Source organism: Streptomyces sp. SAS_270, assembly GCF_052543295.1.
On sequence record NZ_JBMNDS010000083.1, the window covers coordinates 1 to 45,502 of the forward strand.

The 45,502-nt window shown below is 73.1% G+C and carries 22 protein-coding genes and 4 pseudogenes; 12 read left to right on the forward strand and 14 right to left on the reverse strand.

Annotation, left to right across the window (positions count from 1 at the left end; translation table 11 throughout):
* The 5 genes and pseudogenes from ACN6LB_RS37360 to ACN6LB_RS37380 all read right to left on the reverse strand — a co-directional run.
* A partial coding sequence (locus tag ACN6LB_RS37360) for a flavin reductase family protein (protein ID WP_445029749.1) occupies positions 1-461 on the reverse strand: 461 nt, incomplete at its 3' end.
* A 50-nt stretch (positions 462-511) separates the two neighbouring features.
* Positions 512-1,864: pseudogene (locus tag ACN6LB_RS37365) on the reverse strand (type I polyketide synthase); the annotation flags it as partial.
* Between the two features lie 27 nt (positions 1,865-1,891).
* Positions 1,892-18,316 (reverse strand): SDR family NAD(P)-dependent oxidoreductase, encoded by a 16,425-nt coding sequence (locus tag ACN6LB_RS37370; protein WP_445029750.1) that lies wholly within the window; start codon positions 18,314-18,316, stop codon positions 1,892-1,894.
* 458 nt (positions 18,317-18,774) lie between these two features.
* Positions 18,775-20,010 carry an FAD-dependent monooxygenase gene (locus ACN6LB_RS37375; RefSeq protein WP_445029751.1) on the reverse strand — a complete coding sequence of 412 codons (1,236 nt, stop codon included), beginning with the start codon at positions 20,008-20,010 and terminating at the stop codon, positions 18,775-18,777.
* A gap of 340 nt (positions 20,011-20,350) precedes the next feature.
* Positions 20,351-23,425 carry a BTAD domain-containing putative transcriptional regulator gene (locus tag ACN6LB_RS37380; protein WP_445029752.1) on the reverse strand — a complete coding sequence of 1,025 codons (3,075 nt, stop codon included), beginning with the start codon at positions 23,423-23,425 and terminating at the stop codon, positions 20,351-20,353.
* Positions 23,426-23,664: 239 nt separating this feature from the next.
* On the opposite strand from ACN6LB_RS37380, the gene ACN6LB_RS37385 reads away from it, so the two are divergent.
* Positions 23,665-24,516, forward strand: coding sequence for a mycofactocin-coupled SDR family oxidoreductase (locus ACN6LB_RS37385; protein ID WP_445029753.1), 852 nt, complete (start codon positions 23,665-23,667; stop codon positions 24,514-24,516).
* 65 nt (positions 24,517-24,581) lie between these two features.
* Here the strand turns inward: ACN6LB_RS37385 and ACN6LB_RS37390 are convergent, their stop codons facing one another.
* Both ACN6LB_RS37390 and ACN6LB_RS37395 read right to left on the reverse strand, forming a co-directional pair.
* Positions 24,582-25,631 (reverse strand): fatty acid desaturase family protein, encoded by a 1,050-nt coding sequence (locus ACN6LB_RS37390; RefSeq protein ID WP_356146950.1) that lies wholly within the window; start codon positions 25,629-25,631, stop codon positions 24,582-24,584.
* Between the two features lie 159 nt (positions 25,632-25,790).
* Entirely contained in the window at positions 25,791-26,558 is a 768-nt protein-coding gene (locus ACN6LB_RS37395; protein WP_445029754.1) for an NPP1 family protein, read from the reverse strand.
* Positions 26,559-27,056: 498 nt separating this feature from the next.
* On the opposite strand from ACN6LB_RS37395, the gene ACN6LB_RS37400 reads away from it, so the two are divergent.
* On the forward strand, positions 27,057-27,737 hold the full coding sequence (locus ACN6LB_RS37400) for a BlaI/MecI/CopY family transcriptional regulator (RefSeq protein ID WP_445029755.1): 681 nt from the start codon (positions 27,057-27,059) through the stop codon (positions 27,735-27,737).
* Positions 27,738-27,939: 202 nt separating this feature from the next.
* Here ACN6LB_RS37400 and ACN6LB_RS37405 read toward each other — a convergent pair whose 3' ends face one another.
* Both ACN6LB_RS37405 and ACN6LB_RS37410 read right to left on the reverse strand, forming a co-directional pair.
* A complete protein-coding gene (locus tag ACN6LB_RS37405; RefSeq protein ID WP_445029756.1) occupies positions 27,940-28,392 on the reverse strand; it encodes a phospholipase in 453 nt (150 codons plus the stop codon).
* Between the two features lie 316 nt (positions 28,393-28,708).
* Entirely contained in the window at positions 28,709-28,978 is a 270-nt protein-coding gene (locus ACN6LB_RS37410; protein ID WP_356146958.1) for a PqqD family protein, read from the reverse strand.
* 902 nt (positions 28,979-29,880) lie between these two features.
* Here ACN6LB_RS37410 and ACN6LB_RS37415 point away from each other — a divergent pair.
* Positions 29,881-31,539, forward strand: a complete 1,659-nt coding sequence (locus ACN6LB_RS37415) for an MFS transporter (RefSeq protein ID WP_445029757.1) — start codon at positions 29,881-29,883, stop codon at positions 31,537-31,539.
* Positions 31,540-31,657: 118 nt separating this feature from the next.
* Here the strand turns inward: ACN6LB_RS37415 and ACN6LB_RS37420 are convergent, their stop codons facing one another.
* The gene (locus ACN6LB_RS37420; RefSeq protein ID WP_445029758.1) at positions 31,658-32,401 is read right to left on the reverse strand and encodes a TetR/AcrR family transcriptional regulator; all 744 of its coding nucleotides are present in this window, start codon (positions 32,399-32,401) and stop codon (positions 31,658-31,660) included.
* Positions 32,402-33,128: 727 nt separating this feature from the next.
* On the opposite strand from ACN6LB_RS37420, the gene ACN6LB_RS37425 reads away from it, so the two are divergent.
* From ACN6LB_RS37425 to ACN6LB_RS37450, 6 genes and pseudogenes are all read left to right on the forward strand, one after another.
* Positions 33,129-34,613, forward strand: a complete 1,485-nt coding sequence (locus ACN6LB_RS37425; protein ID WP_445029759.1) for an AMP-binding protein — start codon at positions 33,129-33,131, stop codon at positions 34,611-34,613.
* Positions 34,610-35,971 carry a type III PLP-dependent enzyme gene (locus ACN6LB_RS37430; RefSeq protein ID WP_445029760.1) on the forward strand — a complete coding sequence of 454 codons (1,362 nt, stop codon included), beginning with the start codon at positions 34,610-34,612 and terminating at the stop codon, positions 35,969-35,971. The genes ACN6LB_RS37425 and ACN6LB_RS37430 overlap by 4 nt, the downstream gene beginning before the upstream one ends.
* A complete protein-coding gene (locus ACN6LB_RS37435; RefSeq protein WP_445029761.1) occupies positions 35,968-36,471 on the forward strand; it encodes a cobalamin B12-binding domain-containing protein in 504 nt (167 codons plus the stop codon). Before ACN6LB_RS37430 ends, ACN6LB_RS37435 begins: the two co-directional genes overlap by 4 nt.
* A 14-nt stretch (positions 36,472-36,485) precedes the next feature.
* Complete coding sequence (locus ACN6LB_RS37440) at positions 36,486-37,826, forward strand: methylaspartate mutase (RefSeq protein WP_445029766.1); 1,341 nt, start codon at positions 36,486-36,488, stop codon at positions 37,824-37,826.
* A gap of 242 nt (positions 37,827-38,068) precedes the next feature.
* The gene (locus ACN6LB_RS37445) at positions 38,069-38,818 is read left to right on the forward strand and encodes a thioesterase II family protein (protein ID WP_356146982.1); all 750 of its coding nucleotides are present in this window, start codon (positions 38,069-38,071) and stop codon (positions 38,816-38,818) included.
* 101 nt (positions 38,819-38,919) lie between these two features.
* Positions 38,920-39,177, forward strand: a pseudogene (locus ACN6LB_RS37450) (glycoside hydrolase family 15 protein); the annotation flags it as partial.
* Positions 39,178-39,222: 45 nt separating this feature from the next.
* Here ACN6LB_RS37450 and ACN6LB_RS37455 read toward each other — a convergent pair.
* The 3 genes and pseudogenes from ACN6LB_RS37455 to ACN6LB_RS37465 form a co-directional block, all read right to left on the reverse strand.
* The gene (locus ACN6LB_RS37455; RefSeq protein WP_445029762.1) at positions 39,223-40,659 is read right to left on the reverse strand and encodes an MFS transporter; all 1,437 of its coding nucleotides are present in this window, start codon (positions 40,657-40,659) and stop codon (positions 39,223-39,225) included.
* A 521-nt stretch (positions 40,660-41,180) separates the two neighbouring features.
* Positions 41,181-41,516: pseudogene (locus tag ACN6LB_RS37460) on the reverse strand (SDR family NAD(P)-dependent oxidoreductase); the annotation flags it as partial.
* 17 nt (positions 41,517-41,533) lie between these two features.
* Positions 41,534-42,841, reverse strand: a complete 1,308-nt coding sequence (locus ACN6LB_RS37465) for an RNA-guided endonuclease InsQ/TnpB family protein (RefSeq protein WP_445029763.1) — start codon at positions 42,839-42,841, stop codon at positions 41,534-41,536.
* A gap of 28 nt (positions 42,842-42,869) precedes the next feature.
* Here ACN6LB_RS37465 and ACN6LB_RS37470 point away from each other — a divergent pair, with 28 nt between their 5' ends.
* Positions 42,870-43,073, forward strand: a complete 204-nt coding sequence (locus tag ACN6LB_RS37470) for a toxin-antitoxin system HicB family antitoxin (RefSeq protein ID WP_445029764.1) — start codon at positions 42,870-42,872, stop codon at positions 43,071-43,073.
* Here the strand turns inward: ACN6LB_RS37470 and ACN6LB_RS37475 are convergent.
* Positions 43,072-43,545: pseudogene (locus ACN6LB_RS37475) on the reverse strand (SDR family NAD(P)-dependent oxidoreductase); the annotation flags it as partial. The gene ACN6LB_RS37470 and the pseudogene ACN6LB_RS37475 sit on opposite strands and share 2 nt — an antisense overlap.
* 472 nt (positions 43,546-44,017) lie before the next feature.
* Between ACN6LB_RS37475 and ACN6LB_RS37480 the strand changes: the two are divergent.
* A complete protein-coding gene (locus tag ACN6LB_RS37480) occupies positions 44,018-44,446 on the forward strand; it encodes a hypothetical protein (protein WP_445029765.1) in 429 nt (142 codons plus the stop codon).
* A gap of 107 nt (positions 44,447-44,553) precedes the next feature.
* The gene (locus ACN6LB_RS37485) at positions 44,554-44,877 is read left to right on the forward strand and encodes an acyl carrier protein (protein ID WP_356143695.1); all 324 of its coding nucleotides are present in this window, start codon (positions 44,554-44,556) and stop codon (positions 44,875-44,877) included.
* Positions 44,878-45,502 lie beyond the last annotated feature (625 nt).

Here is a 45,502-nt window from a genome sequence, read left to right on the forward strand (position 1 = left end):
CGATCTTGCAGGACCCGGCCGACCACGAGCCAGTGGTCGCCTCCGGGGTGCACCGTGTCGACGGCGCAGTCGATCCAGGCCAAAGAGCCGGGCAGGGCGGGCGATCCGGTGGCCGGCGCAGGGAGCCAGTCCTGTCCGGCGAACTTGTCGGACCCGCTCACGGCGAACGACCGGCACAGCATCTGCTGTGCCGAGCTGAGCACGTTGACGCAGAACGCGCCGGACGGCGCGATCTTCGGCCAGGTGCTGGAGGTCCTGGCGACCGAGAAGGCCACCAGGGCCGGGTCGAGGGAGAGGGAGAAGAAGGACTGGCAGGTCAGGCCGGCCGGCACGGTGCGCCCGCCGTCCTCGCTCAGGCCGGTGATGATGGTGACGCCGCTGCAGAAGCGGGAGAGCACCTGCCGGAACGCGTCGGTGTCGACGCGGTGTTCGAGGGTGGGGGTGCTGGTTTGGGTGGCCATCTGGCCCACGTCCTTCCTGAGGGTCCGCGTCGTACGGGTCAGGCCGCAGCGGCGGGCGGTGCGGGCTCGGCGCCCGCCGGGGGCGGCGCCTGTTCGAGGATCACGTGTGCGTTGGTGCCGCTGATGCCGAAGGAGGACACCCCGGCCCGGCGCGGGCGGCCGGTGGACGGCCAGGGCTGCTGCGCCGTCAGCAGCCGCACCTGCCCGGCACTCCAGTCGACGTGCGGGGTCGGCTCGTCGACGTGCAGGGTGCGCGGCAGCACACCCTCGCGCAGGGCGAGGATCATCTTGATCAGTGAGGCGGCGCCGGCGGCGCCCTGGGTGTGCCCCAGGTTGGACTTGACCGAGCCCAGCCACAGCGGCCGGTCCTCGGGGCGGTCCTTGCCGTAGGTGGCCAGCAGCGCCTGCGCCTCGATCGGATCGCCCAGCCGGGTGGCGGTGCCGTGCGCGTCCACCGCGTCCACGTCCTGGTAGCCCAGCCCGGCCTGGGCGAGCGCCTGCTTGATCACCCGCTGCTGGGCGGGCCCGTTGGGGGCGGTGATGCCGCTGGAGGCGCCGTCCTGGTTGAGGGCGGTGGAGCGGATGACGGCGTGGATGCGGCGCCCGTTGCGGCGGGCGTCCGAGAGCCGTTCCAAAAGCAGCATCGCGCTGCCCTCGCCCCAGCCGGTGCCGTCGGCCGCCGCCGCGAACGACCGGCACCGGCCGTCCTTGGACAGGCCCTTTTGCTTGGTGAAGTACTGGAACGTCTCGGGCGCGACCATCACGGTGACGCCGCCCGCCAAAGCCAGCGAGCACTCGCCCTGCCGCAGCGAGCGCGCCGCCAGGTGGACGGCGACCAGCGAGGAGGAGCAGGCGGTGTCGACGGTGACGGCTGGCCCCTCCAGGCCGAGGGTGAACGCGATCCGGCCGCTGACCAGACTGCCGCCGGTGCTGGCGCCCTCGTACTCGTGGTACATGAGCCCGGCGAACACGCCGGTGTTGCTGCCGTGCACGGACAGCGGGTCGATGCGGGCGTTCTCCAGCGTCTCCCACGCGCTCTCCAGCAGCAGCCGCTGCTGGGGGTCCATCTCCTCCGCCTCGCGCGGTGAGATGCCGAAGAGGTCGGCGTCGAACTCGGCCGCGTCGTGCAGGAAGGCACCCCGGCGGGTGATGGTCCGCCCCGGGCCGCCGTCGGGGTCGTAGAGCGCCTCCACGTCCCAGCCGCGGTCGGTGGGGAACTCGCTGACGCCGTCGCGGCCCTCCAGGAGCATCTGCCACAGGTCGTCGGGGGTGTCGACGCCGCCGGCGAACCGGCAGGCCATGCCGATGACCGCGAGGGGTTCGGCGGCGGCCCGCTCCAGCTCCTCGTTCTGGCGGCGCAGCCGCTCATTGTCGATCATGGAGGCGCGCAGCGCCTCGACTATCTGGTCGACTTCCATCGTTGTCCGCCCTCAGCCTTCGTTTCCAGGGGACGTGACGGCTCCCAGAGCCGCCCGCACCAGGTCTTCCACCGCCATGCCCTTGAGGTCGCCGACGCCCGGCCGATCGCCGCCCGCGCCGCTGACGCCCACCGGCACCGGCGGGGCGACCTGCTCGGCGGTCGGCGGCGCCAGCTCCTCCAGCAGGAAGCGGGCCAGCGCCTCGGAGTTGGGGTAGTCGAACATCAGCGTGGCCGGCAGCCGGATCCCGCAGGCCTGCGCCAGGGCGTTGCGCAGCTCGATCGCCGCCAGCGAGTCCAGCCCCAGCTCGGTGAAGCCGCGCCGCACGTCGATCGACGCGGGTTCGGCGTGGCGCACCACCGCGACGTGGAAGCGGACGAGGTCCAGGACGGCCCGCAGCTGCTCCGTCTCCTCCAGGCCGGTCAGTTCCTGCGTCAGGGATTTCGGCCCTTCCTCCACGTCCGCCGCCGGCGCCACGGCCGGCACATCGATTTCCTCCAGCAGGAAGCGGGCCAGCGCCTCGGCGTTGGGGTAGTCGAACATCAGCGTGGCCGGCAGCCGGATCCCGGAGGTCTCCGCGAGGGCGTTGCGCAGCTCGATCGCCGCCAGCGAGTCCAGCCCCAGCTCGGTGAAGCCGCGCCGCACATCGATCGAGGCGGGTTCGGCGTGGCACACCACCGCGACGTGGCTGCGCACCAGATCCAGGACGGTGCGCAGCTGCTCCGTCTCCTCCAGGCCGGCCAGCTGCTCGGCCAGCGACTGCGGTGGCCGGGCGGCGGACGGCAAGACGGTGCGGGCGGCGGCGCGGGCCGGGCTGCGCGGTGCCGCCGCGGGAGGACTGCTCAGGTGGGCCAGCAGGGCCGGCGGCTGGGCCAGCACCCGCAGTGCGTCACGGTCCAGCCGCAGCGGCGCGAGCAGTGCCTCGCCGGCGGTGAGCGCCTCGTCCAGGAGGGCGAGTCCGTCGTGCGGGTCCATCGCCGGGATGCCCAGGCGGCGCTGGCGTTCGACGACGGCGTCGCTGAGCGCGGCGGCCATTCCGTCGCCGGCCCACAGGTGCCACACCAGCGCGGTGGCCGCCAGGCCCTGGGCGCGGCGGTGCTGGGCGAGCGCGGTCAAAAAGACGTTGCCGGCCGCGTAGGGGGCCTGGCCGCCGTTGTCGAAGAAGCCGGTGGTGGAGGAGAACAGCACGAACGCCTTCAGACCGAGGTCGCGGGTCAGGTCGTGCAGGTGCCAGGCCGCGTCGGTCTTGGGCCGCAGTACGGCATCCACCCGGTCGGCGGCCAGCGAGGTGAGCAGTCCGTCGTCGACGACGCCCGCGGCGTGCACCACACCGGTCAGCGGGTGCCGGTCCGGCACGGCGGCGATCAGTGCGGCCAGCGCCTGACGGTCGGCCACATCGCAGGCGGCCAAAGTGACTTCGGCCCCGAGTGCGGTCAGCTCCTCGCGCAGCTGCCCGGCGCCGGGCGCGTCCGCTCCCCGCCTGCTGGTCAGGATCAGGTGGCGTACGCCGTGTTCGGTCACCAGGTGGCGGGCCACCAGGGCGCCCAGGCCGCCGGTGGCGCCGGTGACCAGCACCGAACCCATGCTGTCCCAGGGCAGTTCGGCGAGGCCCTTCGCGGCCGCGGGGGCCAGCCGCAGCACATGGGTGCGGCCCTCGCGCAGCGCCAGCTCGCTCTCGCCGCAGGCGGCCGCCGCGGCGACGGCCTGCGCCGAGGCGTCGCTGCCGTCGGTGTCCAGCAGCACGAAGCGGCCCGGGTTCTCCGTCTGCGCGGCCCTGATCAGGCCCCACACCGGGGCCTGCGTGACGTCGGGGTCCTCGCCGTCGGCGACCGCCACCGCGCCCCGGGTGCACACCACCAGCGTGGACGCAGTGAACCGCGGGTCGGTGAGCCAGCTCTGCGCGGCGGCCAGCACCTGAAGGGTGCGCGTGCGGGCCACTGCGCCCAGGTCGCCGGTGTCCTCGCCGGTGTGGGAGGGCACCGCAAGCAGGACGTGGGGCGGGACGCTCTGCCCGGCGGCGGCTTCGCGCACCGTCTCCAGCAGCGGCAGGGTGGCGCCGTCGGGGGTCAGGGCCGGGCCCTGCGGCCAGGTGAAGCGGAACACCGCCTCGCTTGCGGCCGCCGCCGGATCGGCGGTCAGCTGCCGGGCCGCGGCGGGACGGGCGATGAGCTTGTCGACGGATGCCACCGGCTGCCCGGTGGCATCGGCCAGCTGCAGCCGGGTGACGTCGTCGCCGATCCGCCGCAGGTGGACGCGCAGTTCGGTGGCGCCGGCCGCGTGCAGGGTGATCCCGCTCCAGACGAACGGCAACACCGTGCTGTCGGCGTCGTCCAGCAGATCCACATGGCTGGCCGCGTCGAACAGGGCGGGGTGCAGACCGAAGCGGGCCGCCTCCGCGTGCGCCTGGGCGGGCAGCGCCACCTCGGCGAACACATCCTCGCCCCGCCGCCAGGCCGCCTTCAGCCCCTGGAACGCCGGACCGTAGCCATACCCGCGGCCCGCCAGCGCCTCATACGCGCCCTCCACCACCAGCGGCTGAGCACCGGCCGGCGGCCACTGCACCAGATCGAAACCGGCCGCGCCCTCCCCCGGCGCCACCGAACCCGACGCATGGCGCACCCAGGCGTCAGCCGAGCCCTCCGGCCGCGAGTGCACACTCACGCCGCGCACCCCGGAGGCATCCGGGCCGCCGACGACGACCTGCAGGGCGACCGCGCCGCCCTGCGCCACCACCAGCGGTGCCTCCATGGTCAGTTCCTCCAGCCGGCCGCAGCCGACCTCGTCACCGGCCCGCACCGCCAGCTCCACGAACGCCGTGCCCGGCAGCAGCACACTGCCCAGCACCACGTGATCCGCCACCCACGAACCGGCCGCCACCAACCGGCCGGTCAGCACCGCCCCGCCATCAGGCAGCGACAGGACCGCACCGAGCAGGGGGTGTCCGGCGTCGACGAGTCCGAGCCCGGCGGCGTCGGTGGCGCCCACGGCCTCGGGCTGCTCCTGCGGGGTGAGCCAGAAGTGCCGCTTCTCGAAGGCGTAGGGCGGCAGTTCCACCCGCCGGGCTCCCGGGTACACGGCGGCCCAGTCCGGGCGGGCACCCAGCGCGTGCAGGTGCGCCAGCGCGGCGGCCGCTTCCCGCGTCTCGGGCCGTCCGCGGCGCAGGGTGGCCACGAAGGCCGCGTCCTCGGCGGACTGCCGGCCCATCGCCGTGAGCACCGCATCCGGCCCCAGCTCGACGAACGTACCGACACCCGCAGCTTCCAACGTCCCGATCGCGTCGGCGAAACGGACCGCCTCAAGGACGTGGCGGACCCAGTACTCAGGATCCCCCAGCTCCTCACCGACGAGGGCGCCGGTGAGGGTGGACACGATCGGGATGGAAGGCTCGTTGTACGTCAATTCCTGTGCGACGGCGCGGAAGTCGGCGAGCATCGGCTCCATCAGCGGGGAGTGGAAGGCGTGGGAGACCTTCAGACGGGTGGTCTTACGGCCCTCCGCCTCGAAGTGCGCCTTGATCCGCAAAGCTTCCGCCTCGACCCCGGAGACGACCACCGCGGTGGGCCCGTTGACGGCGGCGATGCCCACGCCGTCGGCCAGCAGCGGGCGTACCTCGTCCTCGGTGGCCTGCAGGGCGACCATCGCGCCGCCCTCCGGCAGCGCCTGCATCAACCGGCCCCGCGCCACGACAAGTTTCGCCGCATCCGCCAGGGACAGCACCCCGGACACATGCGCGGCAGCGAACTCACCGATCGAGTGCCCGGCCAGATAGTCCGGCCTGATCCCCCACGACTCGAGGAGCCGGTACAGCGCCACCTCCAGCGCAAACAACGCCGGCTGGGTGAACTCCGTACGGCTCAACCGTTCGGCGTCCTCACCCCAGATCACCTCGCGCAGCGGCGCATCGATCTCAGCCAGTACCGCATCGAAGGCGTCGGCGAACACCGGGTGGGCGGCGTGCAGTTCACGTCCCATCCCGATGCGCTGCGCCCCCTGCCCGGTGAACAGGAAGGCGGTCAGGCCGTCGGAGCGGTCGCGGGCGGTGACCGCGCCGGGGACGGGGCGGCTCTCGGCCAGGGCGGCCAGCGCGGCCAGGGCCTCGTCGCGGTCGGCGGCGGTGAAGGCGACGCGGTGGTCCAGGGCCGCGCGGGAGGTCGCCAGGGAGGCGGCCACGTCGAGCAGGCTCAGCTCCGCATTCGCCGTCAGGTGGGCGTGGAGGTGGTCGGCCTGGGCGGGCAGGCTCTTGGCGTTCTTGGCGCAGAGCACGAGCGGCAGGACGGCCGGGGCCGGCGCGTCGGGGGCGGGCTTGGGGGCGTCGGGGACCGGGGCAGGGTTGGGGGCCTGTTCGAGGATGACGTGGGCGTTGGTGCCGCTCAGGCCGAAGGAGGAGACGGCGGCCCGGCGCGGGCCGGTGGACTTCGGCCATGGCATGGCCTCGGTCAGCAGCCGTATCGAGCCGGCCGTCCAGTCCACGTTCGGCGACGGCGCGTCGACGTGCAGGGTCTTGGGCAGGTAGGCGTGGCGCAGGGCCATGACCGCCTTGATGACGCCGCTGACGCCGGCGGCGGCCTGGGCGTGTCCGATGTTGGACTTGATGGAGCCGAGGTAGACCGGCCGGTCCTCGGGGCGGTCTTGGCCGTAGGTGGCGAGCAGGGCCTGCGCCTCGATGGGGTCGCCGAGCCGGGTGCCGGTGCCGTGGCCCTCGATCAGGTCGACGTCGCCGGTGCCTAGCCCGGCCGCCTTCAGGGCCTGGTCGATGACCCGCTCCTGGGAGGGGCCGTTGGGGGCGGTCAGGCCGTTGCTGGCGCCGTCCTGGTTGATCGCCGAGCCGCGGATCACCGCGAGGACGGGGTGGCCGTGGGCGCGGGCGTCGGACAGCCGCTCCACGGCGAGCAGGCCGATGCCCTCGGACCAGCCGGTGCCGTCGGCGGCGGCGGCGAAGGACTTGCAGCGGGCGTCGGGGGCGAGCCCGCGCTGCTGGCTGAAGTCGACGAAGATGTCCGGTGTCGGCATCACGGTGACACCGCCGGCCAGCGCCAGATCGACCTCGCCCTGCCGCAGTGCCTGGCAGGCCATGTGCAGGGCGACCAGCGAGGAGGAGCAGGCGGTGTCGACGGTGACGGCCGGCCCTTCCAGGCCCAGGGTGTAGGAGATGCGGCCCGAGGCGATGCTGCCGGCGCTGCCGTTGCCGAGGTAGGCGGCGAGGTCGTCGGTGACCTGCCCGGCCTGGGTGGCGTACTCGTGGTACATGGAGCCGACGTACACGCCGGTGCGGGTGCCGCGCAGCGTGGTGGGGTCGGTGCCGGTGCGCTCCAGGGCCTCCCAGGCGGCCTCCAGCAGCAGCCGCTGCTGGGGGTCCATCGCCAGCGCCTCGCGGGGCATGATGTCGAAGAACTCGGGGTCGAACTCCCCCGCGTCGTGCAGGAATCCGCCCTCGATGGTGTAGGTGCGGCCGGGGGTGCCCGGCTCGGGGTCGAAGATGGCCTGCGCATCCCAGCCGCGGTCGGTGGGGAAGGGGGTGGTGGCGGTGCGCTCGTCGAGCAGCAGCTGCCACAGGTCGTCGGCGGAGCGCACCCCGCCGGGGAAGCGGCAGCTGATGGCGACGATCGCGACCGGGTCGTTGGTGCCGGTCGCGGTGGTGCGTGTGGGGCGGGCGGCGGGGCGGGTGGAGGATACGCCGGCGCCGGTCTTTTCCTTGATCAGGGTGGCGACGGCGCGGCAGTTGGGGTGGTCGAAGACCAGGGTGGCGGGCAGTTTCAGGCCGGTGGCCGCGTTCAGGGCGTTGCGCAGTTCGACGGCGGCGAGGGAGTCGAAGCCCAGCTCGCGGAAGGCCTTCTCCGGGCTGACCGACTCCCCGCTGCGGTGGCCGAGGACGGCGGCGACCTGGGCGCGGACCAGTTCGAGGACGGTGCGGTCGCGTTCGGTGTCGCCGAGTGCGGCCAGCCGCTGGGCGAAGCCGTCCGCGCCGCCGTCCTGGGCGGTGCGGGCGGTACGGCGGCCGGTGCCGCGGACCAGGCCGCGCAGCAGCGCGGGCGGTTGTTCGCTGCGGGCGCCCAGCGCTGCGCCGTCGACCCGTAGCGGGATGATGTGGTGGGCGCCGGTGGCCAGGGCCGCGTCGAACAGGGCCAGGGCGTCGGCCGCGTCCAGGGCGGGCAGGCCCAGGCGGCGCATCCGGTCCAGGTCGGCGTCGGTGACCGTGCCCATGCCGGTGTCCACGTTCCACATGCCGAAGGCGAGGGCGGTGGCCGCGAGGCCCTGGCTGCGGCGCTGGTGGGCGAGGGCGTCGAGGAAGACGTTGGCGGCGGCGTAGTTGGCCTGTCCGGCGGCCAGGACGAGGCCGCCCGCCGAGGAGAACAGCACGAAGGCTTTCAGGTCCAGGTCGGCGGTGAGTTCGTGCAGGTGCCAGGCCGCGTCGGCCTTGGGGGCCATCACGGTGTCGAACCGCTCGGGGGTGAGCTCGCCGACCAGGGCGCTGTCGGTGACGCCGGCGGTGTGGATGACGCCGGTCAGCGGGTGCCGGTCCGGGACGGCGGCGATCAGTGCGGCCAGCGCCTGACGGTCGGCCACATCACAGGCGGCCAGGGTGACTTCGGCGCCGAGTGCGGTCAGCTCCTCGCGCAGCTGCCCGGCGCCGGGCGCGTCCGCTCCCCGCCGGCTTGTCAGGATCAGGTGGCGTACGCCGTGCTCGGTCACCAGGTGGCGGGCCAGCAGGGCGCCCAGGCCGCCGGTGCCGCCGGTGACCAGCACCGAACCGGTGGGGTCCCAGGGCGGTTCGGTGCCCTGGGAGGGCTTGGCCGCCAGCAGCCGGGGGACGGCGAAGTGGCCGCCGTGCACGGCGAGTTCGCCTTCGCCGCTGCTTGCGGCGGCGGCCAGGACGGCGAGGGACTCCTCGTGTGCGTCGGTGTCCAGCAGCGCGAACCGGCCCGGGTTCTCGGCCTCCGCCGCCCGCACCAGGCCCCACACCGGGGCCTGGGCCGCGTCGAGGGTGTCGGAGAGCCGGGCGGCGACTGCGTAGCGGGTGACGAAGACCAGCCGGGATGCGGCGAAGCGTTCGTCGGCCGACCATGTCTGGACCAGGTCGAGGACGTCGGCGCAGTGGGCCCGGGTGGCCGCCAGGACGTCGTCGCCCTCGGTGGGCGCCAGCGGGGCCAGCACTGTGCCGGGTGCCTGTCCGTGCGTTGCGATCCAGTCGGCGAGTTGGGCCAGGTCGGTGAACTGGGCGATGTCGTCGCCCAGTTGGGGCAGTCCGGGCAGTGCTACGACCGTTTCGGTGACGGTCTCGGGCAGGGGCAGTTCCTGCCAGCCGACCCGGAAGAGGGACTCGGTGTGCCGGTTGCCTGCCGCGGCGAGCTGTTCGGAGGCCACGGGACGCGAGACGAGTTCCTCGACGGTGGCGACCGGCTGGCCGGTGGCGTCGGCCACCCACATGGCGGACAGCTCGTCGCCTCGCACCCGGCGGATGTGGACGCGCAGTTCGGTGGCGCCGGCCGCGTGCAGGGTGATCCCGTTCCAGGAGAACGGCAGCAGGGTGTCGCCCTCGGCGGCGCCGTCCTCGCCGAGCAGGTCGGCGTGCATGGCGGCGTCCAGCAGGGCGGGGTGCAGGCCGAAGCGGGCGGCGTCCGCGTGTGCCTGGGCGGGCAGCGCCACCTCGGCGAACACGTCCTCTCCTCGCCGCCAGGCCGCCTTCAGCCCCTGGAATGCCGGACCGTAGCCATACCCGCGGCCCGCCAGTGCCTCGTACGCGCCCTCCACCACCAGCGGCTGAGCATCGGCCGGCGGCCACTGCACCAGATCGAACCCGGCCGTGCCCTCCCCCGGCGCCACCGAACCCGACGCGTGGCGCACCCAGGCGTCAGCCGAGCCCTCCGGCCGCGAGTGCACGCTCACGCCGCGCACCCCGGAGGCATCGGGTTCGCCGACGACGACCTGGACCTGGACGCCGCCGTGTTCGGGGACCACCAGGGGCGCTTCCAGCGTCAGTTCCTCCAGCCGGCGGCAGCCGGCCTCGTCGCCGGCCCGTACCGCCAGCTCCACGAACGCCGTGCCCGGCAGCAGCACACTGCCCAGCACCACGTGATCCGCCACCCACGAACCGGCCGCCACAAGCCGGCCGGTCAGCGTCACCCCGCCCTCGGGCTCGGGCGAGCTGACCAGGGCGCTGAGCACGGGGTGGTCGAGCGCTGTCAGGCCCGCGGAGCCGACGTCGCCCGCGCCGGGAGCGGTGGCGTCCAGCCAGTAGCGCTCACGCTGGAAGGCGTAGGTCGGCAGGTCGGTGTAGGGCGGTATGTGTTCGGGGGCGCCGTAGTAGGCGGCCCAGTCGACCTGGATGCCGAGCGCGTGCAGCCGGCCCAGCGCGGACACTGTCTCGCGGGTTTCGTCGCGGTCGCGGCGCAGGGTGGGCACGAAGGCCGCGTCCTCGGCGGACTGCCGGCCCATCGCCGTGAGCACCGCATCCGGACCCAGCTCGACGAACGTACCCACACCCGCCGACTCCAACGCCCTTACGGCGTCCGCGAAACGCACCGCCTCACGCACATGACGGACCCAGTACTCCGGATCACCCAACTCCTCGCCGACGAGGGCGCCGGTGAGGGTGGACACGATCGGGATGGAGGGAGTGGCGTACGTCAACTGCTGTGCGACGGCACGGAAGTCGGCGAGCATCGGCTCCATCAACGGGGAGTGGAAGGCGTGGGACACCTTCAGACGAGTGGTCTTACGGCCCTCCGCCTCGAAGTGCGCCTTGATCCGCAAAGCTTCCGCCTCCACACCGGAGACGACCACTGCGGTGGGTCCGTTGACGGCGGCGATACCGATACCGTCGGCCAGCAGCGGGCGTACCTCGTCCTCGGTGGCCTGCAGGGCGACCATCGCACCGCCCTCCGGCAGCGCCTGCATCAACCGGCCCCGCGCGGTCACGAGTTTCGCCGCATCCGCCAGGGACAGCACCCCGGAGACGTGCGCGGCCGCGAACTCACCGATCGAGTGCCCGGCCAGGTAGTCGGGCTTGACGCCCCACGATTCGAGGAGCCGGTACAGCGCCACCTCCAGCGCGAACAACGCGGGCTGGGTGAACTCCGTACGGCTCAGCCGTTCGGCGTCCTCCCCCCACATCACCTCGCGCAGCGGCAGCGGTTCCAGCTCGGCCAGTACGGCGTCGAAGGCGTCGGCGAACACCGGGAACGCGGCGTGCAGTTCACGGCCCATCCCGATGCGCTGCGCGCCCTGTCCGGTGAACAGGAAGGCGAGTTTTCCGGTGGTGGCCTCGGTGATGGAGTGGCCGGTGGTGATGGATTCGAGGGCCTGGGCGAGGTCGGTGCGGTCGGTGGCGGTGGCGGTGGCGGTGTGGTCGAGGCCGGCGCGGGTGGTCGCCAGGGCGAGGCCTGCGGCGGCGAGGTCGTGGTCGGGCAGGGTGTCGAGGTGGGAGCGCAGCCGCTGGGCCTGGGCGCGGACGGCCTGGGGGGTCTTGCCGGATACCGGCCAGGCGAGGACGGGCGCGGTGAGGGGGGCGGGTTGGGGGGCTGGCTCTTCGGCGGGTTCTTCGATGATGACGTGGGCGTTGGTGCCGCTGATGCCGAAGGAGGAGATGCCGGCGCGGCGCGGGCGGTCCGGGGTGGCGGGCCAGGGCTGGGCCTCGGTGAGCAGTTGTACCGCGCCGTCGGTCCAGTCGACCTTGGCGGTGGGTGCGTCGACGTGCAGGGTCTTGGGCAGGACGCCGTGGTGGATGGCCTCGACCATCTTGATGATGCCGGCGACGCCTGCGGCGGCCTGGGTGTGGCCGAGGTTGGACTTGATGGAGCCCAGTCGCAGCGGGGTGCCGTTGTCGGGGCGGTGTTGGCCGTAGGTGTTGAGCAGGGCCTGGGCTTCGATGGGGTCGCCGAGGGTGGTGCCGGTGCCGTGGGCCTCGACGGCGTCGACGTCGGCGGCGTTCAGTCCGGCGGCGGCCAGGGCCTGGGTGATGACCCGTTCCTGGGAGGGGCCGTTGGGGGCGGTGAGGCCGTTGCTGGCGCCGTCCTGGTTGACGGCGGTGCCCTTGATGACGGCGAGGACGGGGTGGCCGTGGGCGCGGGCGTCGGAGAGGCGTTCCAGCAGCAGCATGCCGGCGCCTTCGCCCCAGCCGGTGCCGTCGGCGGCGGCGGCGAAGGACTTGCAGCGGCCGTCGGAGGCCAGGCCGCGCTGGCGGCTCATGTCGAGGAAGGTGTCCGGTGTCGCCATCACGGTGACGCCGCCCGCCAGGGCGAGGGAGCACTCGGAGCGGCGCAGTGCCTGGATGGCCCAGTGCAGGGCGACCAGTGAGGAGGAGCAGGCGGTGTCGACGGTGACGGCGGGGCCTTCCAGGCCGAACACGTAGGACAGGCGGCCGGAGACGACACTGGCCAGGCTGCCGTTGCCGATGTAGCCGGCGACTTCCTCGGGCACCTCGTGCAGGCGGGTGGCCCAGTCGTGGTACATCACGCCGGCGAAGACGCCGGTGTCGCTGCCGCGTACGGAGCGCGGGTTGATGCCGGCGCGTTCGAAGGCTTCCCAGGTGATTTCGAGCAGCAGTCGCTGCTGGGGGTCCATGCCGAGGGCTTCGCGCGGGCTGACGCCGAACAGTTCGGGGTCGAAGTCGGCGGCGGTGTGCAGGAATCCGCCCTCGTTGCTGGAGCTTTTTCCTGAGATGCCGGGCTCGGGGTCGTACAGGCTCTGGTCCCAGCCGCGGTCGGTGGGCCAGGCGGTGACGGCGTCGCGGCCCTCGGCGACCAGTTGCCACAGGTCTTCGGGGCTTTGGACGCCGTGCGGGTAGCGGCAGCTCATGGCGACGATCGCGATGGGTTCGTCGTCGAGGGCGGGTGTGGGGGCGGTGGCCGGGGTGCGGGCCGGGGTGGTGGTGTCGCCGGTGAGGCGGGAGGCGAGGTAGGCGGCGAGTGCTTTGGGGTTGGGGTAGTCGAAGATCAGGGTGGCGGGCAGGCGCAGTCCGGTGGCGGCCTTGAGCTGGTTGCGCAGTTCCACGGCGGCCAGGGAGTCGAAGCCGGTTTCGCTGAAGGCCCGGCCGGGCTCGACGGCGGCGGCGCCGTCGTGGCCGAGGACGGCGGCGATCTGGGTGCGGACCAGGTCGAGCAGGGCCTGGGTGCGTTCGGCGTCGGGCAGGGCGGCGAGGCTGTGGGCGAGGCCCTCGGTGAGGGCCTCGGTGGGCCGGCCGGCTGCGGCGGTGCGGCGCAGCGGGGTGGGGGCCAGGGCGGTGAGCAGCGGTGGGATGCCGTCGGTGCGGGTTTGCAGGGCGTGCCGGTCGACGCGGATGGGTATCTGCACGGCCCGGTCCACGGTGAGGGCGGCGTCGAGCAGGGCGAGGTTCTCGTCGGGGCCGAGGGGTTCCAGGCCCAGGCGGGCGATGCGCTGCAGGGCGGCGGCGTCGAGGTGGGCGCCCATGCCCCGGTCGCCGGTCCACAGGCCCCAGGCCAGCGAGGTGGCGGCAAGGCCCTGGGTGCGGCGGTGGTGGGCGAGGGCGTCGAGGAAGACGTTGGCGGCGGCGTAGTTGGCCTGTCCGGCGCCGTCGAGGTAGCCGGCGGTGGAGGAGAAGAGCACGAAGGCTTTCAGGTCCAGGTCGGCGGTGAGTTCGTGCAGGTGCCAGGCGGCGTCGGCCTTGGGGGCCAGGACGGTGTCGAACCGCTGGGGGGTGAGGGAGGTGAGCAGTCCGTCGTCGGTGACGCCGGCGGTGTGGATGACGCCGGTCAGCGGGTGCCGGTCCGGGACGGCGGCGATCAGTGCGGCCAGTGCCTGACGGTCGGCCACATCACAGGCGGCCAGGGTGACTTCGGCGCCCAGTGCGGTCAGTTCCTCGTGCAGCTGCGCGGCGCCTGGCGCGTCGGGTCCGCGGCGGCTGGTCAGGATGAGGTGGCGTACGCCGTGTTCGCTCACCAGGTGGCGGGCCACCAGGGCGCCCAGGCCGCCGGTGCCGCCGGTGACCAGCACCGAACCGGTGGGGTCCCAGGGCAGTTCGGCCGGTTCGGCCGGTTCGCCGGCGACCAGGCGGGGGGCGAGGAAGCGGCCCGCGCGCAGGGCGAGTTCGCCTTCGCCGCCGGCGGCGGTGAGGGCGAGGTCGGCCGGCGCGGCCGTGTCGGTGTCGAGGTCGAGGAGGACGAAGCGGCCGGGGTGCTCGGCCTGCGCGGCGCGCACCAGGCCCCACACCGGGGCCTGCACCGGGTCGCCGGTGTCGCCGGGGGCGGCGGCGATCGCGCCGTGGGTGAGGACCAGGAGGGTGGAGTCGCTGTCCGGGTCGGCCAGGTGTGCGGTGATGCGGGCCAGGGCGGCGGCGGTGGTGGCGCGCACTGCGGCGGGCACGTCGGTGCCGGCCGGTGCGGTGACGGTGTGAACAGCCGGAGGCTGGGCGGGGGCGGTGGTGGGGTGGGGGGTTTGGACGGGGTGCCAGTCCAGGCGCAGGGGCAGCGGGCGGGCGGCGCGCAGCGTGTCCGGGGCCACCGGGCGTACCAGGAAGCCGTCGACCTGGGCGACGGGGGCGCCGGTGGTGTCGTACAGGCTCAGGGCGGCGGCGTCGGGGCCCTGGGGCACGATGCGTACGCGCAGGGTGGTGGCGCCGGTGGAGTACAGCGTCACCCCGTTCCAGGCGAACGGCAGCCGGGTCTGGGTGGAGGGCGGCTGGTCGGTGGCCAGGTCGGTGGATTGCAGGACGGCGTCGAGCAGCGCCGGGTGCAGGGCGAACGCGGCGGCGTCGGCGGTGTGGTCGGCGGGCAGGGCCACTTCGGCGTAGGCCTCGCCGTCGGCCCGCCACACCGCGCGCAGGCCCTGGAAGGTGGGGCCGTAGCCGTAGCCCTGGTCGGCCATCCGCTCGTACAGGCCGCTCAGGTCGACGGGCCGGGCGCCGGGCGGCGGCCACTGGCCCTGGCCGGGCAGGGGGGCGGGGGCGGGGGCCGGGTCGGGGCTGAGGACGGCGGTGGCGTGCTGGGTCCAGGGGGCGTCGTCGGGGGCGGACTCGGGGCGGGAGTGGAAGGTGAGGTCGCGGCGGCCCTCGGCGTCGGGGGCGCGCAGCACGGCCTGCAGGATGACCGCGCCGCCCTGGGGCAGGGCCAGCGGGGTGAGCAGGTTCAGTTCGTCGAGGTGGGCGCAGCCGGCCTGGTTGCCGGCCTGGACGGCGAGTTCCACGAAGGCGGTGCCGGGCAGCAGCAGCACGCCGGAGATGCGGTGGTCGGCCAGCCACGGCTGGGTGTGCGGGGACAGCCGGCCGGTGAGCAGGATCTCGCCGCTGTGGTCGGCCAGCGGGACGGCCGCGCCGAGCAGCGGGTGGGTCAGGGCGATCTGGCCGTGTGCTGCCGCGTCGCCTGCGCCGGCGGGGGCCTGCAGCCAGTAGCGGCGGCCCTGGAAGGGGTAGGTGGGCAGGTCGAGGGGGGGCAGGTCGGCGGGGTGCAGGGCGGCGAAGTCGACGCCGGCGCCGCGGGTGTGGACGGTGGCGAGGGCGGTGAGCAGTTCGCGGCGGCCCTCGCGGCCGCGGCGTTGCGCGGCGGCGAAGACCACGCCCTCGTCGCCGGCGTCGCTGTTCTCGCCGGCGTTGGGGTCCTCGGCGAGGGCGGCGCGGGCCATCGCGGACAGCACCGCGTCCGGGCCGATCTCCAGGAAGGTGGTGACGCCGGCGTCGCGCAGGGCGCGGGTGCCGTCGGCGAAGCGGACCGCTTCCCGCACGTGGCGGACCCAGTAGTGGGGGGAGGTCAGTTCGGCGGCGGTGGCGATGCGGCCGGTGACGTTGGAGACCACCGGGATCGTCGGGGGCTTGAAGTCCAGGACGCTGGTGATGCGGGCGAACTCGGCGAGCATCGGTTCCATCAGCGGCGAGTGGAAGGCGTGGCTGACCCGCAGCCGCTTGGTCTTGCGGCCGATCGCCTCGAAGTGCGCCTGGATGCGCAGCACTTCGCTGGTCTCGCCGGAGACGACCACCGCGTCGGGGCCGTTGACGGCGGCGATGCTGACGCGGTCGCCGAGGTGGGCGCGGGCCTCCTCCTCGGTGGCCTGCAGGGCGGCCATGGCGCCGTCGGCGGGCAGCGCCTGCATCAGCCGGCCGCGGGCGGCCACCAGGATGGCGGCGTCGTCCAGGTCCAGGACGCCGGCGGCGTGCGCGGCGCTCAGTTCGCCCAGGGAGTGACCGGCCAGGTAGTGGGGGTGCAGGCCCCAGGACTCCAGCAGCCTGAAGAGGGCGACCTCGAGGGCGAACAGGGCGCTTTGCGCGTACATCGTCTGGTCGAGCAGGGCGGCGTCCGCCGAGCCGTGCGGGGCGAACAGCACGTCCCACAGGGAGCGTTCGAGCTGGAGGTCGAGGCGGCCGATCGCGGCGTCCAGGGCCTTCGCGAACACCGGGTAGGCGGCGTAGAGTTCGCGGCCCATTTCGGCGAACTGGCTGCCCTGGCCGGTGAACAGGAAGGCCAGCCGTCCGCCGTGGGCGGTGCCCCGGGTGAGCGCCCGGTCGGCGGTGCCCTCGGCGGCGGCGCGCAGCGCCCGCAGCAGTTCCTCGCGGTCCGCGGCAACGGCCACGGCCCGGTGGCGGTGCACGGCCCGGGTGGTGGCCAGGGCGCGGCCGAGCGCGCCGGGTGAGGTGTCGGGCTGTTGCTCCAGCAGTTCCAGCAGCCGGCCGGCCTGGGCGCGCAGCGCGCCGTCGCCGCGTGCGGAGAACGCGACGGGCACCGGAACAGGTGCGGCGGACGCCGAGGCGACGGGCGCAGAGGCGACGGGTGTGGCGGCGGGTGCGGGGGTGGTGTCGGGGGCGGGCTGCTGGGGTGCTTCCTCGATGATGACGTGGGCGTTGGTGCCGCTGACGCCGAAGGAGGAGACGCCCGCGCGGCGGGGGGTGGGGCCGGGCTGCCAGGGCAGCTCCTGGGTGAGGAGTTCCACCGTGCCGGCCGACCAGTCCACGTTGGGTGAGGGGGCGTCGACGTGCAGGGTGCGCGGCAGCACTCCGGCGCGCATCGCCATGATCACCTTGATGACGCCGGCGGCGCCGGCGGCGGCCTGGGTGTGGCCGATGTTCGACTTCACCGAGCCCAGCCGCAGCGGCTGGCCGTCGGGGCGGCCGGGGCCGTAGGCGGCGATGAGGGCGTGCGCCTCGATCGGGTCGCCCAGCGTGGTGCCCGTGCCGTGGGCCTCGACCAGGTCGACGTCCGCGCCGTCGAGTCCGGCGTCGGCGAGGGCGGCGCGCACCACCCGCTGCTGGGCGGGGCCGCTGGGTGCGGTGATGCCGTTGCTGGCGCCGTCCTGGTTGACGGCGGAGCCCTTCACCAGGGCCAGGACGGGGTGGCCGTTTCGGCGGGCGTCGCTGAGGCGTTCCAGGACCAGCACGCCGACGCCCTCGGAGAATCCGGTGCCGTCGGCGGCGGCCGCGAAGGGCTTGCACAGGCCGTCGGGGGCCAGGCCGCGCTGCCGGCTGAAGGAGGTGAAGACACCCGGGCTGCCGATGACGGCGACCCCGCCGGCCAGGGCGAGGGTGGACTCGCCGGCCCGCAGGGACTGCACGGCCAGGTGCAGGGCGACCAGCGAGGAGGAGCAGGCGGTGTCGACGGTGAGGGTGGGGCCGTCCAGGTCCAGGGTGTAGGCGACGCGGCCGGAGATGACGCTGGGCGCGTTGCCGGTCAGCAGGTAGCCGTCGAGCCCGTCGGGTGCCTCGTGCAGCCGGGTGCCGTACTCCTGCGGCTCGGCGCCGATGAAGACGGCCGTACGGGTGCCGCGCAGGGTGTCGGGGTCGGTGCCGGTGCGCTCCAGTGCCTCCCACACCGTCTCCAGGACCAGGCGCTGCTGGGGGTCCATGGCGAGGGCCTCGCGCGGGGAGATCCCGAAGAACTCCGCGTCGAAGTGCCCGGCGTCCGGCAGGAATCCGCCGTGCTTGACGTAGGTGGTGCCGGGCGTCTCGGGGTCGGGGTGGTAGAGCGCTTCCAGGTCCCAGCCGCGGTCGGTGGGGAACGGCTCCAGGGCGTGCCGGCTCTCGGCGACCAGCTGCCACAGCTGCTCGGCGGAGCGCACTCCCCCGGGGTAGCGGCAGCCGATGCCGACGACGGCGATCGGCTCGTCCGCGTCGTGGCGCCGTACGGCGGGCTGGGCGGCGGGCACGGCGGCGGACAGCCCGAGCACCTCGGTGCGCAGGTGCTCGGCGAGTGCGGCCGGGGTGGGGTGGTCGAAGCCGACGGTGGGCGGCAGGGACAGCCCGGTCGCCTTGTTCAGCCGCTGCTGCAGGGCGACCAGGGCGAGGGAGTCCAGGCCCTGCTCGCGAAAGGGCCGCTCGGCCACCAGCGGCCGCGGCTGCTCCTGCTCCGACCCGGGCGTCAGCTGCCGCAGGATCTCCGCGGCGCGGGAGCTCACCAGGTCGAGCAGGAGGCGGAGTTGCTCCCCGGGGGGAAGCGACTCGAGTCGGGCACGCTCAAGGTCCGAGACAAAGCTTCCGTACCCGCTCATCTGCATACTCCACACCCTGTTGCGATATCGCGGAAAAACATGAATCGGAAAATGCCCGGTAGCGGACCGGGACTTGTGACTCTAAAGCGGCGGCGCACTTCTCCCCCACCCCTATCCGCCCCTGCCCGGCCATTGAATTCAGCGGGGGTATTTCCGATCTCGGCCCGGCGTGGCCTGCCTCCCACCGAGGCGGCTGCGTGCCCGCCGCGGTTTTGCGGACCGGTCCGTGAAAAGGAAAAAAGAGGGAGGGTCCGAAAACCCCGACAGCCACGGTAGGGGAGGCGCCGCGGCGCTCACACCCCTATCTCCCCCTAGAAGGCGGGGCGGTGGACGGCCGTCGCGGGCGCCTTGAATTGTTCTGGAGTTCCGCCGGAAAACGGGCGGGCCCCGGGTGATGCCTGAGGCATCCCCCGGGGCGAACCGGCCCGCCCGCCCGCAGCAGCGGCGGCGGGTGGGTGGGTGGGTGGGTGGGGTCAGCGGGCGGACACGGGGGCCAGGGGGGTGGGGCGGGGGTAGTGCGGCAGCTCGATGTCGGTGGCCGACTTCACGGTCAGCCGGGTCAGGTATCCGGCCAGGAGCGGGGAGTTGAGCGCCTTGTAGATGCGGTTGCGGCGGCGGATGCGGCCGGTGGTGGCGGGGGCGAGCATCGGTCCGGCGCCGCCGGCCGTCTTCTGGCAGCCCTGGGCGAACTTGCGGATACGGGCCTCGTAGGCGGCGAACGCGGTGCGGTGGTCGGCGTGGGTGGCCAGTTCACCGGCCAGGACGTGGGCGCCGACGACGGCGAGTCCGGTGCCCATGCCGCCCATGGTGGCGCCGTAGCCGGCATCGCCCAGCAGCACCACCCGGCCGGTGGAGCAGCGGTCCATGCGGATCTGGGCGACGGCGTCGAGGTAGACGTCGTCGGTGTGCTCCAGGGCCTGCAGGATGCGCGGCACCTCCCAGCCCAGGCCGGCGTAGCGCTCGGCGAGCAGCCGCTTGTGCTGGGCGGTGTCGTGGCGGTCGTAGACGAGGGGCTGCTCGGCGGCGAAGACCATCAGCACGCCCGCGGTGTGCGGGTCGCGGCCGTAGTTGTTGAGGCAGATGCCGCGGCCGGGGGCGTTGAACCAGCGGGCGGTGCGGTCCAGGGCGAGGTGGTTGGGGACGTCGAAGCCGGCCACGTAGTAGCCGAGGTGGTGCAGGAACTGCGACTCGTCGCCGAAGGCCAGGCGGCGGACGTTGGAGTGCAGGCCGTCGGCGCCGACCACCAGGTCGAAGGTGCGGGGGGCGGATCGCTCGAAGGTGGCGTGGATCTCCTCGGCGGTCTCGGTGAGGGAGGTGATGGAGTCGCCGAAGACGTACTCCACGTTGTTCCTGGAGCGTTCGTACAGGATGCGGGAGAGGTCACCGCGGAAGATCTCCACGTCGCCGCTCATGAACGACGCGTCCAGCCGCATCTGTTCGGTGCCGTTCTCGTCGACGAACGTCTGCTCGCCCATGTGGGTCTGGTGGCGGTTGACCTCCTCCCACACGCCGAGGTCCTCCAGCACCGTGCGGTGCACCGCGCCGCGGAAGTCCACCGCGAAGCCGCCGCCGCGCAGGGCGGGGGCCTTTTCGACGACGGTGACCTGGTAGCCGTGGCGGCTGAGGGACAGCGCCAGGGCGGGGCCCGCGATGCTCGCGCCGGAGATCAGGACGCGGCGGCCGGCGGGGGTGCGGGTCTGCTCGTTCATGGGGGGCTCCTCTTGGTCAGTGACGCGTGCTCGGCGCCGTTGTCGCCTTCTGCACAAGAGGTTGGCGCCCGCCGCTGACCGCGCGGGCACCGCGCGCTGACCGCCCCTGACCGGGCGCCGTCAGCGTCCCCGAAACCGGCCGCCGCACCGCCGTGAGCAGCTCCTTTCCTGCCCCGCCGGCCGGGGCGGCCGGTGCCGGCGGCGCCGGCCGGTCAGCGCCCGGGGCGGCGGCGGTGGCACCCGGCGGCGCGCACCGCCCGCCACCCCGGGCACCCCCGGGCACCCCGGCACCGCGGGCATCGCGGGGATGCCGGTGCCGGGCCGCCGGTGGGTGGTGGGTTCAGGTGCCGGCCGGGGTGCGGTGGCCGTGCAGCAGGGTCAGGGCCTGCGGCAGGGTCAGGGCGCGGCCCCGGGTGTGGGCGTGGGTGTAGGCCGCCTCGCCGGTGTGGGCGCGGGCGGCTGCCGCGGTGCGGGCGACGTCGGGGTCGCCGGCGACGGCCATGCCGCGCAGGGACACCGCGGCGCCCAGGAGCAGCGCCGCGTGTTCCCCCTCGCCTTCCAGGACCGCGAGGCCCGCCAGGCCTTCGGCGGCCTGTGCCAGGTCGGCGGGGGTGCGCATGTCCAGGGCGGTGTGCAGGGCCTGCTGGTGGAAGGAGCGGGCCTCGGCGGCGCGCCCGTCGGCCTCGGCGGCGCGGGCCAGGGCGGTGTGCAGGCGCTGGATCAGCGCCCCGCCGAACCAGTGGTCCTTGCAGGAGGCGAGTCCTCGTTCGTACCACTGGCGGGCGCCGGCCATGTCGCCGCGCAGCCGCTGCACGTCGCCCAGGCCCAGCTGGGCCAGGGCCACCTTGTCCGAGCTGCCGACCCGGCGGGCCAGTTCGGCGGCCCGCCCGTAGTCCGCGCCGGCGCGCTCGAAGTCCCCGCAGTGCAGCAGCGCGTCGGCGCGGTGGCACAGCAGGCCGGCCATCTCCTCGGGTGCATCCAGCTGGCCGACCAGGACCATCGCCTCGTCCAGGTGGGCCAGCGCCTGTTCGTGATCGCCGCGCCAGTCGGCGAACATGGCCAGCGGGTCGAAGCAGTTGGCCATCCCCCAGCGATCGCCGGTCTGGCGGAAGTGGGCCAGCGCGCTGGCGAACTGTGCCTCCGCCTTCTCCGGCTGTCCGCCGAACCACGGCTGGAATCCGTCGCCCATCAGCCCCACCGCCCGCGACCAGGGGTCGGCGCCGATCTGCCGGCGCCGGGTGTCCTCGTCGGCGGCCCGCCCGGGGCCGGCGATCAGGGCCCGCAGCACGGTCAGGATCGGCCGGCGCAGTGGCCGGTCGATGCCCAGCAGCACCGCGTCGGCCCGGTCGAGCCACTGCTGCTGGGGCTGCGCAGCGGGGCTGCCGGAGGGTTTGAGGGCCCATTGGGTGTGGGCGTTGAGCGCGCACAGCGCGTACTCCTCGTCCAGTCCCGGCGGCGGGCTGTCGCCCAGGGCGGTGAGCAGGGCGGCGGCGGGGGTGGCGTGTTCGACGGTCAGTCCGCGCAGCCACCAGTACCAGGTCAGTTCGGCCATCAGGCGCAGTGCAATGTTCTGGTCGGCGGTCAGTGACCAGCGCAGGGCTGCTTCGAGGTTGCCCTGTTCGGCGCCGAGCACGGCCAGCCACTGCACCTGTTCGCTGCGGCGCAGCCAGGGTTCGGCGCGCTCGGCCAGTTGCAGGAAGTGTCCGGCGTGCGCCCGCCTGAACGTCTCCTGTTCGCCGGCGTGCACCAGCTGTTCGGCGCAGAACGCGCGGACCGTCTCGAACATGGTCACCCGGCCCTCGCGGGTCTCGGCGAGTGACTTGCCCACCAGGGAGTCCAGCAGCTGTTCGGTGTCGGGCAGGGCGCACACCGCTTCGGCGGCGGCCAGGGTGGCGCCGCCGGCGAACACGGTCAGCCGGCGGGCCAGCGCCCGTTCGTCGGCGTCCAGCAGGTCCCAGCTCCACTCCACCACGGAGCGCAGGGTGCGGTGGCGGGGGTCGGCCGTGCGATCGCCGCGGGAGAGGAGTTTGAAGCGGTCGTCGAGGCGGGCGGCGATGTCCTGCACGCTCAATGTGCGCAGCCGTGCCGCGGCGAGTTCCAGCGCCAGGGGCATCCCGTCCAGTGCGGTGCACATCCACTCCACCAGCGCGGCCCGCTCCGCGTCGAGGGCGAAGCCCGGGGAGACGGCCACCGCGCGGTCGGTGAACAGCTGGACGGCGGAGCGGCGTTCCAGCGGGGGCAGCGGGCACAGTGCCTCGCCGGTCAGTCCCAGGGCCTCGCGGCCGGTGCACAAGATCCGCACTCCCGGGCAGGCGCCCAGCAGCCGCCGGGCCAGCTGTGCGGTGTCCTCGACGACGTGTTCGCAGTTGTCCAGCACCAGCAGCAGCCGGCGTTCGGCCAGGGCGGTCACCAGGCGTTCCTCGGGGCCGCGCGCGCCGTCGGCGCCGGGCCGCAGGCCCAGCGCGGTCAGCACGGTGGCGTGGATCTGGCGGCCGTCCTCCAGCGGGGCGAGTTCCACGAAACAGACGTCGTCGGCGCGCTCCCGGCTCGCCGCCTCCACCGCCAGGCGGGTCTTGCCGACGCCGCCGGGTCCGATGAGGGTGACCAGGCGGGCGCTGGCGACCAGTTCACGGATGCGGTGCAGTTCCTCATCGCGGCCGACGAAGCTGGTGAACTGGGCGGGCACGCCGCGCGGGGTGATGCCGCCCGCCAGGCCGTCGGAGCGCAGCAACTCCTGGTGCAGGCCGGACAGTTCGGCCGAGGGGTCGGTGCCCAGTTCCTCGGCGAGGGTGGCCCGCAGCTCGGCATAGACGCTCAGCGCCTCGGCGCGCCGGCCGCACGCGTGCAGGGCCCGCATCAGCAGAGCGCACAGCTGCTCGCGCAGCGGATGGGCCGCCACCAGCTGCCGCAACTCCGCTACCAGCGCAGTGGATTCACCCAGCGCCAGTTCGGCCTCGATGCGGTCCTCCAGGGCGGCCAGGCGCAGTTCCTCCAGGCGTACGGCGGCCGGGGTGCGGGCCTGTCCGCGCCACAGGGCGAGCGCCTCGCGCAGCAGGGCGGCGGCCCGCCGGTGATCGCCGTGGGCGAGCAGCTCGCGGCCCTGGCGGGCCAGGCGTTCGAAGCGGTGGGCGTCGATGGCGTCGGGGTCGACGTCGAGGCGGTAGCCGTGCGGCAGCGACTCGATGGTGACGCCGAGCCGGCGGCGCAGCCGGGAGATCTGGGACTGCAGCGCGTTGGCGGCGCTGGCGGGCGGCTCGTCGCCGTAGACCTCCTCGATCAGCCGCTGGGTGGAGACCACCTTGCCCACGTCCTCCAGCAGCAGTCCCAGCAGCAACTGCAGCCGTGCGCCGCCGAGCTCGAGCGGCTCGCCTGCGGCGGTCCGCGCTTCCATCGGTCCCAGAATCGTGAACTGCACGGAAAGATTGTCCCTCACTTCGGCCGCCGCCATGAGCGGGCCCGCCCGGCGTGGCCCCGGGGGCGGGCGGGGCGGGAGACACCCCCGGCGCGCCGCCGCGCCGAGGGGGCTGATTCTTTTCGGGCATCCCCCTATTTGTTTAGGGGTCATTGGCTCGTTGTGAGCGGTGCGAACGCACCAATAATGAGGCGAGTCAATGCCCTATTGGTGGGCTGCACCGAATACAAAGGGAGGGCCCTATGGGCCGGCTGGCAGGAAAAGTAGCGGTCATCACCGGTGCGGGCCGCGGTCAGGGCCGCAGCCACGCGGTGCGGCTGGCGGAGGAGGGCGCGGACGTCATCGTCATCGACCTGGGCGAGGGCGAGGTCACCAGCGTGCCCTACCCGCTGGCCGGCACCGAAGAGCTGGAGGAGACGGCCCGGCTGGTGCGCAAGAGCGGGCAGCGCGCGGTGGTCAAGGTCGCCGATGTGCGCGACCGGGCCGCGCTGCGCCAGGCCGTCGACGAGGGGGTGGCCGAACTCGGCCGCCTGGACGTGGTCATCCCCAACGCCGGCATCCTGCCGATCGGGGCGAACCGTCCGATCGAGGCGTACATCGACACCGTCGACATCAACCTGTCGGGGGTCCTCAACACCGTCCACGCGGCGCTGCCGCACCTCGGCGAGGGCGCCTCGATCATCATCGTCGGCTCGATCGTCGGGCTGCAGCCCGGCCACGCCGACGTCTCGCAGGCCGGCCCGGGCTTCGCCGGCTACCGCTTCGCGAAGCACTCCCTCGTCGAGTACGTCAACACGCTCTCCCAGCTGGTGGCCCAGCGGGCGATCAGGGTCAACGCCGTGCACCCGACGAACGTCGAGACGGAGATGCTCCTCAACGACGCGGTCTACCAGGCGTTCATGCCCGACAAGGAGCAGCCGACCGTCGAGGACGCGCTGCCCATCTTCACCGGCATCCAGGCCATGCCGATCCCGTATGTCACTCCCGGCGACGTCTCGCACGCGGTGGTCTACCTGGCCTCGGAGGAGTCGCGTTACGTCACCGGCCTGCACCTGAAGATAGACGGTGGCGCCCAGGTGAAGCTGGGTCTGTGACCCCGCCGCCGGTTGAACGAGCCGGCCCCCGGCGGCTCTTGTCCCCCGGGGGTGGGGCGGGGTGCTCAGCGGGCGGCGGCGCGCAGGGGTTCCCCGGCGCTGCGCAGGTGGCGCAGCGTCTCGCGGTGCGAGACGACCAGGCTCGTCTGGTGGTAGGGGATGCCCAGTTCGGCGCAGTACTGCTCGGTGATGCGCTGGGCCTGGCGCAGCGCCGGGGTCGGCATGCTGGGGAAGAGATGGTGCTCGATCTGGTAGTTGAGGCCGCCCATGAACGCATCCGTCAGCACCCCGGCACGCACATTGCGTGAGGTGAGCACCTGGCGGCGCAAAAAGTCCAGCTCCTGGCCCTCGGTGACCATCTGCATGCCCTTGTGGTTGGGGGCGAACACCGAGCCGAGGTAGATGCCGAACAGCCCCATGTGCACGGCGATGAACGCGCACGCCTTGCCGGGCGGCAGCACGGTGAACACGGCGCCGAAGTAGAGCGCGAAGTGCGCAACGAGCAGGCTCCCTTCCAGGACGGGCCGCTTGAGCGAGGCACCGAACAGGGCCCGGAAGCCGGCGACGCTGAGGTTGAAGCCCTCCAGCGTGAGCATCGGGTAGAACAGGACGGCCTGGTGGCGGCCGATGAACGCGGGCAGCCCGCGGGCCACACTCGCCTGCCGGCGCGACCACACGATGAGGTGGGGTGCGACGTCGGGGTCCTTGTCCTCATGGTTGGGGTTGGCGTGGTGGCGGGTGTGCTTGCTCATCCACCAGCCATAGCTCATGCCGAGCAGCGCGTTGGCCGCGATCAGCCCGCCGATCTCGGTGGGGCGGCGGCGGGAGAACACCTGCTTGTGGGCCAGGTCGTGGGCCGCGAGACCCAGTTGCCCGAAGACCACGGCCAGACCGGCCGCCACGAGCAGTTGCAGCCAGCTGTCGCCCAGCGCGACGAACGCCACGCAGCCCGCCACCAGCGCGAGGGCCACCGCGCTGAATCGCACGGTGTAGTAGACAGGCCGCCGTTCCATCAGCCCCGCCTCGGAAATTCTGCGCGCCAGGCGGGAGAAATCACTCCCCGTTCCCTGCGCGGTCGGCGGTAATTGCTCCGGGAGCACTGTGGGGTTCGCCATGCGACCCAGTATGTGGGGCGGGTATAACGCAGCATAATGCCACCCCACCCCTGTTAAATAATGCCGCCCCACCCCTATTGACCGGCATTCACACCCCAGTGTTACCCCGGAGAGGGGCGGGCCGATGCCGGCCCGGGCCGCGTCGTCCGGGCCGCCTGCTCAGGCGTTGGGGTCGAAGGCGATGCCCGGCGGCAGGGCCTTGGCGAGGTGGGCGTTGAAGTCGCCGTCCCTGAGCCCGAAGTGGGCGCTGCCGAAGTCGGCCCCGGTCAGCTTCTCGCGCACACCTGCGGGGTAGCCCTCCCAGCCGACCAGGTCGGGGAACTGCCAGGTGTGCTGGTGGTTCTCCGGCGGTTCGTCGCCCGCGCCGGCAGGACGGAAGCAGTGCGTGCGGATGCCGTCCTTGTGGTAGACGACCTTGGGGTGGGTGCCGTCCCAGCGGATGCGGTCCCGGCCGTAGACGGTGAAGTCGCCGTGCGCCGAAGTGGCCACGTACTGCGGCTCGTTGTCGTGCACCCACACCACGACGTGTTCCCAGTCGTGGCGGTGCCCGCCCAGACCGCTGCCCGCGAGGGCCTGGTCCTTTTCGAAGTACAGCGCATACACGACGGCACACCAGCCGTTGTTGCACTTCTCGCGGGCATAGCCGTTGGTGTTGTCGAGGTCCCCGGCATCACGGCACTGGCCGTTGAGCGCACCGCTCGGCTTGAGTCCCCCGTTGAGGGTGCCATCAGGCCCGATGGCCGGGGTGGGGTAACAGCCGTCGGTGTCGTAGTCGTAGGCCGGCTGGAAGGTCTGCTCCAGCCCGTCGGCGTGGGCGGGCAGCGCCTGGGGCGGGCCGGCCAGCGCGCTGCCCGGGAAGGCGATGACCAGCGCGAGCGCGCCGGCCAGGGTGAGAGGGGCTCTGCGGATGCGCAACCTGGTCGTCAAAGCGTCCTCCTGAGGACCGCGGTGGGGGCTCACGGGCAGAATTGGCATGCCCAGATCAGCATCCGTGAACCCCGTGAACCCCGTGACCCCGTGCCCCCGTGAACCCGTGAACCCGTGAACACCCCGCCGCCCCGGCGGATGTCACTGCGGTGACGGGTCAACCATCGGCCCCGGCAGCCACCTTGGCCGGGCGCCGCGCCGGGTCCCGCCCCCGCCCCCGGGCGCGGCCCCAACAGTGCGGCCGGCGCCCCCTGTTCACGGCCGCCGGGCCCGCCGCGCACCCCATGTGCGAGGTGTGCGCGGGCTGTCGGCGCACCCTGAGGTGTGAATGCACCGGCAAGTGCGCACCGGTTCGGCGCAGGGCTTGAGAGGGTGAGTGAAGTGGCCGCGCAGCGGGGCGGTCGCATGGGTCAGTCTGAATTTCGCCGGATCATGGCCAGATGATGCGGGTACGATCCGCCACCAACACCACACCGCGTCCAACGAGAGGCAGCCGTCATGTCCGAGGTTCAGCAGGAAACGCAGGAAGCGACCGAACTCAAGTCGCAGTACGCCGCCCAGGTCACCGCCGACCTTGAGCGCAACGCCAAGGAGCAGGACCGTCTGGGGGGCGAAGTGGCCGCACTCCAGGCGCAGTTGCAGGCACTGCAGCAGGACCAGGCCCTGCTGGTGAGCGTGCAGCAGGCCTTGGGCGCCAAGAGCCCGGCCGGCCAGGCGCCTGAGGACGACGCCCCCGCGGCCACCGTGCCCGCGCCGCGCAGCGCCCCGGCCGCTGGGGCCAAGCCGGCCCGGCAGAAGAAGGCCGCCGCGGCGAAGCCGAAGGCCAAGAAGGCGGCCGTCAAGAAGCCGGTCGCCAAGAAGGCCGCCGCCGAGAAGGCCGCCCCTGAAAAGGCCCCGGCCAAGAAGGCGGAGCAGGCGGGCCCCGCCCAGCCCACCCTCGGCACCCTCATCCATGACCACCTCAGCGGGCAGAGCGAGCCCCGCTCGGCCGCGGAGGTCACCACCGCGCTCTCCCAGTCCCACCCCGAACGCGGTGTCAAGAACACCGTCGTGCGCACCACGCTGGAGGGTCTGGTCGCCAAGGGCCGCGTGGAGCGCGCCAAGCAGGGCACGTCCGTCTACTACACCGCGACCGCAGCAGCCGCGTCCCCGCAGCCGCAGGACGCCGCCGGCGAGTGAGCACCGTGGCCCGGTGAGCGAAACGTGCCTGCCGGGCGGGCCTGGTATGCCGTCACATTCGCCTCGGGGGAGGCGAGTTGGCGCCTCATGCCAGGTGCTGTGTGCGCTGCCGGGACGGGGAAATGTTCGTGTCGGCGGGCTCAAAAACATGCCGGAGGCGTCAGGCAGTGGTGCCTGGACGCCCCCGGCACAGGAGTTGCGGTTAGCTGCCGAGCTTGTCGACCGCCTGGTAGTAGGTCCAGGCGGTGGCGTTGCAGCTGGTGAGCTTGATGCCGCTGTAGGCGGCGCACACTCTCTTCAGATCGGCGTACAGGGCGCTGTCCAGGCGGGACTTGTTGGCAGTGAAGGTGCCCGCCTGTTTGTAGTTGCGGTAGCCGAAGTCGTGGCGGGCACAGGACATCTGGAAGGGGAACCCGAAGGGGTTGTCGGGGGACGAGGAGCAGTAGTCGGTGGACCAGTCGAAGGCATAGGCGCTCCAGGCGCCCTGGTTGGCGCGGGCCGCGGCCCAGGTGCTGTAGCTGCTCGCACTGGTCTGGGTCCATGTGGCAAGGACCTGGCTCTTGTCGGCCGGTACGGCTGCCGCCGGGGTGGCGGCCAGCGTGCACAGGGCGAGGGCGGCGGATGTGACGGCGGTGGTCAGGAGCTGACGACGCAAGGATTCCTCCGGTGGGGAGTTGGATCCGTGGGCGTCCTCAGGCTCGTTGCGGGGGCGGCGTGAAGCGGGTGCTACGGCGCGGGAGTGGGGTGTGTTTCCCCCGGACAGGGGGGTCGGGCGGGTGAGTCAGGGGCCCGCCGGGCCCACTGCGCGGCCGCCCGGGGTGTGGGGGCGGCCGGCTGGGGTGGAAGGTGCGGGTGGGCCGGGGCGGGTGTGGGGGCGGGGCCGGGTTGTGTGGGCCCCCGGCTGCTGCCCGGGCTGGGGTGGTTGCAGCGGCCCAGTCGGGTGCGGGCGCGTGCAGCGGGGGCGGCCGTTTTCACAGGGCCGGCTGGAGCCAGCCCGTGTCGATCAGCTTGCGCGACCAGGCGTCCATCACCGTGCGGACCTTCTCCAGGTCGGTCCCCCAGTGGTGGGCCAGGCTCTCGACGGCGAGGTCGACGAACCCGTCGTTGCGGCGCAGCGCGAACCACATGCTCGCCGCCAGGGGGGTGCAGCGGAACGTGCCGGTGCGTCCTTCGGCCCGCAGGTCGAGTCGGCCGCTGGCCAGGGCAGTGCTGGTGACTCCGTTACCCGGCAGAATTCGCATGGGGGTCTCCTGGGCGGTTGGTCGTCCGGTGGGCCGGCCCGGCGGGTCCGGTGTATTGAGAATCTCCTGCCGCGCCGATGCGGGCCATGGGCCTGGGCACCTGAGCGCGGTGGTGCCAGCGCCACCCCCCGCAGGCGGTGCCCGCACCACCGCGGGCCGGTCATCTCACCGCGCGACGCGGCGCGTTGACGAGGGCCGAGGCCCCGGGCGGGCAGGCGCTCCACGCCGGGGCGGGCGAGAACCGGGCGCACGGCCCATGAGCGGCCGATGGACGGTCCGCGGGCGGCCGCACAGGCGGTGGGTCACGGCGGCCTGCCGCTCACCGGCGCCTTCCAGGGGCCGGCGGGCCACGGCGCTGCAGGTGTCGGCGCGTTCGGCACAGGGGCCGGGCAGGGCGGGCGGGGTCGGGGGCATTGGGGCGCCGACGGCGCGGGCCGCGCCGCCGGTGGCGTCCGCTGCGGCCCCTCGCCCTGCCGGGCCGCAGCCAGCGGACGGTGAGGCCAGTGAGACCCGGTGAGGGCCGGTGAGGGCCGATCACGCCGGAGGGCCGGGCAGCGGCGGCCGGTTCAGGGCCGCGCGAGGCCGGCCGAGTGGCAGGGCGGCGCCGGCGGCGGGGAGTTGGCGGGCCTCACTTCCTCGCCGCACGCATTGTCCGGGGGCGGGGCCGCGGTCAGGGCTCCCGCGGGAGGTCTGACTCGCCGTCAAAGCCACCGCAAGGCGCGCCCCGCCTGCCGAAACGGCTCGCATCCCTGGGACGCGGCATCCCCGTTCCCACTCCCCCGCCGCGGCACCCACGCCGGGCGCACCGTCCCTCGCTCTCACCCTCCCCTCGATGCGTACGTGACACGCATGTGCGTATGAGATACGCTCTGCGTGTCAGATACGCAGAGCGAGGTGGGGGGATGGCCATGACGCAAACCGAGCCCAGGGCGGGAATGAAGGAGTGGTGCGGCCTGGTGGTGATCGTTCTGGTCACCCTGCTGGTCGCCGTCGACGTCTCGGTCCTCGGGTTCGCGATCGCCCCGCTGAGCAAGGACCTCTCGCCCAGCGCGTCGCAGCTCCTGTGGATCATGGACATCTACAGTTTCGTGCTGGCCGGCACCCTGGTCACGGTGGGCTGGCTGGGCGACCGGATCGGGCGGCGCAAGCTGCTGCTGTTCGGCGCCGCACTGTTCGGCCTGGCATCGGCGGCCGCCTCGTTCTCCACCAGCCCCGAAATGCTCATCGCCTCGCGGGCACTGCTGGGCCTGGCCGCCTCCACCCTGACGCCGACCTCGCTGGCGCTGATCCGCACCATGTTCCACGACACCAAGGAGCGCAAGGCCGCCATCGCCGCCTGGGGCGGCACGCTCACCTCGGGCGCGGCCCTCGGCCCGGTCATCGGCGGCCTGCTGCTCAACAACTTCTGGTGGGGCTCGGTCTTCCTGATCAACACGCCGGTGATGGTGCTGGTGCTGATCCTGGCGCCGCTGCTGCTGCCCGAGCACCGCGATCCCGACCGCGGCCGGCTGGACCTGCTGAGCACGGTGCTGTCGCTGGCCGGTGTGATGACGCTGATCTACGGGTTCAAGGAGCTCGTCATCAACGGCTACAGCCACAGCGCGGCGCTCTGGGCCGCGGCCGGCGCGGTTTTGGTGGTCGCCTTCGTGATCCGGCAGGCCACCGCCGCCCACCCGATGATCGACCTTTCGCTGTTTCGCCGCGGCAGCTTCAGCGGCGCGGTGATCGTCAACATGATGGCGGCCTTCGCCCTGATGGGCTCCAGCGTGCTGACCAACCAGTACCTGCAGATGGTGCTGGGCTACTCGCCGCTGAAGGCGTCGCTGTGGTCGCTGGCGCCGATGCCCGCCATCGGCGTCGCGGTGGGCCTGTCGGCCTCGCTGGGCCGCCGGGTGCGCCCGGCGAAGCTGATCGGCGGCGCGCTGGTGCTCATGGCCGCCGGCTTCGGGGTGCTCACCCGGGTCGAGGTGGACTCCCCCGTCGCGGTGGTGCTGGCCGGTGTGGGTCTGCTGGCCGGCGGCATGGTCGCGGCCAGGACGCTGGCCGCGGAGATCGTGGTCACCTCCGCCCCGCCCGAGCGGGCCGGCTCCTCGGTCGCCGTCTCGGAGACCTTCACCGAGTTCGGCATCGCCTTCGGCTTCGCCACCCTGGGCAGCATCGGCTCCGCGGTGTACCGCGGCGACATGGCGGACGTCAGCCCGGGCGGGGTGGGCGGCCCGGCGCTGCACGCGTTGCGCAACACCATCGGCGGCGCCGCCGAGGTGGCCGCCCATCAGTCCCCCTCGGCGGGCGGTGCGTTGATGAATGCCGGCCGGGAGGCGTTCACGCACGGCCTGCAGGTCGCCTCGCTGGTCGGCGCCGTGCTGATGGCCCTGACGGCGGTGCTCGCCGCGCTGCTGCTGCGCACCACCCCCCTCGAGGCGGCGCTGCCCGGCTCGCTGGAGGCCGCGCAGGGCGGCACCTACGGCGCCGTGCCGCTGCCCGCGCCCGCCGGGGCGGACGGATCCCCCGCCGCCGTCCCGCCCTCCTCCTCCGCCGCCGCCGACGATCCCCGGCGCTAGCCCGAAGCCCCGCAGGAAGAAGGGGAGTCCGTCCTCGTCCGCCTGCCGGTGGGCGAGGACGGACATGTGTGCGTGCACCCGCGGCCCGGCAGCAGGGGCAGCGGCGGGGGTGGGCCGGTCAGTCCAGAAGGCGGCGGCCAGCCCGCAGGGCAATGAGTACCTCGATGCCGTCCAGCACCCGGTGCAGGCCGAAGGAGAAGTCGTCCTCGGCCGCCTCGAAGGTGCCCGCCTCGAGCAGTTCGCGCACCGCGGGGAAGGCCGCGGCGTCGACGAACTTGTCCATCGCCTGCCCGTAAGCGGCCATCAGCTCGGCCTCGCTGACGTCCGGGCGCTCCAGTCCCCCGCGCTGCTGGGCGCTGTTGCGGACGTAGCCGATCAGCAGCAGCATCACCGACAGCTTGTCGCCCGGGGTCAGGCCGCTGCGGCCCAGGGTGCGCAGCCCGCACTCCAGCCAGCTCAGCTGGCCCGGCTCCAGCGGCGGGCCGCCGAGCGGGATCTGCAGCATCCACGGGTGGCGTCGGAAGACGTCCGCGAAGGCGCGGGCCCACCGCTCCAGGCCCGCGCGCCATTCCTCCTCGCCCTCTGCCGGGGCGGGCGGCGGCCCGTAGGCCATATCGAGCATGAGCGCCTGCAGTTCGTCCTTGCTCGCCACGTGCCGGTACAGCGACATGGTGGCGAAGTCGAGGCGCTCGGCGACCTTGGCCATCGACAGTGCGCCGAGCCCGTTCTCGTCGGCGAACTCGATCGCCGCCTCGACGATGCGCGCCGTGCTCAGCCCGCGGCGGCCGCGCTGCTGCCGGTTGCGCAGGTCCCACAGCACCTGGATGCTGCCCGGCAGCTCCGCGCCCTCACCGCTGGTCATGGACCCTCCGCCTTCCTTCATCCCCGCACCACCCCGTCCGTCCTCGTGCGTCCTTGTGTGTCCTCGTGCGCGAGGCCGCAAGACCAAGAACCCAAGAACCCAAGAACCCAAGAGCCCGGGAGCCCTGGGAGCCCGGGGGCTCTTGCGCTGCGTGCGTATCGCGCACGCATTGCGTCCATCGTATGCGGCGCCGGCCGGGCCCGGGGGCGGCGTGGCGGGCCGTGTCCGGGCGGCCGTAGTGCCGGATCGGTCCCTTCCGGAAAGCACCCGCAGCGCACGCACCGGGATGGCAGCGGCGTGGCAGCCGTATCGCGGCCGAATTCCCGTCGTATTCCTGTCGCTTCTGCGTCGAATCGCAGTGGAGGGGCCCGTGGTGTCCTGTGGGGCGGATTTCAGGGGCGGGTGCGGGACGTGGCGGTGGTCCGGTGCGGGGGTGTCCGCGGCTTCCCGGCGGGCGGCCGGGGGGGGTGTCGCGGCGGGCCGGATAGGGGGAGTTAGGGGTTCAGCCGCCCCCCGTGGCGCCCCTACCGTGGCCCATGAGGTTTCCGACGCAGCGTATTTCGGCGAACCGAGCCATAACTCTTAGCGGGGTGCGACGTTGGTCAGCCACTCGTATTCGTCAGTCTCGTCCGTCTCGTCGGGGGAAGAATCCGCCTCGTCGGGGGAGGAATCCGCTCCGAATTCCGGGCCGGCCGTGAATTCCGGGCCGGTTTCCCGGTCCGAACTCGTGCACGGCCTGCTGGACGACGCTCTCGCCGAGGTGCCTGAGGCTTCCGCGGTCCGCGATGCGGCCGGTGCCTGGACGTACCGGGAACTGGCCGCCTACAGCCACGCGTTCGCCTGCTGGCTGCACGGGCAGGGGGTGCGCCGCGGCGACCGGATCGTGCTGCAGCTGCCCACCGGCCGCGAGCTGGCCGCGATGTTCTACGGGGCCTCCCGGCTGGGTGCGGTGTTCGTGCCGCTGAACCCGTCGATGAAGGCGTTCCACCTGCGGCATGTCATCGACAACTGCGAGCCGGTGCTGCTGTTGGGCGATGCGGCGAGCGCGCAGCGGCTGGGTGAGCTCACCGGCCGGCCGGTGCACGAGACGGCCGGGGTGTGGGCTGCGGTGGAGCAACTGCATGCCGGCGGCGCCCGGTTGGAGGACCAGCCGGTGCAGGCCGGCGATGTGGCGACCCTCATCTACACCTCCGGGTCCACCGCCGCGCCCAAGGCGGTCATCTGCCCGCACGCGCAGGTCGCCTTCGCCTCCCGGGCGCTGACCGAGGCGCTCGGCTACCGGCCCGACGACGTGGTGTTCTGCCGCTTCCCGATGTCGTGGGACTACGGCCTGTACAAGGTGCTGATGACGTGTCTGGCGCGCTGCGAGATCGTGCTCGCCGACCGGGACTCCGATCTGGTGCTGGTGCGCCGGATGCGGGAGACGGGGGCGACGGTGGTGCCGCTGGTGCCCTCGCTCGCCTCGATGATCGTCACCCTGGCGCAGCGGGACACCGAACCGGCGGCGCCGGTGCGGCTGTTCACCAACACCGGGGCGGCGCTGCCGCAGGCCACCATCGACGCGTTGCGCGCGCAGTTTCCCGGGGTGCGGGTGGTGCGCCAGTACGGGCAGACCGAGGCCAAGCGGATCACCGTGATGCCGCCGCAGGAGGACGGTGAGCGGCCCGGCGCGGTCGGGCTGCCGCTGCCCGGCACCCGGGTGCTGATCCTGGACGCGGACGGCGCCGAGGTGCCCGTCGGGGAGGTCGGGGAGATCGTCGCGGCCGGGCCGCATGTGATGCCCGGCTACTGGCGCAGCCCGGAGCTGAGCGCGAAGGCGTTTCGCACCGACCCGCTCAGCGGGGAGCGGCGGCTGCACACCGGCGACTACGGCAGCCTGGACGCGGACGGCTACCTGTACTTCGAGGGCCGGCGCGACGACATGTTCAAACGCAAGGGCTTTCGGATGAGCACCCTGGAGATCGAGGGTGCCGCGATGGACATCCCGGGCGTGCGGGCGGCGGCCGCGCTGCCGCCCAGCGAAGCCCACGACCTGGCGCTGTTCGTGGAGAGCGACCTGCCCCCGCGGACCGTTTTGAAGGAACTCACCCAGCGTCTGGAACCCGCCAAGGTGCCCGCCATCTGCCGGGTGCTGAGCGACTTCCCGCTCACCCAGCACGGCAAGAACGCCCGCCGGGAACTGGCCCTGCTGCTCGAGGGGAGCACCCGATGAGCCCGCACACCAGCACCGACACCAACACCAACACCCGTACCGGCACCGGCCCGGACACCAGTACCGGTACCAACGCGAGCACCGGCACGAGCACCGGCCCGGGCGCGGGCACGGGCGGTGTGGACGCGGCCGAGCTGGCCGCCCGGTACGGCACCCCGCTGTACGTGTACGACCTTGAGCGGGTGCGGGCCGCGCGGCGCGAGCTGTTCGGCTTCCTGCCGGAGGGCTTCGAGGTGTTCTACGCCTTCAAGGCCAACCCGCACCCCGACCTGGTGCGGGCGCTGCGCACCGGAGGGGATGTTCCCGCCTGCCGGGCCGAGATCAGCTCGACCGGGGAGCTGGCGGCCGCGCTGGAGGCGGGCTACCAGGGCGCCGACATCCTCTACACCGGACCCGGCAAGACGCCGGGCGAGCTGCGCGAGGCGCTTGCGGGCGGGGTGGGCACCTTCTCCGCGGAGTCGCTGAGCGACCTGCAGCACATCGGGGCGGCCGCACTGGAGGCGGGCACCCGCGCCGACTGCCTGCTGCGCATCAACAGTGCCACCGCCAGCGCCACCACCAGCATCCGGATGACCGGCACACCCACCCAGTTCGGCATCGACAGCGAGACCGTCGCCGAACTGGCGCCGCAGCTGCGGGCGGTGGCCGGCGCCCGCATCGCCGGCCTGCACCTGTTCTCGCAGAGCAACGCCCGCGACGAGGCGGCGCTGATCGACGAGCTCACCCACACCATCGCGGTGGCGGCCGCCGTCCAGGAGGATTTGGGCGTGCCGCTGCAGCTGCTGGACATCGGCGGCGGCTTCTCCGTCCCCTACGCCCAGCAGGGCGAGCGGGCCCGCTATCCCGGGCTGCGGACGGCGCTGGAGGCGGCGCTGGACGTGCACTTCCCGCACTGGCGCCAGGGCGCACCGCGGCTGGCGGTGGAGTCCGGGCGCTATCTGTCCGGCGACAGCGGCACCCTCGTCACCCGGGTCAGCAATGTGAAGGTCAGCCGGGGCAGGAAGTTCGTCATCGTGGACGCCGGCATCAACACCTTCGGCGGCATGTCCGGGCTGGGCCGGCTGCTGCCGGTCAGCGTGCACGTCCAGGCCGGCGCGGACACCGAGAAGGCCAGCCTGGTGGGGCCGCTGTGCACGCCCGGCGATGTGCTGGGCCGGCAGATCGACCTGCCCGCCCATCTCCAGGAGGGCGATGTGGTGACGGTGCCCAACGCCGGCGCCTACGGGCCCACCTCCAGCCTGCTGATGTTTCTGGGCCGGCCGGCGCCGGCCGAAGTGGCGGTGGACGGCGGCCGGGTGGTCTCGGCCGGCCGTATCGAGCATGTGCGCACCGCGCTGACGGCGGGAGAGGCCCCGTGAGCGGGCCCGCTCTGCCCGCGCCGGGCCAAGGCGGGCAGCCGGTGCGCGCGAAAGGCACGGTGATCGTCACCTCGCTGGCCTCCGACTCGCACACCTGGAACCTGGTCTTCCTGCAGCTGCTGATCGAGGAGTGCGGCTACGAGGTCGTCAACCTCGGCCCGTGCGTGCCCGATGACCTGCTGGTGTCCGAATGCCATGCGCTGGAGCCGGACATGGTCGTCATCAGCAGCGTCAACGGCCACGGCTACCAGGACGGACTGCGGGTGATCGGGCAGCTGCGCGCGCTGGCCCCGCTGGCCGCCACCCCCATCGTGATCGGCGGCAAACTGGGCACCGACGGCGACCAAATGGCCGCCCGGGCCGCCGAACTGACCGCCGCCGGCTTCGACTCGGTCTTCGAGGACGGGCAGGACCCGGTGAGCGCCTTCCGCGGTTTCCTGTCCGCGCTGCCGCCGCCCGAGCAGGCCGCCCTCGACGACGGCGACCGGGTGGCGCTGTGAGCGGGCCGGCCCGGCTGTGGCGCCGCCGCGCCGACGCCCGACGCCAGCGGCCCGTCGACTTCGGCGCGTTCGTGCGGCGGGCGGGCGCCGCCGGACGCCTGGTGGTGCAGCCGAGGATGGGCTTCGGCGACCCGCAGCAGATGCGCGCCGGGCTGATCGCCGCCAAGAACGCCGACGCCACCACGGTGGGCACCCTGACCCTGGACAGCTACACCCGCGTCGGCGAGCTCGAGGCGGTGACGACGGCACTGCGCGAGGGCATCGCCCTCAACGGCTACCCGGTCGTCAGCCACCCCCCGGCCACCACCGCGGCCGTCCTGGACGGGGTGCGCGATGCCTCCTTCCCCGTCCAGGTCCGCCACGGCTCGGCCACCCCCATCGACATCTTCTGGTCCCTGCTGCGGCTGGGCCTGAACGCCACCGAGGGCGGCCCGGTCTCCTACTGCCTGCCCTACGGCCGCACCCCGCTGGCCGACGGCGTCAAGAACTGGGAGGCCTGCTGCGCGCTGTACCGGCGGCTGTACGACGCGGGCATCGAACCGCACCTGGAGACGTTCGGCGGCTGCATGATGGGCCAGCTGTGCCCGCCCAGCCAGCTGGTCGCCATCAGCTTCCTGGAGGCGATGTTCTTCGCCCAGCACGGCATCCGCTCCCTGTCGCTGAGCTACGCCCAGCAGACCGACCCCGGCCAGGACCGCGAGGCGGTCCGCGCGCTGGGCCGGCTGTGCCGCGAACTGCTGCCCACCCACAACTGGCACATCGTCATCTACGCCTACATGGGCGTGTATCCCGAGACCTACCGCGGCGCCCACCACCTGCTGGGGCGCGCCGCCGAGCTGGCGGTGACCACCGGCGCGCAGCGGCTGATCGTCAAGACGGTCGCCGAGTCGCGCCGTATCCCCACCGTCGCGGAGAACGTGCTGGCCCTGGAGTACGCCGACGCCGTCGCCCGCCGCACCCCCGCACCCCCCGGCGTATCGGGCGTATCGGGTGCATCGGGTGGGGAGGTGGATTCGGAGACGTATGCGGAGGCCCGCGCCCTGGTCGACGCGGTGCTCTGCCTCGACGACGACATCGGGCGGGCGCTGCTGGCCGCCTTCCGCCGCGGCTACCTCGACGTGCCCTACTGCGTCCACCCCGACAACGCCGGCCGCGCCCGCAGCTACATCGGCGCCGACGGCCGGCTGCGCTGGGCCGATCTGGGCCGGCTGCCGCTGCGCGGCATCGCCGAGCAGCAGCCCACCCGGAAGATCGGCTCGGCGGACCTGCTCAAGGACCTCTTCCACATCCGGCGGATGTACGACGACCCGGCCGCCGCCCTCGACAGCGCCACCACCCCCCTGCTGCGCGGCTGAAACGCACACCACAGGGGCCGGCCGCCCGGAACGCGGCAGCACACAAACACGAACGCAGCACGCAGCACGCAGCACGCAGCACACGGCACACGGCACACGGCACGGAAAACTGACGGGCCGCAGAAAAGCCGGCAGGCCGCAGGAAGCAGCAATTCGGGCCGGCCGGGCAACGAACAGGCCGCAGGCGACAGGGAGTCACCCGTGAGGAAACAGGGACCGCGCACCGCAGATGGGGGCCTGACGTGAGCACGCAGACGACCGTGGACAGCAGCGCGTGGATCCGCCGCTTCCATCCCGCCGCGCACGCCGCGCACCGGCTGGTGTGCTTCCCGCACGCGGGCGGCGCGGCGTCCTTCTACTTCCCCGTCTCCCGCACCCTGGCACCGGACGTGGACGTGCTGGCGATCCAGTACCCCGGCCGCCAGGACCGGCGCCACGAGCCGTGCATCGACAGCATTCCCGCCCTCGCCGACGCGGTGGCCGAGCAGATCGAGCCGTGGTGCCAGGGGCCCGTGACGTTCTTCGGGCACAGCATGGGCGCCTCGCTCGCCTTCGAGGTGGCCCGGCGCCTGGAGGAGCGGGGCACGGTCCTGCACGGGCTGTTCGCCTCGGGCCGGCGCGCCCCCTCGGCGGTACGCGACGAGCGGGTGCACCTGCTGGACGACGACGGGCTGATCACCGACATCAGCCGGCTCAGCGGCACCGACACCCAGGTACTCGGCGACCCCGAGATCCTGCGCATGATCCTGCCGGCGGTCCGCGCCGACTACCGGGCCGCGGAAACCTACCGCTACACCCCCGGCCCACCCCTGACCTGCCCGCTGTTCGCCCTCACCGGCGACGACGACCCCCAGGTCACCCTCGAGGAGGCCCGCGCCTGGGGCGAGCACACCACCGGCCCCTTCACCCTGCAGGTGTTTGCCGGCGGCCACTTCTACCTCAACGCCCAGGCCCCCGCGGTGATCGAGACCCTCCGCAGCCACCTGCGCTGACCCAGCCCCACCCCGCCCAGACCGCGAAACCCAGGCCGCTGCCCCCCGTCGGCGGCCTGGGTTTCGCCTGTTCTCACCCCCGCCCACTGCCTGCGGCACAGCCACGTCACCCACCAGATCGAGGGCGGGGCGGACCCGGCGTTCGTGCAGCGGCAGGTGGGGCACCGCTTCGCCTCGACCACTACGCCTTCTCCAAGATGCTCACCTACGCCCACCACGTCGGCCTATTCGCCGAAGAGATCGGCCCCTCCGGCGAGCAGCTCGGGAACTTTCCGCAAGCCTTCACCCACTTGGCCCTGCTCGATGCCGCCCTCGCCCTGGACGAGGAGCTCGACCGCGCCGAAGGCCGAACCGGCTGACCGCACGAACCGCCGGCGGGTAGCAACGCCCCTGCTGTGTCAAGGTCACTGCTGCGGCACCCTCGGCGGTGTCGTCGTCCCGGTTGCGGCGGCACGGGGCCTGCCGACGCGCGGCAGGAGTGCCGCGGCAAGCAGCCCGCCCAGGCCCACGACCGCGAGCGCCGCCATCGCCGCAGCGTAGGCGCCCTTGCTGAGCCCTGACACCAGGATCGTTCCCGCGACGGCAGTGCCGAGTGAGGAGCCGAGGTTGGAGATGCTGCGCGACAGGCCGGAGATCTCGCCCTGCTGCGTCTCGGGGAAGCACGACTGGACCACGTTCACCGACGGGGTGAGCATCACCCCCAGCCCCAGTCCGATCAGCAGCAGGCCGGGGGCGAACGCCCAGGGGCCGGGCTTCCAGGCGACCAGGACCAGCAGCACGGCGATGCCGGCGGTCGTCACGACGAAGCCCGCCATGATGAGAGTGCGCTGTGCGCGGCGCCGGGCCAGCTTCTCGGCTGCCAGTGAGGAAGCGAGGATGCCGAGGGTCGCGGCGGTGAAGATGACACCGGTCTCGATCGCGTCGTAGTCGCGGACGACCTGCAGGTAGGCGGCGACGGTGAACGAGACGCCCATCAGCATCAGCCACTGCGTGTTCTGGGTGACCAGGCCGAGGTTGGAGGTGCGGTTGCGGAACAGCACGGTCGACAGCAGCGCCTCCCGGCCGGCGCGCTCGCGGCCGCGCACCCAGACGAAGAAGCCGAACAGCACAAGCGCGCCGGCCAGCAGCAGGCCCAGCGCCAGCCAGCCGTTGTTGTCGACGGCCAGGATGCCGGTCACCAGCAGCACCAGGCCCGCCGCCGACAGCACGGCCCCGACCATGTCGAAGGGCCGGGCGGGGTCGGACGGCAGCGGATCGGGAATCCGACGGCTGAGCACCACGATCACCACGATCACCAGCGCCTGGAACACGAACGCGGCCCGCCAGCTGATCGCGCTCGTGATCAGCCCGCCGATCAGCGGACCGGCGGCCGCACCGATCCCGCCCATCGCCATGATCGCGCCGAACGCACGAGCCCGGGACGCCATGTCGGTGAACAGCAGCGTGGTCAGGACGTAGACCGGCGGGATCAGCAGCGCCGTACCCACACCCTGCAGAATCGAGTTGCCGAGGATCAGCACGCCCAGCCCCGGCGCGGCAGCACTGAGCACCGCCCCCACCCCGTAGACCACGAGCCCCGCCAGCAGGCAGCGCTTGCGCCCCCACTTGTCGGTCAGCTTCCCGCCCGGGATCATCAACGCGGCCATCACCAGCAGAAAGATCGTGATCGCGACCTGCACACCCTGCACGGTGGTGTCCAGGTCCTCGCTGATGTCGTTGATCATCACATTCATGTTCGAGCCCGCGAAACTGCAGATGAACTGCGCCAACGCCAGCGGGGCGAGCACTCGCCGTGCCCCCGCCGCACCTCCCCTGGCTCCCGCCGCTGCCGTCCCTGCCATGCGCCACCTGCCCATCTGCCGAGTTTCCTGCCTGAGGAACTGCGGCTTGGTCTCCGCTAGCCCGGCGCTGACGGAAACCGCCGCCACGACCGTCGCACGGCCAAACGCCGCAGGGTCGAAGGCGCGCAGCAATAGCCACCACCACGATCATGGCCGCAGGCTCCCTCGCCGGCGCGGTGCTGGGCACCCTGCCTCTGGGGCTGTTCCTGAACCTGGTGCTGATGCGCTGCTGGCCGTGGTCCTGCTCGTCTCCGCGGTCAAGCTCGCCCGTCACCACTGACATAGGGCGGTTCACGGCACCGCATTGCGCACCTTCTGACAGCCGCAACCACCAGCAGGGCCGGGCGCTGCCGCGGGCCGTATCGCCGCCGTGCGCCGCACGCAACCTGCTTGGTGCAAGGTGTCCTGGTGCAGGGCGTCTTGGCCCGCCGTCCCGCGTCCCCTGCCGGCTGCCGGTCAGGGCACGCGCCCGGAGCGGATGGGGGCGCGGCCGGTGGTGGCGCCGCAGGGCGGGCGGGCGGTCAGTGGGCGGAGAATCCGCCGTCGACGAAGAGCGCCTGCCCGGTGATGTAGGCGGCGCCGCGGCCGGCGAGGAAGACCGCCGCGCCCGCGAAGTCCTCGGCCAGACCGTTGCGTCCCACCAGCGTGCGCGCGGCCAGCGCCGCCACCGCCTCGGGATCGGACGCCAGCCGCGCGTTGAGCGGGGTCAGCACGAACCCCGGCACGAGCGTGTTGCAGGTGACGCCGTACGGCGACCAGGCCTCGGCCTGGGAACGGGCAAGTGACTCCAGCGCCCCCTTGGAGACGCCGTAGGCGCCGCTTTGGGCGAACGCCCGGTGCGCCTGCTGGGAGGTGACTTGACATCCTCCCCCTCTCAAAAGAGGGGGATTCCAACCCAGGTGGGTTGAGGTTCACGGACGTTCGACCGCTGGTTGGGCGGTGTCGTCCCTCCGGCACCGGCTGATCGCCGGGGGCGGGGGATCCCGCCCTGTCCTGCCGCGATGTTGGTTGCTGCGTTGGTGTCGGCGTTGCAGGTGAAACCGCAGGAGGAGCAGACGAACTCGGCTTGGCTCTTGCGCGAGTTCTTGTCGATCCATCCGCAGGCGCTGCACCGCAGACTCGTGTACGGGGCGGGTACGTCCTCGACGCGGCCGGGGGCTTTGCGCCCGGTGCGCTGCCGCAGCAGGCCCCATCCTTGAGCGAGGATGCCCCGGTTCAGCCCTGCCTTGGCCGCCCGTCCGTTCTTCAGGAACTGTCCGCTCTGCTCGGGGTCGGGCTTCGGCTTCGCCGACGCCGTCATGTTCTTGATGTTCAGCTTCTCGAACCGCACCACGTCGTAGGACCTGGCGAGCATCGTGCTTGTCTTCTCGCACCAGTCCTTGCGCCGATCGGCTTCGCGGGCCCTCAGGCGTGCGGCCTTCGCATACTCGGCCCTCTTCTCCTCGCTGCCCTTCGCGGCGCGGGACGCGCGGCGCTGGTGCTTGCGGACCTGCGCCCGCTCTTTGACGGTCAGCTGGGGACAGTTCAGTTTCCGTCCGTCCGAGAGGGCGGCGGTGAGGGTGACGCCCCGGTCGATACCGATGACCTCACCCGTGCCCGGGGCATCGAGGGGGGCCGGGACAACGGCGAACGCGACATGCCACTGCCCGTTGCGGCAGGTGACACGGAACGTCTTCGCCGACGGGAGTTCAGTGCGGGTGAGACGGAAGCGGACCCAGCCACAGCCGGGCACCTTGACCTGAGCCCACCGCCGGTTGAGCTTGTGCACCACGACCGAGCGGCCCATGACCTGCCTGCCGGTCTTCGCGTTCCACTTCGCCGTGCCGTCCTCGTGGAACTCCGGGACCCGGTCGCTGCCGATGACCCGGAAGCCTTCATGCTTGAACTTCTTGCGCCAGGTCGGCTCGCCGAACCCGGAAGTGAACCGTGCGGCTTTGGCCTTGGCGAAGTCCTGCAGCGCCTGCTGCTGAACATCCGCGTTCCCAGCACCGAGCCACTCGTTGTCGCGCCGGGCCTCGGTGAGCTGGCGGCACTGCTCGGCGAACCCGGGCGCGGACTTCCGCCAGCGCTTCCAGTGCGCGTGCTGCTCGACTGCCAGGTTCCACACGTACCTCGCGTGCGCGCAGTGCAGCAGCATCTGCTGCTCCTGCTCGTCCGTGGGGTACATACGAAACCTTGCCATGGTCCCATTCTAGCTCGAGGATAGGACCATGAAGCATGTGAACCTGAGGCTCCCCGACGATCTGCACGAACAGGCCGTGGCCGCTGCCGCTACCGACGACCGCTCGCTGAATTCTTGGCTGGTCTCCGTCGTGCGACGTGCTGTTGAGTCCAGTGAGGCGCCGAATCGCCCTGGCGGCGATCCGGCTTCCCCTGCCCCGCTACGCGGCAACGGGCATTCACCCCGGCACTGAAGGACCGGGCACCCTGCCCGGAAGACAGGTGGATGATCCGCCCGAAGCCGCGTTCGGCCATGCCGGGGGCGAAGCGCTGTCCCAGCAGATAGGGCGCCTCAAGATTCACCGCCATCGTGGTGTCCCACACCTCCTCGTCCAACTCGCCCATCGGCGGCCGCAGGTTGATCCCGGCACAGTTGACGAGGATGTCGGGCTCCCCGAACACCCCGGCCACCTCCTCGGCCGCCGCACGCACCCCCTCGCGGCTGCCCAGGTCGGCGCTCACCCAGGCCGCCCGGCAGCCCGCCGCCTCCAGTTCGCCCACCGCATCGGCCAGCTGGGCCTTTTGACGCGCCACGATCACAACGCCCGCTCCCGCCCGCGCCAGGGCCCCGGCAATGACCCGGCCGATACCGGAACTGCCGCCGGTCACCACGGCGACCCGGCCCTGAAGCGAGAACAGTTCGGAGAGATACGCCTGCGTCGTCATGCCCGCACCCTAACCGGCACCCCGGTGACCTCCTGAAAAGCCTGTCACCGGCCGGGCTCCGGCGACCTCACGGCATACCGCCCTCCCCCCGCCTTCCCCCGCGATCTCCCGCGGTCTCCTTGCGGGGTACGGCCGTGTGCCGGTGCCCGGCCGCACCCCGGCCGGCCGCACCGTTGGCAACGCCCGGTGCGATGCCGGGCCCTGTTTTTCCTCCCCGATCCGGGTTTCACCCAGCAGATTTGCCAGGACTTGCCAAAGCATGCCCGCATGTGCCAACTCCGGGAAATGCACAGCTCAGACGGGGTGAGGCGGTGACGGACCCGGGGCGCCTGCCGCCCGAACTGCGCCTCCTTTCCGCCTTCTTGAGCGGATCCCGAGCGAATGCCGAGGGATTCCCAAGCCTGTGTTGCCAATCTTCTTGGCAAGAGGTTGCCAACACGGAACACACAAGTTGTCACAAGGGAGTCCGGCCATGAAGAACATCGCCCGCATCTGCGTCACCGCCGCCGCTGTCGCCACCGCCCTGTTCGCCACCGGCGGCATCGGCTCCGCGGCCACCGCGGACGCCATCGGCTGGCCGACCGCCCACACCACGGCCCTGCAGGCCTCCGCCACCGGCGACATCGGCTGGCCCATCGCCCCGGCCACCACCAACGGCGGCATCGGCTGGCCCGTCGCCCCCGCCACCGCCGTGCAGGCCTCCGCCACCGGCGACATCGGCTGGCCCATCGCGCCCGCCACCGCCGTCCAGGCCTCCGCCACCGGCGACATCGGCTGGCCCATCGCGCCCGCCACCGCCGTCCAGGCCTCCGCCACCGGCGACATCGGCTGGCCGACCGCCCCCGCCACCACCAACGGCGGCATCGGCTGGCCCGTCGCCCCCGCCACTGCTGCGGTCTGAGCGTGCGGAGGGCCCGAGTGCCCGTCCACGGCGGCTTGAGCAGGAGGCGACACGGTGGGTGCACGGACCGCTCGGTCCGTCCCGGCAGCCGGAAGGAAGTCCGCCCCATGGCGCAGACACCGTGGAACGCGAAGTTCGAGACCATCCTCCGGCAGGGCCTGCCCGGCCTGGGCAAGGACAAGGCACCCGCCGCGGATGTCCCGATGGAGACCTACGGCCTGGACTCCCTGGCGCTCATCGGCATCGTCAGCACCCTGGAGTCGGTCTTCGCAGTCAGCCTCGCCGGCCAGGTCACCGTCCCGGTACGCACCCTGACGGCCGGCCAGCTGTGGGGCGTCCTGTCCGCCGCACTCCAGCCCGCCTGGGACATGGACCTGCCCGCCGCCCCCGGCAGCCGGGGACGCAGCCCCAGCCCCTGGGCCGTCGCCTGACCCACCGCCCGCCCCGCGCCTGAACGCGCGAGCGAACCGAGAAGCCCCCGCCGGCCACCGTGCCGCGACGGGGGCTTCGGCCGTTCCCGGCCGGCGCGGCAGGCCCGGCACGAGCTGCGGCACACAGCGCGCAGTGTGCGCGTACCGGACCGGCGGCCGCGGCAGACCCCTTCCGCGGGATGCGGCGTGAGGGCCAGGCAGGCCCCGCCGCCTTGCGGACGCCCCGGCGGGCCGCACCGACTCCCCCACCGGGCCCCGGTGTTCACCTCCACCGCGGGCGGCAGCCCAGAACGACACCGACACCGCCGGCACACCTGCGTCCGGGTCCGGCCCGGCCCGCATTCGCCACGCGCCGTGCGTCGTACTCCGTACGCAGTGTGTCCGCGGCCGGCTGCCCCTTCGGTTCCGCCCCGGCGGGGAGCATTCCCGCCCCGCCCCGCCCCGGCAGGCCGGGCCGCCGGGCGCTGCCCTACCCGGTACTGCCTCCCGGGCGGCGGGCACACCTCTGCCGTCCCGCCCTGACCCCGTTCTCCCCCAACGCGCCCCGGCTGGCGGCCTGTTGACTGCCCCTCCCCCACACACACATACGCCGGGCGGCCGCCGCGGCAGCACTCCCTCCCCTTCC

Bases quoted from the DNA above. Each gene is read 5' to 3' on its own strand.
- ACN6LB_RS37375 (WP_445029751.1), bottom strand. From the start codon at position 20,010: ATGAACGAGCAGACCCGCACCCCCGCCGGCCGCCGCGTCCTGATCTCC.
- ACN6LB_RS37385 (WP_445029753.1), top strand. From the start codon at position 23,665: ATGGGCCGGCTGGCAGGAAAAGTAGCGGTCATCACCGGTGCGGGCCGC.
- ACN6LB_RS37390 (WP_356146950.1), bottom strand. From the start codon at position 25,631: ATGGCGAACCCCACAGTGCTCCCGGAGCAATTACCGCCGACCGCGCAG.
- ACN6LB_RS37400 (WP_445029755.1), top strand. From the start codon at position 27,057: ATGTCCGAGGTTCAGCAGGAAACGCAGGAAGCGACCGAACTCAAGTCG.
- ACN6LB_RS37410 (WP_356146958.1), bottom strand. From the start codon at position 28,978: ATGCGAATTCTGCCGGGTAACGGAGTCACCAGCACTGCCCTGGCCAGC.
- ACN6LB_RS37415 (WP_445029757.1), top strand. From the start codon at position 29,881: ATGGCCATGACGCAAACCGAGCCCAGGGCGGGAATGAAGGAGTGGTGC.
- ACN6LB_RS37420 (WP_445029758.1), bottom strand. From the start codon at position 32,401: ATGACCAGCGGTGAGGGCGCGGAGCTGCCGGGCAGCATCCAGGTGCTG.
- ACN6LB_RS37430 (WP_445029760.1), top strand. From the start codon at position 34,610: ATGAGCCCGCACACCAGCACCGACACCAACACCAACACCCGTACCGGC.
- ACN6LB_RS37455 (WP_445029762.1), bottom strand. From the start codon at position 40,659: ATGGCAGGGACGGCAGCGGCGGGAGCCAGGGGAGGTGCGGCGGGGGCA.
- ACN6LB_RS37465 (WP_445029763.1), bottom strand. From the start codon at position 42,841: ATGGCAAGGTTTCGTATGTACCCCACGGACGAGCAGGAGCAGCAGATG.
- ACN6LB_RS37470 (WP_445029764.1), top strand. From the start codon at position 42,870: ATGAAGCATGTGAACCTGAGGCTCCCCGACGATCTGCACGAACAGGCC.
- ACN6LB_RS37480 (WP_445029765.1), top strand. From the start codon at position 44,018: ATGAAGAACATCGCCCGCATCTGCGTCACCGCCGCCGCTGTCGCCACC.
- ACN6LB_RS37485 (WP_356143695.1), top strand. From the start codon at position 44,554: ATGGCGCAGACACCGTGGAACGCGAAGTTCGAGACCATCCTCCGGCAG.